Source organism: Pseudomonas yangonensis, assembly GCF_009932725.1.
GTDB classification, from domain to species: domain Bacteria; phylum Pseudomonadota; class Gammaproteobacteria; order Pseudomonadales; family Pseudomonadaceae; genus Aquipseudomonas; species Aquipseudomonas yangonensis.
Window position 1 is genome coordinate 564,956 of record NZ_BLJU01000003.1, and the last position, 46,106, is coordinate 611,061.

41 protein-coding genes and 1 pseudogene (1 of these 42 cut by a window edge) are annotated in these 46,106 nt (G+C 63.0%); 25 read left to right on the forward strand and 17 right to left on the reverse strand.

Features of this window, described 5'->3' with window-relative positions; translation table 11 throughout:
- Window positions 1–572, reverse strand: partial view of an aminopeptidase gene (locus GYB81_RS08155; RefSeq protein WP_161897781.1) — the 5' portion only. 487 nt of this gene lie to the left of the window's left edge; only the first 572 of its 1,059 coding nucleotides appear in the window; the start codon lies at window positions 570–572; its stop codon lies beyond the left edge, outside the window.
- A gap of 104 nt (window positions 573–676) precedes the next feature.
- Between GYB81_RS08155 and GYB81_RS08160 the strand changes: the two genes are divergently transcribed.
- A complete protein-coding gene (locus GYB81_RS08160; protein ID WP_161897782.1) occupies window positions 677–1,099 on the forward strand; it encodes a PA0061/PA0062 family lipoprotein in 423 nt (140 codons plus the stop codon).
- A gap of 49 nt (window positions 1,100–1,148) precedes the next feature.
- Here GYB81_RS08160 and GYB81_RS08165 read toward each other — a convergent pair whose 3' ends face one another.
- The 4 genes from GYB81_RS08165 to GYB81_RS08180 form a co-directional block, all read right to left on the reverse strand.
- The gene (locus GYB81_RS08165; protein WP_161866730.1) at window positions 1,149–1,574 is read right to left on the reverse strand and encodes an OsmC family protein; all 426 of its coding nucleotides are present in this window, start codon (window positions 1,572–1,574) and stop codon (window positions 1,149–1,151) included.
- An 81-nt stretch (window positions 1,575–1,655) separates the two neighbouring features.
- Window positions 1,656–2,657, reverse strand: coding sequence for an LLM class flavin-dependent oxidoreductase (locus tag GYB81_RS08170; protein WP_161866729.1), 1,002 nt, complete (start codon window positions 2,655–2,657; stop codon window positions 1,656–1,658).
- A gap of 115 nt (window positions 2,658–2,772) precedes the next feature.
- Window positions 2,773–5,013 (reverse strand): putative bifunctional diguanylate cyclase/phosphodiesterase, encoded by a 2,241-nt coding sequence (locus GYB81_RS08175; protein ID WP_161897783.1) that lies wholly within the window; start codon window positions 5,011–5,013, stop codon window positions 2,773–2,775.
- Window positions 5,014–5,158: 145 nt separating this feature from the next.
- Window positions 5,159–5,476, reverse strand: a complete 318-nt coding sequence (locus GYB81_RS08180; protein WP_161866727.1) for a hypothetical protein — start codon at window positions 5,474–5,476, stop codon at window positions 5,159–5,161.
- A gap of 285 nt (window positions 5,477–5,761) precedes the next feature.
- Between GYB81_RS08180 and GYB81_RS08185 the strand changes: the two genes are divergently transcribed.
- Window positions 5,762–6,733: a TAXI family TRAP transporter solute-binding subunit gene (locus GYB81_RS08185; protein ID WP_161866726.1), complete on the forward strand. Its 972-nt coding sequence runs from the start codon at window positions 5,762–5,764 to the stop codon at window positions 6,731–6,733.
- A 66-nt stretch (window positions 6,734–6,799) separates the two neighbouring features.
- Here the strand turns inward: GYB81_RS08185 and GYB81_RS08190 are convergent, their stop codons facing one another.
- A complete protein-coding gene (locus tag GYB81_RS08190; RefSeq protein ID WP_161897784.1) occupies window positions 6,800–7,705 on the reverse strand; it encodes a LysR family transcriptional regulator in 906 nt (301 codons plus the stop codon).
- A gap of 126 nt (window positions 7,706–7,831) precedes the next feature.
- Here GYB81_RS08190 and GYB81_RS08195 point away from each other — a divergent pair, with 126 nt between their 5' ends.
- From GYB81_RS08195 to GYB81_RS08215, 5 genes are all read left to right on the forward strand, one after another.
- Window positions 7,832–9,073 (forward strand): D-amino acid dehydrogenase, encoded by a 1,242-nt coding sequence (locus GYB81_RS08195; protein WP_161866724.1) that lies wholly within the window; start codon window positions 7,832–7,834, stop codon window positions 9,071–9,073.
- 35 nt (window positions 9,074–9,108) lie between these two features.
- Window positions 9,109–9,471: a RidA family protein gene (locus tag GYB81_RS08200; protein WP_161866723.1), complete on the forward strand. Its 363-nt coding sequence runs from the start codon at window positions 9,109–9,111 to the stop codon at window positions 9,469–9,471.
- Window positions 9,472–9,548: 77 nt separating this feature from the next.
- Complete coding sequence (locus tag GYB81_RS08205; RefSeq protein WP_161866722.1) at window positions 9,549–10,520, forward strand: TAXI family TRAP transporter solute-binding subunit; 972 nt, start codon at window positions 9,549–9,551, stop codon at window positions 10,518–10,520.
- Window positions 10,521–10,692: 172 nt separating this feature from the next.
- Entirely contained in the window at window positions 10,693–13,251 is a 2,559-nt protein-coding gene (locus tag GYB81_RS08210; protein WP_161866721.1) for a TRAP transporter permease, read from the forward strand.
- A gap of 114 nt (window positions 13,252–13,365) precedes the next feature.
- Complete coding sequence (locus GYB81_RS08215; RefSeq protein WP_161866720.1) at window positions 13,366–14,874, forward strand: NCS2 family permease; 1,509 nt, start codon at window positions 13,366–13,368, stop codon at window positions 14,872–14,874.
- Window position 14,875: 1 nt separating this feature from the next.
- On the opposite strand, the gene GYB81_RS08220 is transcribed toward GYB81_RS08215, so the two are convergent.
- Both GYB81_RS08220 and GYB81_RS08225 read right to left on the reverse strand, forming a co-directional pair.
- Window positions 14,876–16,516 (reverse strand): Na/Pi cotransporter family protein, encoded by a 1,641-nt coding sequence (locus GYB81_RS08220; protein ID WP_161866719.1) that lies wholly within the window; start codon window positions 16,514–16,516, stop codon window positions 14,876–14,878.
- Between the two features lie 87 nt (window positions 16,517–16,603).
- Entirely contained in the window at window positions 16,604–17,734 is a 1,131-nt protein-coding gene (locus tag GYB81_RS08225) for a PilT/PilU family type 4a pilus ATPase (RefSeq protein ID WP_161866718.1), read from the reverse strand.
- 212 nt (window positions 17,735–17,946) lie between these two features.
- Between GYB81_RS08225 and GYB81_RS08230 the strand changes: the two genes are divergently transcribed.
- Entirely contained in the window at window positions 17,947–18,660 is a 714-nt protein-coding gene (locus GYB81_RS08230; protein WP_233787504.1) for a substrate-binding periplasmic protein, read from the forward strand.
- A gap of 15 nt (window positions 18,661–18,675) precedes the next feature.
- On the opposite strand, the gene GYB81_RS08235 is transcribed toward GYB81_RS08230, so the two are convergent.
- Entirely contained in the window at window positions 18,676–19,542 is an 867-nt protein-coding gene (locus GYB81_RS08235) for an AEC family transporter (RefSeq protein WP_233787520.1), read from the reverse strand.
- A gap of 107 nt (window positions 19,543–19,649) precedes the next feature.
- Here GYB81_RS08235 and GYB81_RS08240 point away from each other — a divergent pair, with 107 nt between their 5' ends.
- The gene (locus GYB81_RS08240; protein WP_161866716.1) at window positions 19,650–20,054 is read left to right on the forward strand and encodes a GFA family protein; all 405 of its coding nucleotides are present in this window, start codon (window positions 19,650–19,652) and stop codon (window positions 20,052–20,054) included.
- Between the two features lie 83 nt (window positions 20,055–20,137).
- Here the strand turns inward: GYB81_RS08240 and GYB81_RS08245 are convergent, their stop codons facing one another.
- The 3 genes from GYB81_RS08245 to GYB81_RS08255 all read right to left on the reverse strand — a co-directional run bounded on the left by GYB81_RS08245 (window position 20,138) and on the right by GYB81_RS08255 (window position 22,876).
- The gene (locus tag GYB81_RS08245; protein ID WP_161866715.1) at window positions 20,138–22,093 is read right to left on the reverse strand and encodes a DUF7844 domain-containing protein; all 1,956 of its coding nucleotides are present in this window, start codon (window positions 22,091–22,093) and stop codon (window positions 20,138–20,140) included.
- On the reverse strand, window positions 22,090–22,410 hold the full coding sequence (locus GYB81_RS08250) for a DUF2388 domain-containing protein (protein WP_024310095.1): 321 nt from the start codon (window positions 22,408–22,410) through the stop codon (window positions 22,090–22,092). The genes GYB81_RS08245 and GYB81_RS08250 overlap by 4 nt, the downstream gene beginning before the upstream one ends.
- Before the next feature lie 145 nt (window positions 22,411–22,555).
- Window positions 22,556–22,876: a DUF2388 domain-containing protein gene (locus tag GYB81_RS08255; RefSeq protein ID WP_161866714.1), complete on the reverse strand. Its 321-nt coding sequence runs from the start codon at window positions 22,874–22,876 to the stop codon at window positions 22,556–22,558.
- Window positions 22,877–23,196: 320 nt separating this feature from the next.
- On the opposite strand from GYB81_RS08255, the gene GYB81_RS08260 reads away from it, so the two are divergent.
- The 14 genes and pseudogenes from GYB81_RS08260 (at window position 23,197) to GYB81_RS08325 (ending at window position 38,199) form a co-directional block, all read left to right on the forward strand.
- Window positions 23,197–24,654, forward strand: coding sequence for a glycosyltransferase family protein (locus tag GYB81_RS08260; protein WP_233787505.1), 1,458 nt, complete (start codon window positions 23,197–23,199; stop codon window positions 24,652–24,654).
- Window positions 24,651–26,204, forward strand: coding sequence for a glycosyltransferase family protein (locus GYB81_RS08265; RefSeq protein ID WP_161866712.1), 1,554 nt, complete (start codon window positions 24,651–24,653; stop codon window positions 26,202–26,204). The genes GYB81_RS08260 and GYB81_RS08265 overlap by 4 nt, the downstream gene beginning before the upstream one ends.
- Window positions 26,201–27,079, forward strand: coding sequence for a class I SAM-dependent methyltransferase (locus tag GYB81_RS08270; protein ID WP_233787506.1), 879 nt, complete (start codon window positions 26,201–26,203; stop codon window positions 27,077–27,079). Before GYB81_RS08265 ends, GYB81_RS08270 begins: the two co-directional genes overlap by 4 nt.
- Before the next feature lie 39 nt (window positions 27,080–27,118).
- The gene (locus GYB81_RS08275) at window positions 27,119–27,973 is read left to right on the forward strand and encodes a class I SAM-dependent methyltransferase (RefSeq protein WP_161866711.1); all 855 of its coding nucleotides are present in this window, start codon (window positions 27,119–27,121) and stop codon (window positions 27,971–27,973) included.
- Window positions 27,970–29,127 carry an acyltransferase family protein gene (locus GYB81_RS08280; protein ID WP_161866710.1) on the forward strand — a complete coding sequence of 386 codons (1,158 nt, stop codon included), beginning with the start codon at window positions 27,970–27,972 and terminating at the stop codon, window positions 29,125–29,127. Before GYB81_RS08275 ends, GYB81_RS08280 begins: the two co-directional genes overlap by 4 nt.
- A gap of 12 nt (window positions 29,128–29,139) precedes the next feature.
- Window positions 29,140–30,030 (forward strand): FkbM family methyltransferase, encoded by an 891-nt coding sequence (locus tag GYB81_RS08285; protein WP_161866709.1) that lies wholly within the window; start codon window positions 29,140–29,142, stop codon window positions 30,028–30,030.
- A 33-nt stretch (window positions 30,031–30,063) separates the two neighbouring features.
- On the forward strand, window positions 30,064–30,972 hold the full coding sequence (locus GYB81_RS08290) for a GDP-mannose 4,6-dehydratase (RefSeq protein WP_161866708.1): 909 nt from the start codon (window positions 30,064–30,066) through the stop codon (window positions 30,970–30,972).
- A gap of 4 nt (window positions 30,973–30,976) precedes the next feature.
- The gene (locus GYB81_RS08295) at window positions 30,977–31,948 is read left to right on the forward strand and encodes a GDP-mannose 4,6-dehydratase (protein WP_161866707.1); all 972 of its coding nucleotides are present in this window, start codon (window positions 30,977–30,979) and stop codon (window positions 31,946–31,948) included.
- Between the two features lie 4 nt (window positions 31,949–31,952).
- A complete protein-coding gene (locus GYB81_RS08300) occupies window positions 31,953–32,522 on the forward strand; it encodes a cupin domain-containing protein (RefSeq protein WP_161866761.1) in 570 nt (189 codons plus the stop codon).
- Window positions 32,522–33,319: an ABC transporter permease gene (locus GYB81_RS08305; RefSeq protein ID WP_161866706.1), complete on the forward strand. Its 798-nt coding sequence runs from the start codon at window positions 32,522–32,524 to the stop codon at window positions 33,317–33,319. The genes GYB81_RS08300 and GYB81_RS08305 overlap by 1 nt, the downstream gene beginning before the upstream one ends.
- Window positions 33,319–34,569, forward strand: coding sequence for an ABC transporter ATP-binding protein (locus GYB81_RS08310; protein ID WP_161866705.1), 1,251 nt, complete (start codon window positions 33,319–33,321; stop codon window positions 34,567–34,569). The genes GYB81_RS08305 and GYB81_RS08310 overlap by 1 nt, the downstream gene beginning before the upstream one ends.
- 11 nt (window positions 34,570–34,580) lie before the next feature.
- The gene (locus GYB81_RS08315; RefSeq protein ID WP_161866704.1) at window positions 34,581–35,957 is read left to right on the forward strand and encodes a glycosyltransferase family 4 protein; all 1,377 of its coding nucleotides are present in this window, start codon (window positions 34,581–34,583) and stop codon (window positions 35,955–35,957) included.
- Window positions 35,941–37,074: pseudogene (locus GYB81_RS08320) on the forward strand (glycosyltransferase family 4 protein). Before GYB81_RS08315 ends, GYB81_RS08320 begins: the two are co-directional and overlap by 17 nt.
- Window positions 37,075–38,199 (forward strand): glycosyltransferase family 4 protein, encoded by a 1,125-nt coding sequence (locus tag GYB81_RS08325; RefSeq protein WP_161866703.1) that lies wholly within the window; start codon window positions 37,075–37,077, stop codon window positions 38,197–38,199.
- 134 nt (window positions 38,200–38,333) lie between these two features.
- Here the strand turns inward: GYB81_RS08325 and GYB81_RS08330 are convergent, their stop codons facing one another.
- The 5 genes from GYB81_RS08330 to GYB81_RS08350 form a co-directional block, all read right to left on the reverse strand.
- Window positions 38,334–38,549 (reverse strand): DUF1127 domain-containing protein, encoded by a 216-nt coding sequence (locus tag GYB81_RS08330; protein WP_161866702.1) that lies wholly within the window; start codon window positions 38,547–38,549, stop codon window positions 38,334–38,336.
- Window positions 38,550–38,905: 356 nt separating this feature from the next.
- Window positions 38,906–40,342: an NAD(P)(+) transhydrogenase (Re/Si-specific) subunit beta gene (locus GYB81_RS08335; RefSeq protein ID WP_161866701.1), complete on the reverse strand. Its 1,437-nt coding sequence runs from the start codon at window positions 40,340–40,342 to the stop codon at window positions 38,906–38,908.
- Between the two features lie 2 nt (window positions 40,343–40,344).
- The gene (locus GYB81_RS08340) at window positions 40,345–40,659 is read right to left on the reverse strand and encodes an NAD(P) transhydrogenase subunit alpha part 2 (protein WP_016490057.1); all 315 of its coding nucleotides are present in this window, start codon (window positions 40,657–40,659) and stop codon (window positions 40,345–40,347) included.
- A gap of 11 nt (window positions 40,660–40,670) precedes the next feature.
- On the reverse strand, window positions 40,671–41,792 hold the full coding sequence (locus GYB81_RS08345) for a Re/Si-specific NAD(P)(+) transhydrogenase subunit alpha (RefSeq protein WP_161866700.1): 1,122 nt from the start codon (window positions 41,790–41,792) through the stop codon (window positions 40,671–40,673).
- 470 nt (window positions 41,793–42,262) lie between these two features.
- On the reverse strand, window positions 42,263–43,159 hold the full coding sequence (locus tag GYB81_RS08350) for a LysR family transcriptional regulator (RefSeq protein ID WP_161866699.1): 897 nt from the start codon (window positions 43,157–43,159) through the stop codon (window positions 42,263–42,265).
- Between the two features lie 178 nt (window positions 43,160–43,337).
- Between GYB81_RS08350 and GYB81_RS08355 the strand changes: the two genes are divergently transcribed.
- Together GYB81_RS08355 and GYB81_RS08360 are read left to right on the forward strand one after the other, a co-directional pair.
- Entirely contained in the window at window positions 43,338–44,516 is a 1,179-nt protein-coding gene (locus GYB81_RS08355; RefSeq protein ID WP_161866698.1) for an acyl-CoA dehydrogenase, read from the forward strand.
- A 58-nt stretch (window positions 44,517–44,574) separates the two neighbouring features.
- On the forward strand, window positions 44,575–45,798 hold the full coding sequence (locus tag GYB81_RS08360; protein ID WP_161866697.1) for a CaiB/BaiF CoA transferase family protein: 1,224 nt from the start codon (window positions 44,575–44,577) through the stop codon (window positions 45,796–45,798).
- The last annotated feature ends 308 nt before the right edge of the window (window positions 45,799–46,106 follow it).

The following is a 46,106-nucleotide window of genomic DNA, read 5'->3' on the forward strand; positions in this document are numbered from 1 at the left end:
TACTGCTGGTGCGCCAGTTCGTGGAAGATCACCGCGATGAAGCGTTCGTCGCTCCAGCGCAGCATGGTGCTGAGCAGCGGATCGTCGAACCAGCCCAGGGTCGAGTAGGCCTCCACGCCGCCGATGTAGGTATCCAGCCCCTGCTGGCGCAGCAGTGCAGCGGCGCCGCGTGCCCGGCCCTGCTGGTAGTAGCCGCGATAGGCGACGCAGCCGGCGATGGGAAAGCAGTGCAGCTCGGGCTCGAGGGAAAACTCCGGCGTGGCGAACACATTCCACACCACGAAGGGGCGCTCAAGGTCGGCGTATAGCCGATAACTACGGTTTTCAGGCAACTGCAACTGCGTGCTGGCGAAGTCGCGTGCCTGCTGGCTCAGCGCCAGGCGCCTGGCCAGATCAGGATCGGTGGCAGGGTCTTGGAGCATGCGTTCGACGGGCTGGCGCGCCTGCAGCAGCTGCCATTGGCCCTGGCCGAGATGCGCGTAGTAATCGACGGTCGAGCAGCCGCCCAGCAGCAGGGCGAGCAGGGGAACCGCGATGCGGCGTAACAGGTCGATAGGGCAGGCGTTGGGCATGCCGTCACGCTAGCTGATCGCGTGGGTTGTCTCCAGCCCCTTTCGCCTCGGTTTTGCCGGCTTCCCGGTGTAGGCTGGTATCCGAACCCTTATCGGAGGTCGCCATGCGCGCCCTGCTTCTCGCTCCCGCCCTGATACTGCTCGGGGCCTGCGCTTCACCCCTGCCCAAGCCCGATCCGCAGCAGGCCTGGGTCGAACTGTATTCCACTGCCGACACCCTGCTGATGGCTGATCGTCTGGACGACAAGCGCTGGCCGGATGGCCGTTACTTTCAGGTGACGCCGGGCCAGCATGAGCTGCAAACGCGCTTTCAGTTCGAGGTGCGCAGCGGGGCGACCCTGGGCATGCAGAGCGAACCGCTGCGCATGACCTGCGAGATTCGCCTGCGCTATGACGACTTCGCCGCGGGCCGGCGTTATCGCCTCGAGGCGCGCCAGCAACTGATGAAGGCGCAGGCCTGGCTGTATGACGAGCAGCGCAACGTGCTGGCACGTGGCGAGGTGCTGCGCTGCGGCACGGCGATCTGAGGCGGCACGGCGCACCCCACTGAGCGTCGGGTGCGTCGCCGGGGTTGGCTCAGGCTTCGAGTATGCCTTCCAGGGTGATGGTCGCCTTGAGCACCTTGGACACCGGGCAGCCGGTCTTGGCCGCTTCCACGGCTTTCTCGAAGGCAGAGCGCTCGGCGCCCGGAATCTTTGCGCGCAGAGTCAGGTGCACCGCGCTGATTTCGAAGCCGCCATCGACCTTGTCCAGGGTCACCTGCGCCGTGGTTTCGATGCTCTCGGCGGTCATGCCGGCTTCGCCCAGCTCTTTGGACAGGGCCATGGAAAAACAGCCGGCGTGGGCGGCACCGATCAGCTCTTCGGGGTTGGTGCCGGGCTTGTCCTCGAAACGGGTGTTGAAGCCGTAAGGGGAATCCTTGAGCGCGCCGCTCTGGGTGGAGATGGTGCCCTTGCCGTCCTTGATGCCGCCCTGCCAGTGGGCCGAAGCTGTCTTCTTCATATGCGTCTCCCAATGAGTGAACGAGGCCGCCGATCTGGCGGCCTGCTCTGTTTCAGAGGGTTGTCACGCTTACAAGTTCTGCTAGCCGCGTTGCAGCTCGGCCAGAATGTCGAAGGCGTGCAGGCGGTCGGCGAAGTCGTACATGTCGCAGGTGAAGATCAGTTCATCCGCCTCGGTTTGTTCGAGCAATTGTTCCAGGCGCTGGCGTACGGTCTGCGGCCCACCGATGGCGGCCAGGCCGAGAAACTCGCTGACGGCCTGGCGCTCATGCGGCAGCCACAAGCCTTCCATGCTCGCCACTGGCGCGCGCTGCACCAGACTCTGGCCGCGGATCAACGCGAGGATGCGCTGGAACGCCGAGGTGGCCAGATGCTGCGCCTGCTCGTCGCTGTCGGCTGCCAGCAGCGGCACGCCGAGCATCACGTAGGGCTTGTCCAGCACGTCCGAGGGGCGGAAGTGGTTGCGGTAGATGCGGATCGCCTCATGCAGATAGCGCGGCGCGAAGTGCGAGGCGAAGGCGTAGGGCAGCCCTTTCATGCCGGCCAGCTGGGCGCTGAACAGGCTGGAGCCGAGCAGCCAGATCGGCACATTGGTGCCGGTGCCGGGCATGGCGATCACTCGTTGCCCTTCCTGTCGCGGGCCGAGGTAGGTCTGCAGCTCCTCGACGTCATTGGGGAAGTCGTCGGCGCTGCCATCGCGGCTGCGGCGCAGGGCATGGGCGGTGTACTGGTCGGCACCGGGCGCGCGGCCCAGACCCAGTTCGATCCGTCCGGGGTAGAGCGTGGCGAGCGTGCCGAACTGTTCGGCAATCACCAGTGGCGCATGGTTGGGCAGCATCACCCCGCCGGCGCCGAGGCGGATTCTCGAGGTGCCGGCAGCGAGATAGCCAAGCAGGACGGACGTGGCGGAGCTGGCGATGCCGTCCATGTTGTGGTGTTCGGCCACCCAGAAGCGCTCGAAGCCGAGGCTTTCGACGTGCCGGGCCAGCGCCAGTGAATTGTGCAGGGCCTGGGCGGCATCGCCGTCATCGCGGATAGGCGCCAGGTCGAGGGTGGAGAGCTTGATGGAGGCCAGTCGGCTCATGGGGAGTCTCCTCGTTGCATGGCCGGCTACTCTAACCCCTTGGCTCGCGGCCGCGCACGTGATGCGCAGGGATAGTCATCATCGACGCGGATAATGTGCCGGCGCGAGCGGCGCGTTATGCCTGTATTCCCTCTGCGCGCAGCGGACACCACAGGCCATCGAAGCAGTCCTCGCCGCTGAGCAGGCGCTGCAACTCATGCGGTGCACGCGGCCGGCCGAACCAGTAACCCTGCGCATAGTGGCAACCTTCGTTGCAGAGAAAATCGAGCTGCGCCTGCTTTTCCACGCCCTCGGCCACCACCGCCAGGCCCAGGCTGCGGCCGAGGCCGATGATCGCCCGGCTGATGGCCAGCGACTCGCTGTCCTGCGGTGCGCCGGCGATGAAGCTCTTGTCCACCTTGATGATGTGCAGCGGGAAGCGCTTGAGGTAGCCGAGCGAGGAGTAGCCGGTGCCGAAGTCGTCCAGCGCCAGTTGGATGCCGAGGCTGGCCAGCTCACGCAGGCAAGCCAGGTTCTGCGCGCTGTCTTCCATCAACTGGCTTTCGGTGATTTCCAGCACCAGGCTCGACGGCGGCAGCCCGCTGTGCCTGAGGATATCGGCGACGCGCGCAGCGAAATCGCTCTGCTGCAACTGGCGGCTGGACAGGTTGACCGAGCAGCGCAAGTGCGGCTGCCCACTCAGCTGCCAGTTGCGCACCTGGCTGCACGCCTGCTGCAGCACCCAGTCGCCGACTGCAAGGATTTCGCCGGACTCTTCCAGGCAAGGGATGAACTCCAACGGTGAGATTTCACGGCCTTGATGCTGCCAGCGCAGCAGTGCTTCCACCCCGATCAGCCGCGGCTGGTTGCCGTCCAGCTGGCAGATCGGCTGGTACACCAGGCGCAGCTCGCCGCGCGTGCTGGCCTGGGCGAGGGCGCTTTGCAGTTCCAGCTGGCGTTGCGCCTGCTGCTGCAGCTCGCTGCTGTAGCGGGCAAATTGCGCCTTGCCCGCGCTCTTAGCGCGGTATAACGCCAGATCGGCGGCCTGCAGCGGGTCCAGTGGCTGACCGCATTCCTGCAGGCCGGCGATGCCGATGCTGGCACTGACCGACAAGGTCTGCTCCGGTAGCCGCAGCGGTGTGTGCAGACTGTCGAGCATGCGTTGGGCGACCCGTTCGGCGTCGCCCATGCAGGCCAGGTCGTCGAGCAGGGCGACGAACTCGTCACCGCCGAAGCGCGCCAGATGATCGCCCGGGCGCAGGCAGTGGCTGAGGCGTTCGGCCACTTCCACCAGCACCCGGTCGCCGGCCTGGTGGCCGAGGCTGTCGTTGATCAGCTTGAAGCGATCGAGGTCGATGAACAGCAGCGCAGCCTCGCGGGCGCCGGGACGCTGGCGGCGCTGCACCGCCTGTTGCAGCAGCTCGCTGAGGCGGGCGCGGTTGGCCAGGCCGGTGAGCGGATCGTGGCGCGCGGCATGGTGCAGTTGCTCCTCGGCGGCGCGGCGCTGGCTGATGTCGCTCTGCGAGCCGGCCATGCGGCGCAGGCCGCTGCTGCAGGTATCGGCGACGCCGCGCACCAGCACCCAGAGGTAGCTGCCGTCGCGGCGGCGAATGCGGTACTCGTGGTGCAGGAAGGGCGACAGGCCGCGCAGGTGGTTGTCGATGGCCTGGCGCAGGCCGGGCAGATCATCACTGTGTACGCGGCTGAACCAGCTCTGGCTGGTGGGCGATAGGCTGTCTCGGTCAAGGTCGAGCATGCGAATCCAGCGCTCGGAGAGGTACAGCTGATCCTGCTCCAGCTGCCATTCCCACAGGCCGTCGTTGGCGCCACGCATGGCACGGGCATAGCGTGCCTCGCTGTCCTGCAGCGCCTTGCGCTGGGCGGCGCCGTAGCTGTCCAGGGCCAGGCCGACGTCGAAGAACACCTTCTTGATCAGGCTGGAGAAGCAGTCGCTGGCCACCGATGAGCCGAACAGTTCGCTGAGCAGACGATCCAGGTACAGGCGATAGGCGCCAAGGTACCACTTCAGATCGACCCCCACGCGCTGGTGGACCCAGCCGATGCGCAGCCGCTCCAGCACGTAGGCTTCATCCGGCGGGCTTTGCCAGAGGCCGCGGTAGTACTCGGCCTGACTTCGCTTGAGGCGTTCGATGACGGCCCTGTCGCCGAGAATGGCTGTTGGCGCCGGGTAGTCGGCCAGTTCCTGATAAAGGCTGTCGACGAAGTTCCGGTTGGCGCGTTCGACGCGCTGCGCATAACGCGCCAGACGCTCGTTGTCAGCCTGACGCCAGTCGAGAAAACGCAGGCGCTGCCGCAGCTCTTCCGGATCCGGGGCGATGTGTTGGAGCAGTTCCTGGAATTCTTGTTCGTTGCCCATCTCAGCCTCGTGCTTTTCCTCGGCGCAAAAAAAAGCGCCGCCGGCCGCGCTTCCCGAAGGAAGGCGGCCAGCGGCGCTCTGTCTTGCAGGCCCTGTGTCCTGCCCGGCAAAGCCGGTCTCCGCGCGGGGGCGGAACCTAATAGGCTTAGCTTTTACCGCATTGCCCCAGCGTGGACAACTCTTCGCGCAGCTGGCTCAGGCGTTTGCGCAGCTCGGCCAGTTGGCCCGACTTGAAGGCGTGTCGGGTGCGTTCGAGAACCTCGATGGCCTCGTCGAGATTGCTCTGCACATCGCCCAGGCTGCCCACCGGCAAGCGTTGCAGCCAGCGGCACAGCGGCTGCTGCTGGCAACTGTCGAGGCTATCGATCACCTGACAGTGAGGTGCCTGATCGCGCAGCAGATGGGTTATCTGCTGGCTGGAAACAGTGTCCGGCAGGCTAAGCAGCAGGTGGGTCCGAGACATGGATGATCGCGCTATATGGCAATTGGCTAGCAATACTAGGGTGCCGCTGCTGGCGCTTTATTGATCAGGATCAGTCCGGGCCGCGGTGAATCGACGCATGGCCCGCTCGCTCTGGACGCAATGGCAGGGATCGTGCGGGAAGCTTTCCGGGGAGCGCGTCTCACAAGCGGTTACGACCGATTGGCCAACAATGCGTGCATATTCGCCGTGAGCGGTTAGACTTCCCACCCGGACGTCGCTCACAAGGCGCGCTCGCTCAAAAACAACAGAAAAAGGAGATTTCCCATGAAAGGCAAATCCTTGGCATGGGTCCTGTCCGCCGCGCTCGCGGGCACTGCCCTGAGTGGCATGGCACAGGCCGAAGAGAAATTCGTCACCATCGGCACCGGCGGCCAGACAGGCGTCTACTACGTAGCCGGTCAGTCCATCTGCCGCTTCCTCAACCGTGGCTCGGCCGAGCACGGTATCAAGTGCAACGCCCCGGCCAGCGGTGGCGGCGTGGCCAACGTGAACGGCATTCGCAGCGGCGAATTCAACTTCGGCATCATGCAGTCCGACCATCAGTTCAAGGCCCTCAATGGCGCTGCGCCGTTCGAAGCCGAAGGCGCGATGAGCGATATCCGTGCGGTGTTCTCGCTGCAGAGCGAAGTGTTCACCATCCTCGCCCGCCGTGACGCCAACATCAAAAGCTTCGATGACCTCAAGGGCAAGCGCGTAAACGTCGGCAACCCGGGTTCCGGTCAGCGCGACACCCTGGAAGAGATCATGGCCGTCAAAGGCTGGGATCGTTCCGCCTTCGCCCTGGCTGCCGAGCTGAAGCCGGCCGAGCAGGCCAGCGCACTGGGCGACAACAACATCGACGCCATGACCTACTTCGTTGGTCATCCCAACGGCGCGATCCAGGAAGCCACCACCACCACCGACGCGGTGCTGGTTCCGGTGACCGGCGCCGAGATCGACAAGCTGCTGGGCGAGAAGACCTACTACACCAAGGCTGACATCCCAGGCGGTCTGTACAAGGGCAACGACCAGCCGACTCCGTCCATCGGCGGCAAGGCCGTGCTGTCCACCAGCGCCAAGGCTGATCCGGAAGTGGTCTACCAGCTGGTCAAGTCGGTGTTCGACAATATCGATCGCTTCAAGCGTCTGCACCCGGCCTTCGCTGACCTGAAGGAAGAGGACATGATCAAGGTCGGTCTGACTGCCCCGCTGCACGAAGGTGCCGAGCGTTACTACAAAGAGCGCGGCTGGCTGTAAGTCAGCACCCCGGCGCTAGACGAAACCGCGGCCCTGGCCGCGGTTTTCTTTTGTCCCGGATTTGCCTCAGTCCTGCTCATCGAGCAGGTCGATGGCCAGCCTCTGCAGACGTTTCAGCAGCGCCTGCTGAGCGGCCGAGGGGGTCTCGTCGAAGCGCCGCAACAGGTAAAGGGGCACGGGGATCACGGGTTCCAGCGGGCGGGCCTGAACCTCTCCGAGATTGCCTGACAGGGCCGTGAACGGGTCGACCAGCGCCAGCCCCTGCCCGGCGGCTACCAGCATGCGGGCCAGTTGGTAGGTCTGGACCGAAATGTCGATACGGGCAGGCGGGTCCAGCTCCTGGATGTGCCCGCGCAGCAGACCGCCCAATGCATCTCGTGTGTCCAGACCGATCAGGCTCAGCCCCGCCATGTTCTGCAGGCGCATGGGCGTCGCGCATTCCTGCTCACTCCACCAACCCGGTGGGGCGATGGCCATCATCCGCCCCTGAGTCAGCACTTCAGTGTGCAGGTCCGGATGCTCCACACGTTGCAGCGTCAGGCCCATATCGGCCTCGCGCAACAACAGTGCCTGGATGATTTCGCTGGTGTGCTGGGTCGCAAGGTCGCATCGGGTGTGCGGAAATTCGGCGCGCCAGTCGCATACCACGTCAGGCAGCAGGGTCTGCGCCAGGGTAGGTGTGCAGATCAGGCGCAGCGCCCGTTCCTCGCCGCGGCGCAGGCTATCGGACAGGCGCCGCAGATCCTGCAGCTCGGCAGCGAGGCGTTCGGTCTGTTGCTGCAGTATCCGCGCTTCTGCGGTGGGCAGCAGCTTGCCGCGTACACGGCTGAACAGGGCAAAACCCAGCTGCTGTTCGGCATGCTGCAGAATCTTGCTGGCAGCCGGCTGGGAGATGTGCAGCAGCTCAGCTGCAGCCGTGAGACTCCCGGTCTGCAGGACTGCCTGAAACAGTTCGACGTGGCGTAGGCGCATCAGCAATCAGAGCTCCCGCGTGGTCGAGGGAACATAACCTAGGGTTATGGGCTGCCGCCATCTTTTCATTGGCCGCCCGTTTCGCCCCTTCATACCCTGACTTCATTCAGATGCGGGGGATGGATCATGCGGGTCGCGGTTATCGGTGGTGGGGTGATAGGGCTGAGCACGGCCTACGCGCTGCTGCGTCAAGGGTATCGGGTGGATCTGATCGAGCAGCGTGAGGAAGTGGCGCTGGAGACCAGCTTCGCCAACGGCGGTCAGCTCAGTTATCGCTATGTTTCACCCTTGGCCGATGCCGGCGTGCCGCTGCAGGCGCTGTCCTGGATGCTGCAGGGTAATGCCCCGCTGCGTTTTCGCCCCAGTCTGAGCCCGCATCAGTGGCAATGGTGCCTGCGCTTTCTGCTGGCTTGCCGTCGCTCGGTGAACCAGCGCAATGGCGCCCACCTGCTGCGCCTGGCCTTGTACAGCCAGTCGGTGTTGCAGGGCTGGCGTGAGCATGAGGCGCTGGATGATTTCTCCTGGCGGGCCAATGGCAAGCTGGTGATCTACCGCAACGCTGCGAGCTGGAACAAGGCGCGCAACGCAGTCGGCGAATCGGCGCATCAACGCCTGCTCGATGCCGATCAATGCCTTGAGCTGGAGCCCGCCCTCGAGGGTGTGGCCGGACAATTTCAGGGCGGCGTCTTCGCGGCCGGCGATGAGGTCGGTGATTGTCATCAGTTCTGCCGGCAACTGCTGCGCAAGCTGCGCAGCGATCCTTCGTTTCGCCTGCATGCCGGGCAGCGGGTCACTGCCCTACCTCGGGAGCACGGCAGGGTGAGGGCCGTGGCGCTGCAAGGCGGGGAACTGGAGGTCGATCATGTGGTGGTCGCAGCCGGTATCGGCAGCGTGGCCTTGCTCCGCCCGCTGGGCTTGCGGCTGCCGATATACCCGCTCAAGGGCTACAGCCTCACCCTGCCGCTGGCCGACCGTGCAGCGGGCCCGGAGACCAACGTCACCGATTACGATCACAAGGTGGTCTACGCCCGCCTGGGCGAACGCTTGCGGGTTGCTGCAATGGTCGATATCGGCGGTTGGGATGCCACGCCAGACCCTGATCGGCTGGCCGAGTTGAGACAGCTTGCCCAGGCCAGCTTTCCCCGCGCGGGCGATTACGCGGCTGCCGAGCCCTGGGCGGGAATGCGCCCGGCGACGCCGGAGGGCACGCCGCTGTTGGGCGCCAGCGGTATCGGCAATCTCTGGCTGAACGTGGGCCATGGCAGCCTGGGCTTCACCCTGGCCTGCGGCAGCGCCGAGGTGCTGACGCAACTGATAGGCCGGCGGCAACCGGCGATCGCTCTCGATGGCTTGCAGTTGGCGTCCTGAGACCACCCGAACACTTACAACAGCAGGAGTTTGCCATGTCCGTGCAACGTATGCAGACCAACGACCGCCTTTCTGGTGCGACGATCTTTTCCGATCTGGTTTTCCTCTCCGGCCAGGTGCCGGGCGACCGCAGCCAGGACGTAGCGGGCCAGACCGCCCAGGTGCTGGAAAAGATCGACACGCTGCTGGCCGAGGCAGGATCGGATCGGAGCCACATGCTCAGCGCGCAGATCTGGCTGAAAGACATCGAGAAGGATTTTGCCGCCATGAACACGGTCTGGAGTGATTGGCTGCCAGCGGGCTGCGCGCCTGCCCGGGCGACGGTCGAGGCACGTCTGGCTTCTGCCGATGTTCTGGTCGAGATCATGGTCATTGCAGTGCGTAAAACGGCGGCTTAGCGGCCGCATTTGTTCCACCGATGGCGCTGGCGAGACAGCCCATCGACCGTTCGAAACAACAACACGAGGACGTTGATATGCAGCAGCATCGAATCATGGGCTTTCTGGCCTGTGTCATGGGCAGCACCTTGCTGAGCAGCCCCCTGGTCGCTCAGGAACGCTACGTGACCATCGGCACCGGTGGACAGACGGGGGTTTATTACACAGCCGGACAGTCGATCTGTCGGTTCCTCAATCGCAGTGGCGCCGAGCACGGCATCAAGTGCAACGCGCCGTCTTCCGCGGGCAGCGTCAGCAACATTGCCTCGATCAAGAGCGGCGACTACGACTTCGGGTTCATCCAGTCCGATCACCAGAACAAGGCGCTCTCGGGCCAGGCGCCTTTCGACCAGGAGGGCGCTGTCGAAGATCTGCGCGTGGTCTTCTCCCTGCAGAGCGAGATCCTAACGGTAGTCGCCCGTGCAGACAGCGGTATCGAGACCTTCGCCGACCTCAAGGGCAAGCGCGTGAACATTGGCGTGCCGGGCTCTGGCAGTCGCGATACCTTCGATGAGGTGATCCAGGCCAGCGGCTGGAGCAAGTCCGACTTCGCCCTCGCCGCTGAACTCAAACCTGCGGAGATGGCGGCCGCGCTGGGGGACAACAATCTGGATGCCATCACCTATGTGGTCGGTCATCCGAGTGGTGCCATCCAGGAGGCCATGGCGACCGTGCAAACCCGCCTGATCCCGGTCACTGGCCCTGATATCGACAAGCTCCTGGCACAGGCCAGCTACTTCACCAGGGCGGATATCCCGGCGGGTGTCTACCCTGGAGTGGAACAGGCCGTTCCGTCCATCGGCGGTAAAGCGGTGCTGGCCACCTCGGCCAGGACCGATCCCGAGGTCGTCTACCAGTTGGTCAAGTCGGTGTTCGATAACCTGGAGCGCTTCAAGCGCCTGCACCCGGCCTTTGCCGATCTGCAGGCCGAGGACATGATAAAGGCGGGGCTGACGGCTCCCATGCATGACGGGGCAATACGTTTCTATAAGGAAAAAGGCTGGCTCTAGCCGGGGTGGAGAGTCTCCGGCTGGGCTCTAAACTCTTCGATAACGGGCGCAGTTGAGCTGGGATAGGTAAACTGCGCGCTCAGAGCCCCTGTTACAGGCTCAAAAACCGAGCCCCTCCGTCAGCGAGGGGCTCGCCGTTTTTATCCGAATGACAACGTAGGTGTACGACCCTATGGCCGAAAAACAATTATCCACCGAGGAACTGATCGCCCAGGATGTCGGCGCGCGTTCGCCCGCAGGCCTGATGGCGCGGGTGATCGCCGGCCTCGCCTTGCTCTGGTCACTGTTCCAGTTATGGATCGCTTCGCCGCTGCCGTTCGTTTTCGGCTTCGGCGTGCTCAACGATACCCAGACCCGCGCCATTCACCTGGCTTTCGCCTTGCTGCTGGCCTTTCTCGCCTACCCGGCGTTCAAGAAGTCGCCGCGTGATCGCGTACCGCTGCTGGATATCGCCCTGGGCCTGGTCGCCGCAGCCAGTGCCGCCTACCTGTTCATCTTCTACCAGCAGCTGGCGATGCGCCCCGGCAGCCTGACCACGGCAGACCTGGTCACGGCCTGCATTGGCATACCCCTGCTGCTGGAAGCCACGCGCCGTGCGCTCGGCCCACCCCTGGCGATCATTGCCCTGGTGTTTCTCATCTACAGCGTGGCTGGCCCCTACATGCCCGGCCTGCTGGCGCACCGTGGGGTCAGCTTCAACGCGCTGGCCAACCACCAGTGGATCACCACTGAAGGCGTGTTCGGGATCGCCCTGGGCGTGTCCACCAGCTTCGTGTTCCTCTTCGTTTTGTTCGGCGCATTGCTCGAACGTGCCGGCGCCGGGCATTACTTCATCCAGCTGGCGTTCAGCCTGCTCGGTCACTTCCGTGGCGGCCCGGCCAAGGCGGCGGTGCTGGCCTCCGGCCTGACCGGGATGATTTCCGGCTCGTCGATCGCCAACGTGGTCACCACCGGTACCTTCACCATTCCGATGATGAAGCGCACCGGCTTCTCCTCGGAGAAGGCCGGCGCGGTCGAGGTGGCGTCTTCGGTCAACGGTCAGATCATGCCGCCGGTGATGGGCGCTGCGGCGTTCCTGATGGTCGAGTACATCGGCATGTCCTATGTCGAGATCATCAAGCATGCCTTCCTGCCGGCCGCGATTTCCTACATCGCGCTGCTCTACATCGTTCATCTGGAATCGCTCAAGCTCGGCCTGCAGCCCATCGGCGGTCATCAGCCCAAGCCCTGGCTGCGCCGTCTGACCGGCTTCGCCTTCGGCGCGGCGCTGATCAGCGGCCTGTCGCTGGCGGTCTACTATGGCCTCGGCTGGCTCAAGCCGGCGCTCGGCGAGTACGCCCTGCCGGTGATTGGCGTGCTGCTCGCGGTGGTGTACCTGGCGCTGCTGAAAGTCGCGGCCAGCGTACCGGTACTGCCGCCGGAAGACCCCAACGCGCCGCTGGAAGAACTGCCGCAGACCCGCGCGGTACTGCTCTCGGGCCTGCACTTCCTGCTGCCGGTGGTGGTACTGGTCTGGTGCCTGATGATCGAGCGTCTGTCCCCCGGCCTGTCGGCCTTCTGGGGCAGCGTGATGCTGATCATCATCCTGCTGACCCAGCGCCCGCTGCTGAGCTGGATGCGCCGTGATGGCAGCCATGAACATGGCACCTTCATCGATGGTGTGGTCGATCTGCGCGAAGGCCTGATCGCCGGTGCGCGCAACATGATCGGCATCGGTATCGCCACCGCGGCGGCGGGTGTGATCGTCGGCGCGGTTTCGCAGACTGGCGTGGGCCTGGTGCTGGCCGATCTGGTCGAGCTGCTGTCGATGGGCAACCTGCTGCTGATGTTGATGCTGGTGGCGGTGTTCAGTCTGATCCTCGGCATGGGCCTGCCGACCACCGCCAACTACATCGTGGTGTCCAGCCTGCTGGCGCCGGTGGTGGTGGCGCTGGGGCAGCAGAACGGCCTGATCGTGCCGCTGATCGCAGTGCACCTGTTCGTCTTCTACTTCGGCATCATGGCCGACGTGACGCCGCCGGTGGGCTTGGCCTCGTTCGCTGCCGCCGCGGTGTCCAAGGGCGACCCGATCAAGACCGGCCTGGTGGCGTTCTTCTACAGCCTGCGCACCGCCGCGCTGCCGTTCCTGTTCATCTTCAATACCGACCTGCTGCTGATCGACGTCGACTTCTGGCACGGTGTGCTGATCTTCATCGTGGCGACCATCGCCATGCTGATCTTCGCTGCCGGCACCCAGGGCTTCTTCCTGGTGCGCAGCCGTTGGTACGAAAGCGTGTTGTTGCTGCTGGTAGCGTTCAGCCTGTTCCGTCCGGGGTTCTGGATGGACATGCTGCACGACCCCTATCAGGACATCCCGCCGGCGCAGCTGGCCCAGGCGCTCAATGGCGTCGAGGATGGGAGCTCGCTGCGTCTGCGTATTCGCGGCGAGGATGCCGTGGGTGATCCGCGCGAGTTCACCGTGCTGCTGCCGGTACCCGATGGTGCCTCGGGTCAGGAGCGTCTGGAGAAGCTCGGCCTGAACCTCTACGAAGAGGGCGACAAGGTGCTGGTGGACAGCGTCACCTTTGGCAGCATGGCTGCCGATGCCGGCCTGGAGTTCGACCAGCAGATCCTCAAGGTACGTGCGCCGACCGATCGCTGGGTCAAGGAATTGATGTGGATTCCAGCGTTCCTGGTGTTCGGTCTGGTCGTACTGCTGCAGCGCCGCCGCAAGTTGATCCAGACCGCTTAGCGGGCTGGGTAACAGACAACAAGGCAGCTTCGGCTGCCTTGTTCGTTTATGCCATGACCGCGGATTGCTAGACTCGCCGGCCTGACCATCCGGACAACAAGGACTCAGCCCGTCATGTCGACGCCGCGCGTGCATTATCCCTGGTACAAGAAGGAAGATACCGACGCCTTCTTCGCCCTGTTTCAGAACAACATCGCCAACTTCGTGATCATCGCCATCAGCATGCTGGGCATGGGCTTTCCTGCCGAGATCGTGTTCGGTCAGGTGTTGCCCGGGGCGGCGGTGGCGGTAATGGCCGGTAACTTCTACTACGCCTGGAGCGCCGCGCGCCTGGCTCGCCGCGAGAACCGCGCCGACGTCACCGCACTGTCCTACGGCATCAGCACGCCGGTGATGTTCGTCTTCCTGTTCGGCGTGCTGCTGCCGGCGAAGAACCTCACCGGCGATGCCGTGCTGGCCTGGAAGGTGGCGGTGGCTGCCTGTTTCATCAGCGGTCTGATCGAGGCGGCCATCAGTCTGATAGGCGGCTGGGTGCAGCGCCACCTGCCGCGTGCGGCGATGCTCGGCGCGGTGGCCGGCGTGGCGCTGACCTTCATCGCTGGCGAGATGCTGTTCAAGACCCTGGAGATTCCGGTGATCGGCCTGCTGGTGCTGGCCATCACCATCGTCGGTCTGGTGGCGCGGGTGAGCATGCCATTCCGCCTGCCTGCCTCGCTGTTCGCCATCGTCGTCGGGACGGCGCTGGCCTACCTGATCGGCGCGGCTGACGGCAGCAAGTTCAGCGATGCCTTCACCCACCTCGGTTTCTACCCGCTGTTGCCCAACCTGGCCTGGTACGAAGGCCTGGGCCTGCTGTTCACCACCATGCTGGCGCTGATGACGGTGATCCTGCCGATCACCCTCTACAACGCCATCGAGACCATGAACAACGTCGAGGCCATGAGCGCTGCCGGGGACAGCTACAGTGTGCGCGAGTGCCAGGCCGTGGATGGTCTCGGCACCTCGCTCGGTGCGCTGTTCGGCGGTGTGTTCCCGACCACCGTGTACATCGCCACCGTGGGTTCGAAGTGGATGGGCGCCGGGCGCGGTTACAGCCTGCTCAACGGCGCGGTGTACGGCCTGGCGACCATGTTCGGCCTGATTGCCTTCATCGCTGCGCTGATCCCGGTGGCGGTGGTGGCGCCGATTCTGGTGTTCGTCGGCATGTCGATGATCGCCACCGCCTTCAACAGCAACCATGCCCGTTACTACCCGGCCGTGGCGCTGGCGATGCTGCCGTATTTCGCCAACTACCTGGCGACTCGTTTCAATCGCGGCGCTCCCGAGGTGGTCGAGGGCATTTCCAGCGCCATCGGCGCGCTGGGGCAGGGCGCCATGTTCAGCGCCATCCTGCTCGGCGCCATGTGCGTGGCGGTGATCGATCGCCAGTTCCGCCAGGCCACCGTCTTCGCCCTGGTGGCGGCCGGCATGGCCTTTGTCGGCCTGATGCACGCACCGAAGCTGGCCTGGTACGCCGCGCCGGACTTCGTCCACGGCTATCTGCTGATGGCGCTGTTCTTCGCCTGGTACGCCTGGCGCGGGGTAGAGCCGAGCGCGCCGGAGCGAGCGGCCGGCGCCGACTGAGTCACTCGCCGCCTTCGAGCCTGAGGGCGCCGGTTTCGCCTCCTTCGAGCACTACGTAAGCGCTGGCGCAGAACAGCGAGTTGAGCCGCTTCATGTCGGCGATCAGTTCCAGATGCAGGGAGCTGGTCTCGATGCTCTGCACGACTTGACGCTGCAGGCGGCCGATATGCGCATGGGCCAGGCGCCGCTCCTGCGCGCGGAAGCGGCGCTTCTCGCGCAGCAGCTGGCTGGCGCTGGCCTGGTCGGCACTGAGGAACACGTTGAGCCCCAGGCGCAGGTTGGCCATCAGCTGCCCGTGCAGGCTGGCAAGTTCCTCCAGCCCTTTGTCGGAGAAGGCCCGACGCTGCGCGGTCTTCTCGCTCTGGATCTTGCCGAGCATGCGTTCGATCAGATCGCCGGCCTGCTCCAGGTTAACCGCCAGTTCCAGAATTTCCGCCCAGCGCCGGCTTTCGTGCTCGCTCATGGCCTCGCGCGGAATCTGCGCAAGGTACAGCTTGACCGCCCGGCACAGGCTGGCGACATCGTCATTGAGGCTGCGCAGCTCCTTGGTCAGCGCCGGTTCGTTGTGTTCCAGCACAGGTGACAGATGACTGAGCATGCGCTCGACACGATCACCGGCACGCAGGGTTTCACGCACGGCGTTGGCCAGCGCCAGGCTTGGCGTGGCCAGCGCCGTTGGGTCCAGATGTCGCGGGCGAGCGATGCCGCTGTCGTCGGCGCGGTCCGGCAGCAGCCAGTTGCAGAAGCGCGCCATCAGGCCGACGCTGGGCAACATCAGCACCGCGCGCAGGCTGTTGTAGAGCAGGTGGAAGAAGATCACCAGTTCCGCCGCGCGCCAGTTCAGGCTGTCCAGCCATTCGGCCAACGGCTGCAGCACAGGGAGTACCAGTAACAGGCCGATCAGCTTGTAGATCAGGCTGCCCAGCGCCACGCGGCGCCCGGCGGGGTTCTGCAGGCTGCTGGTGAGAAAGGCCAGCAGGCCGCTGCCGATGTTGGCGCCGATCACCAGGCCGATGGCCACCGGCAGGCTGATCAGTCCGGCGCCGGCCAGGGTCGCGGTGAGCAGCACCGCCGCCAGGCTGGAGTAGGTGAGCAGGGCGAACAGCGCGCCGACCAGCGCGTCGAGCAGCAGGTCGCCGGTCAGCGAGGCGAACAGCACACGGATGCCGCGCGCTTCGGTGATCGGCGCGGCGGCGGCGACGATCAGCTCCAGCGCCAGCAGCATCAGCCCCAGGCCGATGGCGACGCGACCGAGCTGGCCGGCGCGGGTCTGCCGCCGCGAGAGAAAGAAGATCACCCCGAGAAAGATCAGCAGCGGGCTCAACCAGCTCAGGTCGAGGGTCAGTACCCGGGCCATCAACGCGGTGCCGACATCGGCGCCGAGCATGATCGCCAGGCCCGGCGCCAGCGCCATCAAGCCCTGGGCGACGAAGGAGGTCACCAGCAGGGCGGTGGCGTTGCTGCTCTGCACCAGCGCGGTGACGCCGATGCCGGCGACGAATGCCAGTGGCCGGTGGCTTATGTTGCGGCTGAGTACCTTGCGCAGTTGTGAACCGAACACGCGCAGAATGCCGGTACGTACGATGTGGGTGCCCCAAACCAACAGGGCAATGGCTGACAGCAAATGCAGCAGGGTCAGCATAAATCGGCCCCCTGAAAGACGGCCGATGAGGAATTATGGTTTCGGCCTGTATAGATGAGCATCGGCCGAAATCGCTGATAAAGCCAGTCAACCGTCGCGCAGCACCTTGAGTTCGGCGTCATCGGCGGAGAAACCGCGCTCGAGTTTGAACTTGAGGCTGAGGTCGGTGCGCGAGTCGGCGAACTTGAGCGCTTCGGCCAGGCTGATGCGGCCGGCTTCGAGCAGGGCGAACAGATGCTGATCGAAGGTCTGCAGGCCCTGCTCGGCGGCTCGTGCGATGGCCTCGCGCAGCTCGTCCAGTTCGTCGCGCTGGATCAGGTCGCGGATATAGGGCGTGCCCAGCATCAGCTCCACCGCCACCACGCGCTTCTGCTCGATACCGGGCACCAGACGCTGGCCGATCACCGCGAGCAGATTGTGCGCGACATCGGCCAGCACCTGCTTGCGGGCGTCGTCGGGGAAGAAGCGGGCGATACGTTCGATGGCGTGGCTGCTACTGGTGGCATGCAGGGTGGCGACGCACAGGTGGCCGGTTTCGGCGTAGTGCAGGGCGTGCTGCATGGTGGCAGCGTCGCGGATCTCGCCAAGCATGATCACGTCCGGTGCCTCGCGCAGCACGTTGCGCAGGGCTTCATCGAAGCTGTGGGTATCGAGGCCGACTTCACGTTGGTCGATGATCGAGCGCTGATGGCTGTGCAGGAATTCGATGGGGTCTTCGATACAGACGATATGCCCGCTCCTGTGGCGATTACGGAAATCCAGCATCGCCGCCAGAGTTGTGGACTTGCCCGAGCCCGCCGCGCCGGTGACCAGGATCAGCCCGCGGTCCTGCATGGCCAGCTTCTCCAGCAGCTTGGGCAAGCCGAGCGCTTCGAAGCCGGGAATCTGGCTCTTGATCAGGCGCACCACCATGGCCACTTCGCCGCGCTGGTAGTAGACATTGACCCGGTAACGTCCCGCGCCTTGCAGGCTGACGGCCAGGTTCATCTCCAGGTCGCGTTCGAACTCGGCGATCTGCTTTTGCGTCATCAACTGATAGGCCAGCTGCTGCACTTCGCCAGCCTTCATGATGCGCTGGCCCACCGGCTGGCTATGCCCTTCCACCTTCATGTGCGGCGGTGCGCCGACGCTGAAGAACAGATCCGAGCCGGCATGTTGGTGCATCAGCTGCAGGTAGGGGAAAACATCGGGCTGATCGTTGGGGCTGGTGTCGTTCATCGGCCTGTCGCCATTCGTACGTGGTGCAGCAAGGATAGCCGGCGTCCTGCCAATTCAGTTGTTGCGCATCAAGAGATCGGCGTGAATGGTCGCCCTATGGCTTTTTGCACTGGACAGCCTCGCTTGCGGGAGTGAGAGTCCGTGCTCAAGGCGCAAGGCGATCGCACGCCAATGACTGGAGATTGATGGTGGGATTAGGGCGGGCGGCTCTGTTGAGCCTGCTTTTATGCGCATCGGCGCGCGCCGAGGTGCTGCACTTGGCGACCGGCGATGACTATGCGCCGTTCACCGGCAAGGCACTGGCCGGTCAGGGCATGCTCACTCAGGTGGTGCGCGCGGCGCTGGCCGAGCAGGGCATGGCGATCACGCTCGACTGGCTGCCCTGGAACCGCGGCTACCTGAAGGCCAGGCGCGGCGAGTACGACGCCACCTTTCCCTACGTTCGTTCGGCCGAGCGCGAGGCGGAGTTTCTCTACTCGGCGCCGATTTACGTGACTGACCAGTTCGTCTTCAGTCGTGCAGGTGATCGCATCGAGCTCGATGATCTGCCGGCCATGGCGGGGCGCCGGCTCTGTTATCCATTGGGCTGGCAACCTCCGGCGATGATCCAGCAACTGATCGAACAAGGCGTGCTGCACCGCCACTCACCGCTCGGGCTGCAGGAATGTGCGCGGCTGTTGCTGCTGCAACGCGACGACCTGTTTCTCGCCGATCAGCGCCTGGGCGAAAGCGCGCTGCGCGCCACTGGCGCCGAACCGAGCGCCTTCTACCGCTCGCAGGCGTCATTTGAACGCAACACGCTGCACTTCATCGTTTCACGTCAGCATCCGCGCGCGGCCGAGCTGATCGAGCGCTTCGACCGGGGGCTCGAGGTGCTCAAGACGAGCGGTGACTATCAGCGGCTGATCGAGCGCTACGCCGAGTAGCGCCTTACTGGCCCGTCAGGCCAGCAACATCATGATCGCCACCAGGCTGCCTGCGGCCAGCAGCGTCTGCAGGGTGATGATACCGGCCATCAACTGGCTGTCGCCGCCGAGCTGGCGGGTCAGCACGTAGGCGGTGGGCGCCGTGGGCAGGGCGAAGAACAGCACCAGCACAGTGCTTTCCATGGCGGGAAGCGCCAGCGCCCAGGCCACGCCCCAGGCCAGCAGCGGCATTGCCAGCAGGCGCAACAGGCTGTTCCAGGTCAGCGCCGGGATTTCTCCGCCCAGCTGTTCCGGCTTGAGAGCCGCGCCGACGCAGAGCAGGCCCAAAGGCAGGCTGGCCGCGGCGAGCAGGCTGAGCAGGCGGTCGGTGCCGCCCGGCAGGCCGATGCCCGTGAGGTTGAACAGTGCGCCGCCGAGGCAGGCGAGAATCAGCGGATTCTTGATGATCGGCAACAGCAGACTGCGAACGCTGACACCGCGCTCGGCGGTCAGCGACCAGACCGACAGCACGTTCACCGTCGGCACCATCAGGGCCAGCATCAGGGCGGCGAGCGTCAGGCCTTCCTGGCCGAACAGACTGCCGACTGCAGCCAGGCCCAGGTAGGTGTTGAAGCGCAGGATGCCTTGGGTAAAGGCGCCAAAACGCCCGGCCGGCCAGCCACGCAGGCGGCGTACCAGCAGCAGCGCCAGCCAGGCGATACCCAGGCCGAGCAGCACCGCCAGGGCCAGGCGCGGCAGCGCCGGATTGTTCAGCGGCGCACGGGCCAGGCTGGAGAACAGCAGCGCCGGGAACAGGATGAAGTAGTTGAGGCGCTCGGCGCCCGGCCAGAAGGCCTCGCTCGGGAACTCGCGCAGGCGCAGCCAGTAGCCGGCGACTATCATGGCGAACAGCGGCCACAAGGCCAGCAACAGGTCTATCACGGGAACCCCCGGTGGTGGTGAGCGCCTATCTTGGTCAGCGGCGCGGGGCAATGCAAGGCGGAGGCGGGATGAGGGTCGAACATCAGGGCGGCTGCCAGTGCGGCGCGCTGCGTTATCGGCTCGATACGCCGCTGACGGATATCGCGCATTGCCACTGCTCGATCTGTCGGCGCAGCAGTGGCGGCATTCTCACCACCTGGGTCACGGTACCGCGCCGGGCGTTTCACTGGCTGTGCGGTACACCGAAGGCGTTCGCCTCATCGGCCAGCTGCACGCGCTATTTCTGCGCCGACTGCGGCGCGCATCTGGCGCTGTACACCTCGCTCAGCCCGGATACGCTGGACGTGACCGTGGCTACGCTGGACGCACCTGAGCAGGCACCGGCAGATCGGCATATCTGGGTGGGCAGCCGTCTGCCCTGGCTGACGGTCGACCCGCAATTGCCGGAAGAGGATCAGGAGTTGATTCCGTAGGGTGTCGGTCGATCGTAGGCCGGATGCAATCCGGGGACTGGGCAGAATGATTTCCCGGATCTCATCCGGGGCTACTCAAAAGGCTAGGGCAGCTCCAGGCCGCCGCTGGCCTTGTGCAGCGCGCGCAGGTGTTCGCCCAGCGCCACCAGGTTGGCCTCGTTGGCCTCCAGCTCAGCCAGACGCTCGGGCTGCAACAGGTTGCGCACCTCGTCGTCGAGTTCGTCGCTGAGTTGGCGCAGCTGCTGCTGGCGGTCACGGCTGCTGGCTTCGAGGCGCTCCCATTCCTGCTGCTGCGGCAAGCCGTAGCCGCCTTCGAGTAGCTCCGCCGGGCGGCTGAGGAAGCCGCTGCCCGCGAGAATCTGCTCCAGGGCGGCGCCGGCCTTGTTCAGGCTCGGGTCACCAGCAGCACGGCCGGTGAGGTAGCGGCGTTTGAGTTCGTCCTGGGCCAGCAGCAGTTGCCGGCGCAGCGCGGCCTGTTCCAGCAGCAAGAGGGCTGCGCTGGCGCGCAGATCGGCCTTGGCGAACCACTGGCTGCGATCCTGTGCTGGCTGCTCCAGCCAGGTCTCGACGCTGTCCTGAGTGATCGGCAGACGTTCGCGCAGAACGCCGAACATCGCCTGGTAGAGCTCGCGGAAGGAGTCGAAGCGATAGCCCAGGCGCAGTGCTTCACGTGGATCGTCGAGCACGCTGGTGTCGGCCAGGCCGCGAGCATCCATCAGCTCCAGCAGGCCGTTGGGCAGGATGCTGTCCAGCGCATGCAGGCGCGGATTGCCGGTGCCGCTGCGCAGCAACTTGAGGGTTTCCACTGCGCAGTTGTTGGAGACGAAGTAGTAGTCGCCGTCATAGCTCCAGTGCTGTTCGGCGGCGCGTACCACCAGTTGTTCGAGCTCATCGCGCGACAGGCGCAGCGGTACCGAGGCCAGACTGCGCAGCTCCACCTTGGTGTACTCGTCGATCACCTGTTCCAGCGGCAGGACGAACAGGCGCGACGGATAGACTCCGGTCAGGCCATCCCAGCTCGACAACTGCACATCGCCGACGAAGGCGCGATAGGACAGCACCAGGTGATGGTCGAGATCCAGGCGACAGCCCGGGCCGCGCGGTCGTCCCGGCGCGCAGACCACCAGGCGCAGCATGCTGTGGCCCCAGCGGCTCATCCAGGCATCGTTGGCCTCGGCGAGCAGATAATCGACCTCATACACGCGCTCTGGATCGAGTCGCCCCAGGGGCTGAACGGCGAAATCACGTCCGGCGTTGAGGTAGGGATAGTCGCTGGCACAGGGCTCGCCGGCCGGTGTCCAGTCGAAGTGCTCGCGGAAATAGCGCGCCAGCGAGGGGCGGCGGCAGGCATAGCTGGGGTCGAGCAGAAAGTATTCGAGGTTGACCGCGACGAACTCCAGCGCATTGGTCAGCTCGTAGCTGTCCGGGCTGCGCGCGACCTGACCGTTGTCCAGGTCGCGCGCGCCACGCTGGCCGACTCGCTGCTGCCAGCCGGCCAGGTCGAGCAGACGTGGATCATCGCTGAGAGTGAAGCGCCGTTCGGTCTGGCCACGGCAATCTTCCGGTAGCCCCACCAGGCCCATCGAACTGGCGTGCTGTCTGCACCTGTTGATGAGGCGGCGCTCGCCCGCAGGCCAGAGGCGTGCGCGATCATAGAGATGGGTGAGCTCGTGCACCAGGGTGGCCAGCAACTCCTGGCGCTGAGTACCGTGAGGGCGGCCGGTCTGGTTGCGAGCCGCCGTGCCATCGACCAGCTTGGGCAGCAATTCGGCATTCAGTTCGATACCGCTGAAGCGTCCGACCTGGCCGTACACCTGCGCAGGCAGCCCGGTGCGCCAGCTGACCTTCACCTCGCGATCCAGATGCTGGATGAAGCGCGGCGGCAAGGCAGCCATCGCCTCGTTCAGCAGCGCCTGGCTCGCCTGCCGCTGCGCTGCGTCGAGGGTGCTGTCGTCCAGTGTCAGACGCAACTGCGCCTGGGCGACGCCTGCGGCCAATGCCAGCAGCGCGCCGCAGCACCAGGCGAGAAGGTGGGTCACAGAGCGAGAATGGCTTCGGCCAGTTGCAGGTCGCTGGCGGCCTGCGCTTCGGGTAGTTGCTGGCGAATGGTTTGCAGCGCGGCTTCCAGTTGCGCGCCGCGAATTTCACCGGCGCTGGCGACGAAGCTGGCGGCGTCGTCACGAGCCTGGACCACGGCTTTCATGTCGCGCAGCGAAGTGGTGGTGTCGGATGTGAAGTTGATGCTGCGATCCAGGGCGCGCACCACGATGTTGCTGGTGGCGACCACGGTTTGCGCCTGAGCGATACCGCTGAACAGGGCGCAGGCGGTGAAGGCGATGGCGAATGAACGACGCATGATGAATAGCTCCGAGAACGGCAGAACGGACGATTTGACGTAGGCAGGCCGGCGCGGTTCCCCGCGGCCGGGCAGGTGGGCGAAGTTTACGGGGCGCAGCGCCGGCGGTCAGCAGCGAGCCATTCGCCAGACGTGTGCAAAGTTTTCACAGGCTGAGAATGGCCTGGGCCAATGCAAGGTCATCGGCCTTCACCAACTGGGCGTCATGGCTGCGAATCAGCCGCAGGGCCGCTTCGAGCCGGGCGCTGTGAATGGCGCCTTCGCTGGCGACGAAACTGGCGGCATCATCACGGGCTGCACGCAGCTGTTTCATGTCACGCAGCGAGCTGGTGGCGTCCGATGTGCCCTCGGCGGTACCAGCCAGGGCTCCGCCCAGGGTATCGGTGGTCGCGACCAGGCTGCTGGCGCTGGCGGTGCCAGCAAAGAACAGCGCGGCAGCGAAGGTTGTGGTGCGCAGGACGGCCATAGTTGGTTCCTCAGGCTTCGCTTGGCGGAATATTTAGCTTTGCGTTCAAGATTAACTAAAGGATATCTGCACCTTCCAGCTTCCAGTGCCGCTTAGCGCATACATTTACGCACGACTATCGCTCTTATGATTGCGCCCGGCGTCAAAGGCTGAGATGCTCGCGAGCACAAAAACAATGAGCAAAATGTCTTTAATTTGCTAAAAAATGACTTCATCCAGAGAGATATACAGCTCTCTGAGTGAGCATCAAACAATAATTTAATGCGCAATTCGGACCTTGTCCGCGCTAGTAGGGTTGCTCTCGCGTAATGATCATCCTTATGGCTTCGAAAATCGATCAGGCCAGTATCCATGGTTCTCTCGGCAAACCCGAATACAGCTACTTCTTCCTGATGAAGGATTTCCTCCCGGTGCTCGAACGCCTGGGGCGGGTGCAGGTCGTTCACAGCCTGGCCGAGATCGAGCAACTCGCCGCGCAGCACCACGCGGCCGGCGAAACCGTGGTGTTCCTCAGTTTCAGCCCACCGCACCAGGCCCCGCTGGGGTTGAGTTGCCCGACCCTCAGCGTGTTCGCCTGGGAATTCGACAGTCTTCCGTCGGTGGCCTGGGAAGGCAACCCGCAGAATGACTGGCGCTACGCATTCGCCCATCTGCAGGGCGCCATCAGCACCAGTCGCGAAGCCGCGGCCCTGGTCGAAGATGCCATGTCGCCCGATTATCCGGTCATCGCCCTGCCGGCGCCCGTCTGGGACCGCTATCGCGGTGATCCGGCGGCAGTGCGCAGCAGTCCGCAGCTGGGCGAGCGCCAGTTCCCGTTTGCCGGTCTGGTTATCGACAGTCCGACGCTGGGGCTGTCGGCGGACGGTCTGGTGCGCAAACCGGAGGCTGCCCAGCCCACGCCCGTCGCCCCAGCGCCCGCACCCAAACCGGCGCGCGACGACCGTTTCAGCCGTGCCTGGCGCGAGACCAAGGCGCTCGCCAGGGGCTGGTGGCGGGAGGTCGGTCTGCCCGCATTGGCGGTCGATACGCCCCAGCCGCAAGACGCTCCACCCGCTCCCGCGAGCGCGCCGCCGGCCGTGCCGATCAGTGTGACCGGTGTAGTCTACACCACCGTGCTCAACCCGGCCGACAGCCGCAAGAATTGGGTCGAGCTGATCACTGCATTCTGCTGGGCCTTCAAGGATCGCGACGATGCCACGCTGATCGTGAAGATGACCCACTACGATCTCGAGTACTACCGCATCGTTCTGATGACCCTGCTGTCGCGCCTGGCGCCCTTCAGTTGCCGGGTAGTCGTTTTGCACGGCTTTCTTGAAGACCAACAGTATCGCCAACTGATCGAGGCCTCCAGCTACTACGTCAACGCCTCCTCCGGCGAGGGCCTGTGCCTGCCGCTGATGGAGTTTCTCAGTGCCGGCAAGCCGGCCATCGCGCCGACCCACACGGCCATGGCCGACTATGTCGACGAGCGGCTGGCGTTCCTGGTGAAGTGCGCGCTGGAACCCTTCTGCTGGCCGCACGATCCGACCGGGATTTTCATGACTCACCGCCATCGGCTGAACTGGCAGTCGCTGGTCGAGGCCTATCGACACAGCTATCGGGTGGCCAAGGACGAACCCGAGCGTTATCGCGAGATGGCGCGACAGGCCGATGCGCGGATGCAGGTGTTCGCTTCCATCGAGCGGGTGGCGGGGCCGCTTGGCGCGTTTCTCGAACAGATTGCCGCTACGCAATCGGCGCAAGCCGAGCTGGGTTGTACTGGGAGTGCGGTGCTATGAGATTCCTGGTCTATTCGCAAGTGAGCGCGTCGAAGATTGCCAGCAGTATGGGTCTGCCGGAGTACAGCTACTACTTCGTCCTGCGCGACTTCCTGCCGGTGCTGCAGGCGCTGGGCGAAGTCCTGGTGGTCGAAGACCCCGAGCAGGAGGTCGACCGGCTGTACGACGAAGCGCGCGCCGCCGGCGAGCAGTGCCTGTTCCTGTCCTTCTCGCCGCCGCACAAGACTCCCCTGCAGCTGCGCTGTCCGACCGTTCCGGTGTTCGCGTGGGAATTCGACAGCATTCCCAACGAGTCCTGGCTGGATGAGCCGCAGCAGGATTGGCGGCACGTGCTGAATATCTGCGGCAGCGCCATCACCCACTCGCAGATGATCGTCGCGGCGGTGCGTCGGGAGATGGGTACGGAATTTCCGGTCATTTCGGTGCCCTCGCCGGTCTGGGACAAGTTCGCCGCGCTTCGCTCGCAGCCGGGGTCGTTGCCCTTGACAAACGGCGTGAGCATTCGCGTGCGCTCGGGTGTGGTGGTGGACAGCCGTGACCCCGCGCTGAGTCCCTATATCTTCGGTCCCGACGCTACTGCGCGGGTGGTACAGGCGATCCGCGAGCACGAGAACGCCATGGCGCGCGCGCAAGGTGGCAGCGTGGCGGTCGAGTCGCTGGCTGGTCGTCGGCAATCGCGATATCGCATCACCCGGCGTTACCTGGGTGAGTGGTACTTAAAAGTGCTGCAGCCGCTGCTGCCTTTCCTGCCGGGTCGGGCAGAGCCGTTGGTGGAGTTGGTTGCGGATAGTCCCGATACACCCCTGGAACCGCGTAACACCGTCGAGCCCCCGCATCCTGCTGCCAAAGGTGTCACGCCGAAGATGCCAGATTTGCAGCCCGACGATTCGGAGCTGCAACTATCCGGGGTGATCTTCACCGCGCTGTTCAACCCCTATGACGGGCGCAAGAACTGGGCCGACATGCTGACCGCCTTCTGCGCGGCATTTCGCGATACGCCCGACGCCACCCTGGTGTTCAAGCTGGGGCACCACGAGTACCTGTCGGCCATGCACGACATGCTGATCTGGATGGCGCGCATGCCCAGGTTCAGCTGTCGTGTGGTGCTGCTGCACGGCTACCTGGAGGGCGGCGACTTCGACACCCTGATCCGCGCCAGCGCATTCGCCGTCAACGCTTCCCACGGGGAAGGGCAGTGCCTGCCACTGATGGAATTCTTGTCCTGCGGCAAGCCGGCGATTTCGCCACGGCATTCGGCGATGGTCGACTACATCGACGAGCAGGTGGCCTTCGTGGTCGACAGTTGGCTGGACTCCACTGCCTGGTCGCACGACCCGCGGCTGGCCTACCGCACCCAGCGGCATCAGATCGACTGGGCGTCGCTGCGAGATGCTTATCGGGCAGCCTACGAGTGCATCAAGACAGACCCTGAGCGTTATCGACGGTTATCTCGTCATGCGATAGAGCGCATGCGTGAGCATTGCTCGCGGCAGGCGGCCATGGGCAAGTTATCGGCATTCCTGTGTCGGGAACAGGAGCTATCGGCATGAAAAGGCTATTGGGCTGGTGGCGGGGGCGAGCTGCCAAGCATGCCGCCGTATCGGCACCTGGGGCGGCGGATACAGACATGCCGGGCTACGTGGATTCGCGCGACTGCGGCTTGGTCGACGCGGTACAGAGTGGCTGGTTCCAGAATCACAGCGATGAGCTGTTCTCCGGGTTCCCGGTGGGTGATCAGGACGTCGTCCTGGATGTGGGTTGTGGTGCCGGCGGCGCGACCCTGTTTTGTGCCAATCGGGGTGCCCATGTGGTGTTTACCGATGTAGTCGCCGAAAAGATCGAGGCGTTGCGCGTCAAGCTCGCGAGCACACCCGCGCGGGCCATCGAAGGGCTGGTGTCGGACAGCATGCCGCTGCCGCTGGACAACCATTACGCGACGCGAATCATCGCGCTGGAAATGCTCGAGCATGTGGAAGATCCGGCTGCGGTGCTGCGCGAATTGGTGCGAGTAGGGCAGCCGGGAGCGCTCTATCTCCTGGCCGTGCCGGATGCGGAAGGTGAAAAGGTGCAGCTTGATTGCGCTCCGGCGCATTACTTCCTCGAGCCGAATCACATCCACATCTTCGAGCGCGAGGCATTCGCGAAATTGGTGGAGGATGCCGGATTGGTGGTCGAGCGCCGCTCTTCCTATGGTTTCTACTGGAGCATGTGGATGCTCATCTACTGGTCGCAGCTGCGAGCCTCCGGGCGGGAGCTGACCGGGGAAACCCACGATGTGGTGCATCCGCCCTATTCGCCCCTGCTGGATGACTGGGCCAGTCTCTGGCATCGACTGATCCAGATGCCGGATTTCGCGCCGATCAAGCAGCATCTGGATCGTCTGCTCCCCAAGAGCCAGGTCATCGTCGCGCGTAAGCCCTATTGAACACTGCATGTACGGCCTCGGCCGAAACAGGAAGTCTCCATGCTGAATCGTTTGAAACGTCTCATTTCCCCCCTAAGCGAGCCAGAGCCTGCGGTTCCGTGCGAGACCGCCCTGCCGCCGGCTAGTGAGCCTGAAATCGATATCGGATTGATCGATATTCACCAGAGCGGCTGGTTGCAGAACGATACCGGCGAGCTGGTCCGCGGCTTTGCGATCACCGCCGAGGATGTCGTACTCGATATCGGCTGTGGCGAGGGGGGCTACGCGCTCTTCAGTGCCCGCCAGGGAGCCGAGATCATTCTTGCCGACGTCGCTGCCGACAAGCTCGAAACCGCCCGCGCGCGGCTGGAGAAAGAAGGCGCGCGCAGCGTTCGTACGCTGGTGACTGATGCCAACCCCATACCGTTGGCCGATGGCGTGATCAGCCGGGTGGTGGCCATGGAGGTGCTCGAGCATGTCGAGGATCCCGCCCAGTTCATGGCCGAACTGGTGCGCGTCGCCAGACCGGGCGCACTGTTTCTGCTGACGGTACCGGACGAGGTCATCGAAGGCGTACAGAAGCACATCGCGCCCCCGGTCTATTTCGAACGGCCCAACCATATTCGTATCTTCAAGCGCGGCGAGCTGGAGCGACTGACGCTGGAGGCGGGGCTGAGCGTGGAGAGCAGCATGCAGTACGGTTTCTATCACGCCGTGTGGTGGTCGCTGTACTGGGCCTGTGAGAATCAACCGCTCAGCCCACCCTGGCATCCGCTGCTGGAAAACTGGTCGCAGACCTGGTCGACGCTGCTGTCGCTGCCCGCCGGGCCTCGCATCAAGGCGGCATTGGATGCTGTTATGCCGAAAAGCCAAGTTGTAATTGCGCGCAAGCCCGAGGCAGCCGTTACCCGATGAGAACCCGTATCGGCGATATTGAAATCCTGCGTGGCGTCGCGGTGTTGATGGTGGTCTTCCACCACGCCGCCGACAACCTGTTTACTTGGAACACGCCCAGTATGGAGCTGTTCTACAGCTACTTCAGCGGCTGGGTCGGAGTGGATCTGTTCTTCGCTATCTCTGGCTTTGTGATCGCGCGTGATCTTGTACCGCAGCTTCTGGCGGTGCCGCGTGGCGAGGCGACTAGGCGCATGGTTCTGGCCTTTTGGGTGCGTCGAGCTTGGCGACTGCTGCCATCGGCATGGCTATGGCTGCTGGTGATGCTGATTGCCTCGCTAGCTTTTAATCAGACCGGCGCATTCGGTTCGTTCCGCACTAATCTGGAGGCAACAGTTGCCGGGGTATTGCAGGTGGCCAACTTCCGCTTGGCCGAGGCCTTTATGCAATGGCCCTATGGAGCGAGTTTCGTTTACTGGAGTCTTTCGCTGGAAGAGCAGTTTTACCTGTTGTTCCCTCTGCTGATTCTTTTGGTGCGCCGCTATCTGCTGCACGTCATGATCTTATTGGTGCTATTCCAGTTCTTCTTGGTGCGTACACCTACATTGATGTTCTTTCGTACCGATGCATTGGCGCTAGGAGTGCTTTTGGCGTTATGGACTCAGCATTCATCGTATTGGCTTTTCAAGCCAAATTTTCTTCGGCGGTATAAATGCGGACTGGTTGTGGTCTTGGTGGCGCTGCTCTGTCTTTGGGGACTGGGATCGGACCAGTTACGCAGCGTTAACATCAGAATCGGCATGATTGCACTGGTCTCTGCAGCGCTTGTCTGGGTGGCATCCTACGACAGGAGCTATATGGGTTTCCCCAAGCCGCTCTCGAGCCTACTGATTTGGCTGGGCGCACGATCCTATGCCATTTACCTGATTCATATACCGGCTTTTTACTTCACGCGGGAGCTCTGGTTTCGTACGAAGGCGGCGACGCAGGGTTTTAATGACGACTTCTTCTATCCCTTCGTAATTACGGCTTGTCTGCTAATCCTGGTGTTGAGTGAATTGAATTATCGCCTGCTGGAGGTTCCATTGCGCGACCATGGAAAGCGAGTCGCGCAAAGAATCAGGGGTGGGCGCGATAGCGTCGTGGATATGCCTGAACCAGTCAGGCCTCAATAAACAGTGGAATCCATGAATAATCAGGACCTCGTCTCCCCGCAATTCATTTCCTACGCCCAGAACTTCGAGGACGTTATGCTCTGGCGCGCCCTCAAGCTGTTCGGTCCGGGCCATTACGTCGACGTAGGGGCCAACCACCCCACTCTCGATTCGGTGACGCGCTCGCTCTATGAGCGGGGCTGGCGGGGCATCAATATCGAACCGGTCCAGCACTATTATCAGGCTCTGTGCGATGAGCGCCCGCAAGACACCAATCTGTGTGTGGCGGTAGGCGATAAGGAAGACGAGTTGGTCTTCTTCGAGTCGGCTGATACCGGTCTTTCGACCCTGAGCCATGAGATGGCGGAACTGCAACAGGCCGAAGGCATTCCTTTCCTGCGGCGTACGGTACAGACGAAACGGCTGGTGGACATCTGCGATCAATACCTGCCCGTCGCCGCGCCCTTTCATTTCCTCAAGATCGATGTCGAGGGTTTCGAGCGCAATGTGCTGCAAGGCATGGACTTTCAGCGCTGGCGGCCGTGGATCATTCTGATCGAGTCCGCTTTCGACAAGACGCCCGAATGGGAGGCGTTGATTCTGCAGGCTGGATATGAACCGGCGCTGCGCGATGGGATCAATCGTTATTACGTCGCTGCGGAACGCTGCGAACTGCTGGTTCCGCTGGCCTTGCCGCCAAACATTCTGGATGAGTTCCAGCTGTGCCGCGGTCATCGCCTGAGCCACCCGCTGACAGAGGTGGATCAAGCGCAGGATCAACTGATTTCCATGCGTCAGCGGGCAGAGGCGGCAGAGGCCCAGTTGGCGGCGATATACAGCAGCCGGCTGTGGTCCGTGGTCAGACTGTTAACCGCTGGCAGGGGCAGGCTGAAAACTTTGCTGCCGTCGCGTTTCAACGGCTGAGGCTGTGTGCTACCAAGCGGAACTGGAGGTTAGGTGAGAAAACTACTTGTTACAGGTTTGAGCGGCTTCGTTGGCAGTCATCTCAAGGCTCGTCTGCAGAAGCCCACGGTTGGCGTCTGGCAGCTCATTGAGGCGCAACCGCATGATTTAACCGATGCGTCGACGCTCGACGCGTGGCTGGCCGCCGATTGTCCCGATGCAGTCATACACCTGGCTGGCCAGACCTTCGTACCGGAGTCTTTCCGCGATCCTGCGCGAACTCTGCAAGTCAACCTGCTCGGTACCCTCAACCTGCTGCAGGCACTCAAGCGCAGAGGTTTCAGAGGCACCTTTCTTTACGTCAGCTCGGGCGATGTATATGGTCAGGTAGATCAGGCGCACATGCCCATCTCGGAAGCTCTGACTCCGCGCCCGCGCAATCCTTATGCCGTCAGCAAGGTTTCCGCCGAACTGCTTTGCCAGCAGTGGAGCTACGCCGAACCTTGGCGCATTATGGTGGCGCGCCCCTTCAACCATATAGGCGTGGGGCAGAGCGAGTCGTTCGTGATTTCCAGTATGGCTAGGCAGTTGGTACGGGTGTGCCATGGCTTGCAGCCACCGCGCCTGGAGGTGGGCGATATCGATGTAACACGAGACTTTCTCGACGTTCGCGATGTGATCGAGGCGTATCTCCTCCTGCTGGACAAGGGGACAAACGGCGGGGTTTACAACGTATGTTCCGGTCAGGAGCGCAAGGTGCGCGACATGATCGCGGAGATGGCCCGTTTGGCGGGGGTAGCGGTGGAACTGGTGCAGGACCCGGCTCGCATGCGGCGAGCCGAACAGCGTCGGGTGGTCGGTAGCTCCGATAAGTTGCGAAGAGAGACCGGGTGGAAACCCGGCGTACACATCACCGATACCCTGCAGAGCGTGCTTTCTGACTGGGCTGCGAGAGAATCATAATAATATGAATAAGAATGCCCTGATCACAGGTGTTACCGGCCAGGATGGCGCCTATCTTGGCAAGCTGCTGCTGGAAAAAGGCTATCGGGTCCATGGTCTGGTGGCCCGGCGCAGTACCGACACACGTTGGCGTCTGCGTGAGTTGGGTATCGAGAGTGAGATCAATTACCTAGACGGGGATCTGGCCGACGCCTGCTCCGTGCAGCGTGCACTGCTAAAGGCCGGTCCGGACGAAGTGTACAACCTCGGCGCGCAAAGTTTCGTCGGCTCGTCCTGGGACCAGCCGGTCACGACCGGCATCGTCGATGGTCTGGGCGTTACCCATATCCTTGAGGCCATTCGCCAGTTCAGCCCGCAGAGCCGTTTCTACCAAGCCTCCACCAGCGAGATGTTTGGCCTGATCCAGGCTGAGCGGCAGGATGAGAGTACGCCGTTCTATCCACGCAGTCCCTATGGCGTGGCCAAGCTTTATGGCCACTGGATCACCGTGAACTACCGCGAGAGCTTCGGCCTGCATGCTTCCAGCGGCATCCTGTTCAACCACGAGTCGCCGCTGCGCGGTATCGAGTTCGTCACCCGCAAGGTCACCGACGGGGTGGCGCGGATCAAGCTCGGCAAGCAGCGCGAGTTACGTCTGGGCAACATCGACGCCAAGCGCGACTGGGGCTTTGCCGGGGATTATGTCGAAGCCATGTGGCTGATGCTGCAGCAGGAGCAGGCCGATGACTATGTAGTGGCCACCGGAGTTACCACCACGGTGCGGGAAATGTGCCGCATCGCCTTCGAGTATGTCGAGCTGAACTACGAGGATCATGTGGTGATCGATCCGGCATTTTTCCGTCCGGCCGAGGTGGAGGTCCTGCTCGGCAATCCGGGCAAGGCCGAGCGGACGCTCGGCTGGACGCCGAAGACCAGCCTGGAAAGCCTGATCCGCATGATGGTGGATGCCGATCTCGCTCGCGTAGCCAAGGAGTAGGCCGATATTGTTTCCCGTGATTCTCTCCGGCGGCGCCGGTACCCGTTTATGGTCGGTTTCCCGCGAAGGCCATCCCAAGCCATTCATGGCCCTGCCGGACGGCGAGTCGCTGCTGCTCAAGACCTATCGCCGGGCGGATGCCTTGCTGATCGCCCACGCCGAGCGTGCGCAGGACGTGCGCCAGGTGGTCAAGCAGTTGAAGGCGAGCGAGCATGACGCTTATCGCCTGCACCGCACGGTGAGCCGTCCCTGGGGCACCTACACGGTGCTCGAGGAGGGCCCACGCTTCAAGATCAAGCGCATCGTGGTCAAGCCGGGCGCGGCGCTGTCGCTGCAGATGCATCACCACCGCAGCGAGCACTGGGTGGTGGTGCAAGGTATGGTGCGAGTGGTCAATGGTGGCGAGCCGCGGCTGGTCAGCGCCAACGAATCGACCTTCATCCCCGCTGGACACAAGCACCGCCTTGAGAACCCAGGGGTAATCGATCTGGTTATGATCGAAGTGCAGAGCGGCGAGTACCTGGGGGAGGACGATATCGTCCGCTTCGAGGATCAGTACGGCAGGATCAAGTGATGGCCTTGAGTATGGCGCGCGCGGTATGGAACTACCGCGGTTTTATCGTGGGCAGCGTCAAGCGCGAGTTTCAGACGCGCTATCGCAACTCCCTGCTGGGGGCGGTGTGGACGGTGCTCAACCCGCTGTCGATGATCATTGTCTACACGGTGATCTTCTCGCAGGTTATGCAAGCGCGCCTGCCCGGAGTCGAACACAGCCTGGCGTACGGCATTTATCTGTGTGCGGGCATTATTGCCTGGGGCTTCTTCGCCGAGGTCATCGGGCGCAGCCAGTCGGTGTTCCTCGAACACGCCAACCTGATTAAGAAACTGAGCTTTCCGCGCATCTGTCTGCCGTTGATCGTGGTGCTCAACGCCTCGGTGAACTTCGCCATCATCTTCGCCCTGTTCCTCGGCTTCCTGCTGCTGACCCAGACCTTTCCCGGGTTCGTATTGCTGGCGGTGCTGCCGGTGCTGCTGGTGCAATTGGCCTTCTCCGTCGGCCTCGGCATCATCCTCGGGGTGCTCAACGTGTTCTTCCGCGATGTCGGTCAGTTCACCGGCATCTTTCTGCAGTTCTGGTTCTGGTTCACGCCGATCGTCTATCCGGCCTCGATTCTGCCGGAAGCCGTTCGCCCGGTGCTCGAGCTGAACCCGATGATGCCGGTGATCACCGCCTATCAGGGCATCTTTGTCTACGGGCGCTGGCCGGACTGGGGGTCGCTGCTGCCGATCGCGCTGGTCTCGGTGGTGCTCTGTGCCTTGGCCCTACAACTGTTCCGCAAGCGCTCCGGTGAAATGGTGGATGAACTCTGATGGGAAGCATTCAAGTCAGTGGCCTGGGCAAGGCCTATAAACAATACCCGTCGCGCTGGTCGCGTCTGGCGGAGTGGCTGATCCCCTTCGGCAGGGATCGTCACCAGTTGAAGTGGGTGCTGCAGGACATTTCGTTTCACGTGCAGCCGGGGGAGGCGCTGGGCATCATCGGCGTCAATGGCGCTGGCAAGAGCACGCTGCTGAAGATGATCACCGGCACCACTCAGCCCAACGCCGGCAGCATTCATATCGATGGTCGTGTCGCCGCTCTGCTGGAGTTGGGGATGGGCTTTCACCCGGATTTCACTGGCCGGCAGAACGTGTTCATGGCCGGACAACTGCTCGGTCTGAGCATGGAGGAGCTGCAGCGGCTGATGCCCGAGATCGAGGCGTTCGCCGAGATTGGCGAGTACATCGACCATCCGGTGCGCACCTACTCGAGCGGCATGCAGATGCGCCTGGCGTTCAGCGTCGCCACCGCCCGGCGGCCCGACGTGCTGATCGTTGACGAAGCGCTCTCGGTGGGCGATGCCTACTTCCAGCACAAGAGCTTCGACCGCATCCGCGAGTTCCGTAAGGCAGGCACCACCCTGCTGATCGTGTCCCACGACCGCCAGGCGATCCAGTCGCTGTGCGATCGCGCCATCCTGCTGGTCAATGGACGACTGGCGCTGGAAGGGGCGCCGGAAGAGGTGATGGACTTCTACAGCGCGATGTTGGCCGAGAAGGAGCAGCAGACCGTGCGCCAGGAGCGCCTGGAGGGCGGCCAGATCCGCACCATCTCCGGCACCGGCGAGGCGGGCTTCGCCGACATCGCTCTGTTCAACGAGCAGGGACAGCGCATCGAGGTGCTCTCCGTCGGCAGCACAGTCACCTTGCGTGTGCTGGTGGATATCAAGGCGGATATCCCACGGCTGGTGCTGGGCTTCATGATCAAGGACCGCATGGGCCAGCCCATCTACGGCATCAATACCCACCGTCTGCAGCGCGCGCTGGAGAACCTCGCCGCGGGCGAGCGGGTGACCTACGACTTCCGGTTCCCGGTGCGCCTCGGCAAGGGCAATTACTCCATCGCCCTGTCGCTGTCGCGTTTCGACTCGCATCTGGACAAGAACTACGAGTGGCGCGATTACGCCCTGGTCTTCCATGTCATCAACGTGCAGCAGCCGGATTTCGTCGGCTGCGCCTGGCTCGATTCGCAGGTCGCTATCGAGCGCAGTGGCTCGTTGGCCGCCGAAGCCTGTAATTGAGGAGCGCTGGCATGCGTTTGTTGGTCGAGTGCACCTATGTCTACGAACATCCCCAGGACAATTCGGGGATCCAGCGCGTGGTGCGCAACATCATCGGCCATCTCGCCGGTGTGCAGGCTGGCGTCGAGTGCGTACCGGTGATGATGACCGGCGGGCGGCTGTATCGGGTGCTGAGCCTCGAACCGCTGCCGGTCGACCGCGCTAAGAGCCGGCGGCAGGCGCTGATCATGCGCCTGGATCACGCGCGCAATCGTTACTGGTGGCTGCATTCGCGCCTCGAGCGGTTGCCGCCGTTCCGCGACTCGGCGCTGGCCAGACGTCTGTTGTACTGGCCGTGCAAGCTGCTGAGCTTGGGCGTTACCCTGCCGTTGCGCAGCCTGCTCTGGCTCAACCGCAACGCCCAGCCCGCGCCGCAACGGGCCGTGGAATTGCAGGTGGAGGAGGGCGATCAGCTGCTACTGCTCGATTCCTCCTGGCACGCCGATTTCTTCGAGCTGGCCGAGCGCCTCAAGAATCAGGGCGTGGGCATCGTTTCGGTGATCTACGACCTGATCCCGCTGACCCATCCGCAGTTCTGCGATGCTGGCTTGGTCAAGGTCTTCGACCGCTGGTTCGACTGGGTGTCGAGAACCGCCGATGGCTTCATGGCCATCTCGCAGACCGTGAGTGACCAGGTGGCTGCCGAGCTGCAGGTTCGGCTGGGTGCTGCCGAGGCGGCGCGGCGTTGGCACGGCTACTTCCATCTGGGCTCGGAGCTCGACTTGAATCGCCCGGTCGCCGAGCTGCATAAGGGCGTCCGGCGGATGTTCGAGCAGCAGGCGCCGGTCTACCTGATGGTCAGCACCGTGGAGCCGCGCAAGAACCACGTCTATCTGCTCGATGCCTTCGAGCGCCTGTGGGCGGGCGGAGTCAACGTACGCCTGTGCATCATCGGCAAGATCGGTTGGAAGTGCGAAGCGCTGGTCGAGCGGATCAGGCGCCACCCGCAGCTCGGCAAGCGCTTGTTTATGTTTAACGATGTCAACGACAAGAGTCTCGAGTTCGCCTACTCCAACGCGCGCGCGCTGGTCTTCCCCTCGCATGCCGAAGGCTTTGGCCTGCCGCTGGTTGAGGCCATGCAGCGTGGTCTGCCGGTGATGGCCAGCGATATTCCTGTATTCCGCGAAGTGGGCCAGGATTTCATGGCCTACTTCGACCTGCACGATCCGGGTAGCCTGGTCGAGCGGGTCAAGGCGTTCGAGCTGTCCGGCCAGTTCCCGGCGGCCCGCGCGGTTGAACACTGGCAATGGATCGACTGGGCGGCGGCGGCAGGGCAACTGGTGACGCGAACTCTGCACGGTATTCGCAGCACTTCGCGCAAGGCAGTGGTCGATGCGGATTGCCCTTAACGCTCGCATCCTGCAGGCGCCTCGCACCGGCATCGGCCAGTACCTGATCGAGCTGATCGCGGCGCTCGACGACGATCCTTCGCTGGAGCTGGAGTTCTTTCATGGCTGGGGTTGGAGCCGGCAACTTCCGCCAGCGGCGTTGCCGGGCTACGGCCGCTGGGTCGCCTGGGCCAAGCAGGTGCCGGGTGCCTATCGTATTCGGCGCCTGCTCGAGCAGCGTCGTTTCGACCGGGGATTGCGGCACACGGTAGTAGACCTTTACCACGAGCCCAGTCTGTGGCCGCTGGAATTCCCCGGCCCGATGCTGATGACCCTGCATGACCTGACCCATGTCCACTATCCGCAGACGCAGCCGGCAGATCGCCTGGCCGAAATCGCCAGGTGCGTTGAGCCCGCGCTGGAACGGGCGCGGGTCATCCTCACCGACTCGCAGTTCGTTGCCGACGAGTTGCAGCGGCATTACAGCGTGGCGCGCGAGCGCCTCAAGGTGGCCCCTCTGGGTTATGCCCAGCGCTTTCATCCGCGACCGCTGGCCGATCTAGGCCGGGTAACGGCGCCGCTGGGCGTAACGCCGGGCTCTTACCTGCTCTGCGTCGGCACCCTCGAACCACGTAAGAACCTGGCGCTGGCGCTGCGCGCCTATGCGCTACTGCCCGAGGCGGTGCGCCAGCGCTACCCGCTGCTTATCGCCGGCATGGCTGGCTGGCGTCGAGACGACTTTGCCGCCGACCTGCAGGCGGCCCTGGCCAGCGGGCAGGTGCGCCTGCTCGGCTAGCTGGACGATGAGCGCTTGGCCGAGTTGCTGGCGGGAGCGCGCATGCTGTTGTTCCCCTCGGTCTATGAGGGGTTCGGTTTGCCCGTTCTGGAGGCTATGGCCAGTGGTGTGCCGGTGCTGCTGTCGCCAAGCTCGGCACTGCCGGAGGTGGCGGGGAGGGCTGGAACTTATGTCGAGGCCGGCGACCCCGAAGGCTGGTGCCGCGCCATCCTTCGCCTAATCGAGGATCAGGCCGAATGGCAGGCGCGTCGGGTGGCGGGCCTAGAGCAAGCGCAGGGCTTCTCCTGGAAGCGTTGTGCTGGTATTACCGCTGCCGCCTACCGGCAGGCGTTGGAGCACTGAATGCGCGTTCTGCACTTGTTCAAGACCTACCTGCCGGAAACTTTTGGCGGCATCGAGCAGGTTATCTTTCAGATATGTCAGAGCGGCATTGCTCATGGCGGTCAGGGTGAGGTGCTCACCCTGACCGCCGAAGGCGGACCCGCGGAATTGATGGTGGCAGAGCATCGCGTACATCGCGCCAAGCTAGACCTTCAGTTGGCCTCGACTGGCTTCTCGTACAGCGTGCTTGCTCGACTGAAAACCCTGGCGGCTGAGGTAGATCTGATCAACTACCATTTCCCCTGGCCGTTCATGGACCTCCTGCATTTCGCCGCACGTATCGATAAACCGACTGTGGTGACCTACCACTCCGATATCATTCGCCAAAAACACCTACTCAGGCTCTATCGGCCACTGATGAACTGCTTCCTCAACAGCGCTGACCGGATTGTCACGGCTTCGCCAAACTATCTGGAAACCAGCGATGTACTGGCGCGTTACAGACACAAGACCTCAATCATTCCGTACGGTCTGGACGAAACTACCTATCCAGTCCCTGGGCGGCACGTTCTGGATACTTGGCGGCAGCGTTTCGGCCCTCGCTTCTTTTTATTTGTCGGCGTAATGCGCTACTACAAGGGGCTGCATATTTTGTTGCATGCCGCTCAGGGGACGAATTATCCAATCGTGATTGTCGGGGCCGGGCCGCTGGAGAGAGAGCTGCGTGCGCAGGCCCAGGCGTTGGAATTGGCGCACGTGCATTTTGCCGGGCGGCTCGGTGATGAGGACAAGGTGGCGCTTCTACAATTGTGTAGCGCGATCGTGTTCCCCTCGCATCTGCGCTCCGAAGCTTTTGGCATATCTCTACTGGAAGGCGCTATGTACGGTAAACCTATGATATCCAGTGAGATAGGAACCGGTACCAGTTATATCAATATTCACGGTGAAACGGGATTGGTAGTTCCGCCTGGCAATCCGCTGGCGTTTCGTCAGGCAATGCGCACCCTGTGGGATAACCCCGAGCGATCTCTGCAGATGGGACTCAAAGCCAGGCAGCGCCATGAGCAGCTCTTCACCGCGCAGCGTATGGGGCAGCAGACGGCGCGGCTGTATCGAGAATTGTACGAGAGTAAGTCGCAGTGCTGAGCGGGAAACGTAACTCGCGCGGCATCAAGCTGTAATTCTTGAATTGCCGAAGCTGAATAAAACGAAAGCCCCACCGCAGCAGAGACGGTGGAGCTCTCAGAAGATCCCAATTAGGGATGGAGCAAAGCGGGATATCAGCGCCAGAACGGCTTTTGCAGTTCGACGTAACGCTGATTCTCGGTGATGCCGGCGTCAGCCAGCAGGCGGGCATCCAGTCGAGCCAATTGACGACGGCTGACGATGCGGCGCTGCCACAGGCTGAGGGTGGCGATCACGCGGAGCGGCCAGGACGATTTATCACTGGCAACGCTGTGAGTTTGAAGCAGGGCGGAACTGAGGGTACGTTCCATGGTGGTCATCCTTCCGCTTGTGGCGGGCTGGTGTTTGCTTTCGATGAGCAAATTATCCCGAGCGCAGGTCGGACTCAGTAGTCACAGTTAAATGAAATTGTTGTGCTATTAGATAGGTTGCTTTGTAACTGTTCGGTCAGGAATCGATATAACTGTACTGGCCATAAGTGAAAAAACTGGGTGCAACCGATATACGCAAGATTTTTCACTAGGTGCAACCTGAAAGCGTCGGGCTTTATACAGGTACAGTTTTAAATTGATCTGTTGCGGTGGTTGACCTGAAATCAATTTTTTACGCGGGTGCTGAAAATGAGAAACCCGGCACATGGCCGGGTTTCCTGTCTGACTGATCAGCCTTACTCCACAGCCTTGACCATGTCCTCGATGACCTTCTTGGCGTCGCCGAAGACCATCATGGTCTTGTCCATGTAGAAAAGTTCGTTGTCCAGGCCGGCGTAACCGGAAGCCATTGAGCGTTTATTGACGATCACGGTCTTGGCCTTGTAGGCCTCGAGGATCGGCATGCCGGCAATCGGCGACTTCGGATCGTTCTTCGCCGCCGGGTTGACCACGTCGTTGGCGCCGAGCACCAGCACCACGTCGGTCTGGCCGAACTCGGAGTTGATGTCCTCCATCTCGAACACCTGCTCGTAGGGGACTTCGGCCTCGGCCAGCAGCACGTTCATATGGCCCGGCATACGGCCGGCTACCGGGTGGATCGCGTACTTCACGGTCACGCCGCGGTGGGTCAGCTTCTCTGCCAGCTCCATCAGTGCGTGCTGCGCGCGGGCCACCGCCAGGCCGTAACCAGGCACGATGACGACGGTGTCGGCGTTGGTCAGCAGGAAGGCGGCGTCATCGCTTGATCCCGACTTCACGCTGCGCTGCTCCTGGCTGCCGCCAGCGGCGCCGGCATCCGCGTCGGCGCCGAAACCACCGAGGATGACGTTGAAGAACGAGCGGTTCATCGCCTTGCACATGATGTACGACAGGATCGCGCCCGAAGAGCCCACCAGCGAGCCGGCGACGATCAGCATCGAGTTGTTCAGCGAGAAGCCGATACCGGCCGCGGCCCAACCCGAGTAGCTGTTGAGCATCGACACCACCACCGGCATGTCAGCGCCGCCGATCGGGATGATGATCAGCACGCCGATGACGAAGGCCAGTGCCACCAGGATGGCGAACGAGTTGATGTCGCCGGTGAAGGTGTACACCAGGCCCAGGCCGACAATCGCCAGGCCAACGGCCAGGTTGAGCAGGTGCTGGCCCTTGAACACCACCGGGGCGCCCTGGAACAGGCGGAACTTGTACTTGCCCGACAGCTTGCCGAAGGCGATCACCGAACCGGAGAAGGTGATGGCGCCGATGGCCGCGCCGAGGAACAGCTCCAGGCGGTTACCGGCCGGGATCGGGTCGGCCATGCTGGCGACGATGCCCAGCGACTGCGGCTCGACGACGGCGGCGATGGCGATGAACACGGCTGCCAGGCCGATCATGCTGTGCATGAAGGCGACCAGCTCCGGCATCTTGGTCATTTCCACGCGCTTGGCCATGATGGTGCCGATGCTGCCACCGACCAGCAGGCCGACGATGACGAAGCCCAGACCTTGTACGGCCAGCTCGCTGCCCAGCTTGTGGATCAGGCCGATAGTGGTGAGCACGGCGATGGCCATACCGACCATGCCGAACAGGTTGCCGCGACGCGAAGTGGTCGGGTGCGACAGGCCCTTGAGCGCCTGGATGAAGCACACCGAGGCGACGAGGTAGAGAACAGTGATCAGGTTCATGCTCATGGTCAGTGCTTCTCCGCCTGCGCTTTCGGCGCCTTCTTCTTGAACATTTCCAGCATGCGTCGGGTGACCAGGAAGCCACCGAACACGTTGACCGCGGCCAGGGCCACGGCCAGGGTGCCCATGGCCTTGCCCAGCGGGGTGACGGTGAGCGCGGCGGCCAGCATGGCGCCGACGATCACGATGGCGGAAATGGCGTTGGTTACGGCCATCAGCGGGGTGTGCAGGGCCGGGGTGACGTTCCAGACCACGTGGTAGCCGACATAGATGGCCAGCACGAAGATGATCAGGTTGTAGATACCGTCGGAAATAAGATCCATGTCTCTACTCCTTAGCCGTTCTTGCGCACGATTTCGCCGACGTTGCACATCAGGCAGGCCGCGACGATGTCGTCTTCGAGGTTGAGCTGGAACTGGCCTTCCTTGTCGATCACGAGTTTGAGGAAGTCCAGCAGGTTGCGTGCATACAGCGCGGAGGCATCCGCCGGCACCAGCGCGGCCAGGTTGGTATGGCCGACGAGGGTTACGCCGTGCTTGACCACCACCTTGTCGGCTTCGGTCAGTGGGCAGTTGCCGCCTTGGGCTGCGGCCAGGTCGATGACCACCGAGCCCGGCTTCATTTCCTGCACGGTGGCTTCGTGCAGCAGCGTTGGCGCCTTGCGGCCCGGGATCAGCGCAGTGGTGATGACGATATCGGCCTGCTTGGCGCGCTCGTGCACGGCCTTGGCCTGGCGCTCCATCCAGGATTGCGGCATGGGACGGGCATAGCCGCCGACGCCTTGCGCGCACTCGCGCTCTTCATCGGTCTCGAAAGGCACGTCGACGAACTTGGCCCCGAGCGACTCGATCTGCTCCTTGACTGCAGGACGCACATCGGAGGCTTCGATTACCGCACCCAGACGCTTGGCCGTGGCGATGGCCTGCAGACCGGCGACGCCAGCGCCGAGAATCAGCACGCGGGCGGCCTTAACGGTACCGGCAGCGGTCATCAGCATCGGCATGAAACGCGGGTAATGATTGGCTGCGAGCATCACCGCCTTGTAGCCGGCGATGTTCGCCTGCGAGCTCAGCACATCCAGGCTCTGCGCGCGGGAGGTACGCGGTGCGGCTTCCAGAGCGAAAGCGATGATGCCGCGGGCATTCATGCGCGCAATGGTGTCGTTGCAGAACGGGTTGAGCATGCCAACCAACACGGCCCCGGCTTTCATGTGAGCGAGCTCGGCTTCGGTTGGTGCGACCACCTTCAGCACGAGATCGGCACCGAAAGCGGTCGACTCGTTACCAATGGTCGCGCCGGCAGTCTCGTAAGCACTGTCCGGAATGCTGGCGCTGATGCCTGCACCTGCTTGCACGGTCACCTTATGACCTTGGCTGACCAGCTTCTTGATGGTCTCAGGGGTCGCGGCAACCCGCGTCTCCCCGGCATGGGTTTCGAGAGGAACACCGATGTGCACTTCTAATCTCCTGCGTGATCTTTTTTGTGAACCGGTGCACTGCGCTGGCGCGCCGGCGATTGGGGATCAGCACAAAACCTGCCCGAACGTAGTGGGCGCCGCGATTGTGCAATCGAACGCGGACCCTTACAAGAAGTTATGGAGTAAAAAAAATGGATTACTACAAGTAATGGGTCTATGAGGGATTTTTATACTGCGCGCAGGCCGCGTCGTTTCTGAGGAAAGGCAGGGTTTATGAGACGTTCAGCGGCCTTTCATCATTCATTTAGCGAATGACCGCTGGTCGCATCGACTACTGTGTGAAAAGTGGCGAACATAAGCGTTCGAAATAGTGGAATAGCCCGAAAGTATTGGTCTTGACGCAGATAGACTGGAAGATGGCGTTGTAGTGTGACTGTTTTTGCGCTACCCGTATTGGTTTTGGCTGAAGCTGATAATCAAGTGCTCGGTCTCACGACAGCGGGCTCGCTTCAATCCTGTCGATAGGCCGCAGCTTGCAGCAACAGCCAATCGCGAAAGGCCTTCAGCGCCGAGGATTCGGCTTTACGCTCCGGCACCATCAAATAGTAGGCGCGGTCGTTATTGGGAACGGCGCGATCGAGGGCGACCACCAGGCTGCCTTCTTTCAACTCTCGCTGAATCAGAAAGGGCGGGATCAGCGCGACGCCCATCTCCTGTTGCGCTGCCTGTGCCAGCATGGAGAACAGCTCCAGGCGTGGGCCGGCCATATCACGGGCGACGCTCAAGCCCTGAGCCGCGAACCATTGGCGCCAGGCGTAGGGGCGAGTGGTCTGCTGCAGTAAGGGGAGTGTCGCGATGCGTTCTGCATCGACCGCGGCGTCGCCTAGCAGTGTCGGGCTGCAAACCGGCAGCAAGTGTTCATGCATGAGGAAGTGCGCTTCGGTGCCCGACCACTCGGCATCGCCGTAGTAGATGGCCGCATCGAAGTGGGTATCGGCGAACAGGAAGGGGCGTGTGCGGTTGGTCAGGTGCACTGTCACTTCAGGATATAGCTGCTGGAAGGTTCGCAAGCGCGGCAGCAGCCACTGCGTGCCGAAGGTGGGCACCACCGCCAGTTCGATACTGCTGGTGCCCTGATTGCCCATCAGCGCCAGGGTGTCCCGCTCCACGGCATCGAGTTGCGCGGCCACCTTGCGGCTGTAGGCGACGCCGGCCTCTGTCAGCACAACACCGCGACGAGAACGGCGGAATAGTTCGACATTGAGAAAGCTCTCCAGCCCGCCGATCTGCCGGCAGATCGCGCTTTGCGTCAGGCTCAGTTCATCCGCTGCCTTGGTGAAGCTCTGGTGGCGAGCGGCCGACTCGAAGGCGACCAGGGCGGCAGTGCTGGGGATCTTGCGGCGCATTTATGCGTAAGCCTCACTCATATGCCATCTATAAACCCATTTAAGCTATCTCGAAGTGAGCCAAATGCACAGGTCTGTGCGAAATCTGCGTTTGTCCTGAGTGCAAAGCCGGCCTAGGATCGGTCCATTCAGGGTCGACAGTGTCGACCGTTCACTTCACCGCTTCGAGGTTTCCGCGATGGCCAAGGCAAGCTTCAACTGGATCGACCCGCTGCTGCTCGACCAGCAACTGACCGAAGAAGAGCGCATGGTGCGCGATAGCGCCCAGCAGTTCGCCGATGACAAGTTGGCGCCGCGGGTGCTGGAGGCCTTTCGTCACGAGCAGACCGATCCGAAGATCTTCCGCGAGATGGGCGAAACCGGCCTGCTGGGGGCGACCATCCCCGAAGCCCACGGTGGCAGTGGCCTAAACTATGTGTGCTACGGCCTGATCGCCCGTGAGGTGGAGCGCATCGATTCCGGTTACCGCTCGATGATGAGCGTGCAGTCCTCGCTGGTGATGGTGCCGATCAACGAGTTCGGCAATGAAGCGACCAAGCAGAAGTATCTGCCCAAGCTGGCCAGCGGCGAATATATAGGCTGCTTCGGCCTGACCGAGCCGAATCATGGTTCCGATCCGGGTTCCATGGTCACCCGCGCCAAGAAGGTCGAAGGCGGCTACCGCCTGACTGGCAGCAAGATGTGGATCACCAACAGCCCGATTGCGGATGTCTTCGTGGTCTGGGCCAAGGACGATGCCGGCGAGATTCGCGGCTTCGTTCTGGAGAAGGGCTGGCAAGGTCTTTCCGCTCCGGCGATTCACGGCAAGGTCGGTCTGCGCGCCTCGATCACCGGCGAGATCGTCATGGACAACGTGTTCTGCCCCGAAGAGAACGCATTCCCGGACGTACGAGGCCTGCGCGGCCCGTTCACCTGCCTGAACTCGGCCCGTTACGGCATCAGCTGGGGCGCGCTGGGCGCCGCCGAGTTCTGCTGGCATACCGCGCGCCAGTATGTGCTCGATCGTCAACAGTTCGGCCGGCCGCTGGCGGCCAATCAATTGATCCAGAAGAAACTCGCGGACATGCAGACCGAGATCACTCTGGCCCTGCAAGGCTGCCTGCGGCTCGGCCGCATGAAGGACGAAGGCACCGCCGCGGTGGAAATCACCTCGATCATGAAGCGCAACAGTTGCGGCAAGGCGCTGGACATCGCGCGTATGGCGCGCGACATGCTCGGGGGTAACGGCATCAGTGACGAGTTCGGTATCGCCCGGCATCTGGTCAATCTCGAGGTGGTCAATACCTACGAGGGTACGCACGACGTGCATGCGCTGATTCTCGGGCGTGCGCAGACCGGCATTCAGGCGTTCTTTTAAGCAGTTACCTCTCTCAAATGATCCAGGGTGTGCCTGACGCGCCCTGCGGAGAACCTCCATGTCTGGCGCCCTTTCCCATATCCGTGTGCTCGATCTATCCCGCGTACTCGCCGGTCCCTGGTGTGGCCAGATCCTCGGTGATCTCGGAGCCGAGGTGATCAAGGTAGAGCGACCGGGAAGCGGGGACGACACCCGGCATTGGGGGCCGCCCTATATAAAGGACGCCGAAGGAAATGATTCGCGTGAGGCGGCTTACTTCCAGAGTGCCAATCGCAACAAGCAATCCCTGACCCTGGACTTCACCCAGCCCGAAGGGCAGCGCCTGGTTCGCGAGCTGGTCACGCAATGCGATGTACTGCTGGAGAACTTCAAGGTCGGGGGCCTGGCGGCCTATGGCCTGGATTATGAATCGCTGAAAGCGATCAACCCACGGCTGGTCTACTGCTCCATCACCGGATTCGGCCAGACCGGCCCCTATGCCAAGCGCGCCGGCTACGATTTCATGATCCAGGGACTGGGTGGCCTGATGAGCCTGACCGGGCGTCCGGAAGGCGAGGAGGGGGCGGGGCCGATGAAGGTCGGCGTGGCGCTCACCGATATCCTTACCGGGCTCTATGCCACCGTGGGCGTGCTGGCTGCGCTGAATCAGCGTGAGCAGTCCGGTATCGGTCAGCACATAGATGTGGCATTGCTCGACGTACAGGTGGCCTGCCTGGCCAATCAGGCCATGAACTACCTGGCAACTGGTGTATCGCCCCGGCGTCTGGGTAACGCTCATCCCAACATCGTTCCTTATCAGGACTTCCCCAGTGCCGATGGCAACTTCATCCTGGCTGTGGGTAACGACGGGCAGTTCCGTAAATTCTGTGAGGTCGCGGGTATCGCGCAGCTTGCCGACGATCCCCGCTTCGCCAGCAACAAGGCGCGGGTGGCGCATCGTGCCGAGCTGATTCCACTGCTGCGCCAGGCCACTGTCTTCAAGACTACGGCGCAATGGATCGAATTGCTGGAAAAGGCTGGTGTGCCGTGCGGGCCTATCAATGACCTGCAGCAGGTGTTCGCCGATCCGCAGGTGCAGGCGCGTGGTCTGCGTCTCGACCTGCCCAATGCATTGGGTAGCAGTACACCGCAGGTTGCCAGTCCGCTACGGCTATCTGAAACGCCGGTGGCTTATCGTTCTGCGCCGCCGTTGCTTGGGCAGCATACTGATGCCTTGCTGCGTAACTTGCTGGGTATGAGCGAAGCACAGGTAGCCCAATTGCGTGAGACGGGCGTGATCTGAGCCTTTCGGTTTGCTCTGTATATAGAGGGCGAAAGTCTTCGATCCTTTTTCTGCAATTATTTCCATGTCAGGGGTTTACAGCTCGCTGTGCTCATGTAGAATGCGCGCCTCGCTGAGACGAACCAGGTTCGACGAAGCGCTAAGTTGTTGAGATAGAAAGAAAATTTCTTCGAAAACAACTTGACGGAGTAACGAGGTGCTGTAGAATGCGCGCCTCACCGAAGCGGAAGAAATGAAGCTGAGGTTGCTCTAAGCGGTTGAGTAGAAAAGAGTTTCTTCGGAAATAAATTCGAAAAACAGCTTGACAG

Excerpts from the sequence above, each read along its gene's own strand:
- GYB81_RS08330 (WP_161866702.1), bottom strand. The coding sequence starts at position 38,549 with ATGGAACGTACCCTCAGTTCCGCCCTGCTTCAAACTCACAGCGTTGCC.
- GYB81_RS08305 (WP_161866706.1), top strand. The coding sequence starts at position 32,522 with ATGGCCTTGAGTATGGCGCGCGCGGTATGGAACTACCGCGGTTTTATC.
- GYB81_RS08240 (WP_161866716.1), top strand. The coding sequence starts at position 19,650 with ATGAGGGTCGAACATCAGGGCGGCTGCCAGTGCGGCGCGCTGCGTTAT.
- GYB81_RS08270 (WP_233787506.1), top strand. The coding sequence starts at position 26,201 with ATGAAAAGGCTATTGGGCTGGTGGCGGGGGCGAGCTGCCAAGCATGCC.
- GYB81_RS08195 (WP_161866724.1), top strand. The coding sequence starts at position 7,832 with ATGCGGGTCGCGGTTATCGGTGGTGGGGTGATAGGGCTGAGCACGGCC.
- GYB81_RS08280 (WP_161866710.1), top strand. The coding sequence starts at position 27,970 with ATGAGAACCCGTATCGGCGATATTGAAATCCTGCGTGGCGTCGCGGTG.
- GYB81_RS08250 (WP_024310095.1), bottom strand. The coding sequence starts at position 22,410 with ATGCGTCGTTCATTCGCCATCGCCTTCACCGCCTGCGCCCTGTTCAGC.
- GYB81_RS08175 (WP_161897783.1), bottom strand. The coding sequence starts at position 5,013 with ATGGGCAACGAACAAGAATTCCAGGAACTGCTCCAACACATCGCCCCG.
- GYB81_RS08185 (WP_161866726.1), top strand. The coding sequence starts at position 5,762 with ATGAAAGGCAAATCCTTGGCATGGGTCCTGTCCGCCGCGCTCGCGGGC.
- GYB81_RS08170 (WP_161866729.1), bottom strand. The coding sequence starts at position 2,657 with ATGAGCCGACTGGCCTCCATCAAGCTCTCCACCCTCGACCTGGCGCCT.
- GYB81_RS08165 (WP_161866730.1), bottom strand. The coding sequence starts at position 1,574 with ATGAAGAAGACAGCTTCGGCCCACTGGCAGGGCGGCATCAAGGACGGC.
- GYB81_RS08355 (WP_161866698.1), top strand. The coding sequence starts at position 43,338 with ATGGCCAAGGCAAGCTTCAACTGGATCGACCCGCTGCTGCTCGACCAG.
- GYB81_RS08265 (WP_161866712.1), top strand. The coding sequence starts at position 24,651 with ATGAGATTCCTGGTCTATTCGCAAGTGAGCGCGTCGAAGATTGCCAGC.
- GYB81_RS08210 (WP_161866721.1), top strand. The coding sequence starts at position 10,693 with ATGGCCGAAAAACAATTATCCACCGAGGAACTGATCGCCCAGGATGTC.
- GYB81_RS08235 (WP_233787520.1), bottom strand. The coding sequence starts at position 19,542 with ATGATAGTCGCCGGCTACTGGCTGCGCCTGCGCGAGTTCCCGAGCGAG.
- GYB81_RS08285 (WP_161866709.1), top strand. The coding sequence starts at position 29,140 with ATGAATAATCAGGACCTCGTCTCCCCGCAATTCATTTCCTACGCCCAG.
- GYB81_RS08205 (WP_161866722.1), top strand. The coding sequence starts at position 9,549 with ATGCAGCAGCATCGAATCATGGGCTTTCTGGCCTGTGTCATGGGCAGC.
- GYB81_RS08325 (WP_161866703.1), top strand. The coding sequence starts at position 37,075 with ATGCGCGTTCTGCACTTGTTCAAGACCTACCTGCCGGAAACTTTTGGC.
- GYB81_RS08335 (WP_161866701.1), bottom strand. The coding sequence starts at position 40,342 with ATGAGCATGAACCTGATCACTGTTCTCTACCTCGTCGCCTCGGTGTGC.
- GYB81_RS08350 (WP_161866699.1), bottom strand. The coding sequence starts at position 43,159 with ATGCGCCGCAAGATCCCCAGCACTGCCGCCCTGGTCGCCTTCGAGTCG.
- GYB81_RS08360 (WP_161866697.1), top strand. The coding sequence starts at position 44,575 with ATGTCTGGCGCCCTTTCCCATATCCGTGTGCTCGATCTATCCCGCGTA.
- GYB81_RS08340 (WP_016490057.1), bottom strand. The coding sequence starts at position 40,659 with ATGGATCTTATTTCCGACGGTATCTACAACCTGATCATCTTCGTGCTG.
- GYB81_RS08215 (WP_161866720.1), top strand. The coding sequence starts at position 13,366 with ATGTCGACGCCGCGCGTGCATTATCCCTGGTACAAGAAGGAAGATACC.
- GYB81_RS08260 (WP_233787505.1), top strand. The coding sequence starts at position 23,197 with ATGGCTTCGAAAATCGATCAGGCCAGTATCCATGGTTCTCTCGGCAAA.
- GYB81_RS08315 (WP_161866704.1), top strand. The coding sequence starts at position 34,581 with ATGCGTTTGTTGGTCGAGTGCACCTATGTCTACGAACATCCCCAGGAC.
- GYB81_RS08255 (WP_161866714.1), bottom strand. The coding sequence starts at position 22,876 with ATGGCCGTCCTGCGCACCACAACCTTCGCTGCCGCGCTGTTCTTTGCT.
- GYB81_RS08160 (WP_161897782.1), top strand. The coding sequence starts at position 677 with ATGCGCGCCCTGCTTCTCGCTCCCGCCCTGATACTGCTCGGGGCCTGC.
- GYB81_RS08295 (WP_161866707.1), top strand. The coding sequence starts at position 30,977 with ATGAATAAGAATGCCCTGATCACAGGTGTTACCGGCCAGGATGGCGCC.
- GYB81_RS08190 (WP_161897784.1), bottom strand. The coding sequence starts at position 7,705 with ATGCGCCTACGCCACGTCGAACTGTTTCAGGCAGTCCTGCAGACCGGG.
- GYB81_RS08220 (WP_161866719.1), bottom strand. The coding sequence starts at position 16,516 with ATGCTGACCCTGCTGCATTTGCTGTCAGCCATTGCCCTGTTGGTTTGG.
- GYB81_RS08225 (WP_161866718.1), bottom strand. The coding sequence starts at position 17,734 with ATGAACGACACCAGCCCCAACGATCAGCCCGATGTTTTCCCCTACCTG.
- GYB81_RS08200 (WP_161866723.1), top strand. The coding sequence starts at position 9,109 with ATGTCCGTGCAACGTATGCAGACCAACGACCGCCTTTCTGGTGCGACG.
- GYB81_RS08275 (WP_161866711.1), top strand. The coding sequence starts at position 27,119 with ATGCTGAATCGTTTGAAACGTCTCATTTCCCCCCTAAGCGAGCCAGAG.
- GYB81_RS08180 (WP_161866727.1), bottom strand. The coding sequence starts at position 5,476 with ATGTCTCGGACCCACCTGCTGCTTAGCCTGCCGGACACTGTTTCCAGC.
- GYB81_RS08310 (WP_161866705.1), top strand. The coding sequence starts at position 33,319 with ATGGGAAGCATTCAAGTCAGTGGCCTGGGCAAGGCCTATAAACAATAC.